Source organism: Streptomyces sp. NPDC048275 (assembly GCF_040652275.1).
Classification (GTDB): Bacteria; Actinomycetota; Actinomycetes; order Streptomycetales; family Streptomycetaceae; genus Streptomyces.
Genome location: NZ_JBEZLR010000019.1, coordinates 1 through 57671, shown reverse-complemented (window position 1 = coordinate 57671; position 57671 = coordinate 1). Strand labels below are relative to the sequence as shown.

Here is a 57671-nt window from a genome sequence, read left to right as displayed (position 1 = left end):
CCATTTATATGGTGAAATCCTGGGCCACTTTGGGGGTGGACCTCCACCTGGAACTCACGGGCACCGGCGTCCGCAAAGGTCTGACGAACGCGCTCCGGGAGGCGGTCCGCAGCGGCCGGCTGGCCCCCGGCATCCGCCTTCCCTCCTCCCGCTCCCTCGCCGCCGACCTGGGCATCGCGCGCAACACGGTCGCGGACGCCTACGCGGACCTGGTGGCGGAGGGCTGGCTCACCGCGCGTCAGGGTTCGGGCACGAGCGTGGCGCAGCGCCCGATGCCGACGCGGTCCGTCACCTCGCCGCCGCATCGCCGCGTCCCGTCCGGACCGGCGTACGACCTGATGCCGGGCTCCCCGGACCTGTCCTTCTTCCCCCGTACGGCCTGGCTGAAGGCGTCCCGCCGGGCGCTGGCGACCGCCCCGCACGACGCCCTCGGCTACGGCGACCCGCGCGGCCGGGTGGAACTGCGCACCGCCCTGGCCGGTTATCTGGCCCGGGCCCGCGGAGTTCGCGCGAACCCGGAAAACATCGTCATCTGCTCCGGCTTCGCGCACGGGCTGATGCTGCTCGGCCAGGTGCTGCGGGGGCGCGGACTGAAGTCGCTGGCCGTGGAGTCGTACGGGCTCGACGTGCACTGGAGGCTCGCGGAACGGGCCGGGCTGCGGACGGTGCCGCTCGGGTTCGACGAACTGGGCACGCGTACGGAGGAGTTGGCGCCGAGTGGAGGTCCGGCCGGCGTAAGTGCGGTGCTGCTGACGCCGGCGCACCAGTTCCCGATGGGCCTACCGCTGCACCCCGACCGGCGGGCCGCGGTGGTGGACTGGGCACGGCGCGGGGACGGTCTGATCCTGGAGGACGACTACGACGGGGAGTTCCGCTACGACCGCAAGCCGGTGGGCGCCCTCCAGGGACTCGACCCCGACCATGTGGTCTACCTGGGCACGGCCAGCAAGTCCCTGGCCCCGGGCCTGCGGTTGGGCTGGCTGGTCCTGCCGCCGTCGATCGCGGCGGAGGTGCTCGCGGCGAAGGGCGGATCGGACTGGTCGTGCGGGGTGCTGGACCAGCTGACGCTGGCCGAGTTCATCGCGTCGGGCGGGTACGACCGCCACGTCCGCGCGGCCCGCCTCCACTACCGGCGCCGCCGGGACGCGCTGGTGGCGCAGCTCGCGGTACAGGCGCCCGCGGTCCGGGCGACCGGCATCGCGGCGGGTCTGCACGTGGTCCTCCGGCTGCCGCCGGGAACCGAGCGGTCGGCGCTACGGGCGGCGGCCTGGCAGAGACTGGCGGTGCACAGCCTCGACCGCTACCGCCATGCGGAGTCGACCGTCGGGCGGACGGACGCGCTGGTGGTGGGGTACGGGACACCGCCCGACCATGCATGGTCGGGGGCGTTGGACGCGTTGTGCGCGGCGTTGTCGCTCGGCGGTGCCGGCGGTGCCGACGGTGCCGGCGGTGTCGAGGACTTCGAGGAATTCGAAGATCTCAAGGATTTCATGGACAGGGGCGTCGGCGGCTCTTTTCCTGGATAGAGTCACACCATGAGCAATAGCGATTCGATATCCCGTGTGGCCCTGAAGAAGATTACCCCCGATGTGTCCGGCGCAATGGGCGCCCTGCACGGCGCCGCCGTTTCCGCGGCGCAGGACGCCAAGCTCGAACCGGAACTGCTGGAACTGATCAGGATCCGCGCCTCGCAGATCAACGGCTGCGCGTTCTGCCTCGACATGCACACGAAGGACGCCCGAGCCCAGGGCGAGGCCGAGCAGCGGCTCTACGCGCTGAACGCCTGGCGGGAGACCCCCTTCTTCACCGAACGGGAGCGCGCCGCACTGGCGTTGACCGAGGCGGTGACGCTGGTGCACGACGGACAGGTGCCGGACGCGGTCTACGCCGAGGCCGCGGAGGTCTTCGACGAGGCCCAGATCGCGGCGCTGATCTGGGTGGCCACCGTCATCAACGCGTACAACCGGACCGCGATCGCGACACGGATGGTTCCGGGCGCTTATCAGCCCGCCCGGAAGGAAAGCTGAATTTAGGCAGCAATGAGCGTGCCGGGGCGAATCGAATTCGATCCGGCACGCTTTCTCATTGGTTTTCCGGCGGTTCAGTCGAGCGGCTCCATGATGCCGTCCAGCCATTGCCGCCATTCCACGGCGCGCACCGCGGGCGCCGCCCTCATCGGCCGTTCGGACGGGCTCATCCAGCCCGTCACCGGCCGGATTCCGTGCAGCGCGTTGACCAGCCACACCTCTCGGCCGTCCAGATCGGCCAAGGTCCGCTCGCGGTGGGCGATGCGGATCCCGGACTGTCGGGCGCGGTCCTGGACGAGCCCGGCCGTCACTCCGGCCAGGACGGGCAGTTGCGGCGAGGGCAGGCACAGGGTGTCGTCCTCCCACCAGAGCAGGCTGGAGGTGGTGCCCTCCAGCACCACACCCGAGGGCGTGATCAACACCGCCTCCTCCGCGCCCTCGCCGGACGCCCGCCTGCGGACCCGGGCCAGAGTGTCCAGATCCGGTCCCTTGCGACGGGGGACCGTCCGCGGATCGAGCTGGCCCTCCGCCCAGACCCGGAGACCGGAGCCGAGCGGCGGTGCGGGCCGCAGCAGCAGTCTCAACTCCGGCTCCTGGGCTCCCGGCGCGAGTTCCACCCGGGGGAACCACTCTCCGGTGCGCGGCAGCGCGGCGGTCATGTCCTGCCAGAAGTCGACGAGCCGGCGCAGCGGGGGCCCGCCGCAGTCGCCGCAGGCCCGCAGGAAGCGTTCCCGGTGCCGTGCGAAGCCGCGCACCCGGCCGTCGCGCAGCAGCCACGAGTCCGCGACGAGCAGCCGCCCGCCCGATAGTGGGGCCGAACTCAGGCCACGGCCGGGCGACCACGCCAACAGCCCCTCCGCAATCGCCGGTTGTGTCACCAAGAGCTCCTTTCGGTACGTGCGGTTCAGTACTTCCGGCCCGCCACGGCCGCGGCCCCGTGCCGGGGCCCGTACGGTGCGTGCTCCAGCCAGGACCCGCACCACGGCAGCACGGGCGCGAGGGCCGCCGCCGCGCGCTGCTTGACGCGGACGATCCGGCGCCGCGGCCGCAGGTGATCCAGAGCGATACCGGCGGCGGCGCTGTTGAACAGGGCCGCCGCGCGCCGGACGTCGGCGAACTCGGCGACCTCCTCCGTCGTCCCCGCGGCGACGGCCCGCGCCGCGGCCGCAGCGTCCGCGATCCCGCTGTTCATGCCGCGGGCGCCGAAGGGCGGGAACAGATGGGCCGCCTCGCCGACGAGCAGCACGCGGCGGTGCGGATCGGTGAACGAGGCCGCGACCTTGCGCAGGAAGCGGTACGTCGACACCCACAGGACCCGCTCGCCGTACCCCTCGCCCACGACCGACGGCAGCCATTCCCGTACGGCCTCCTCGGTCCCGTACGCCTCCTGCGCGTCGTCGTCCCGGCACTGGAGGTCGACCTGGAAGCCCCCGGTGAACGGCACCCGCATCACGCTGCGTCCGTCCGCCCCCGGATGCTCGTAGTGGAAGACCCGCTCCAGTGGCAGCTCGGCGCCCGGGATGTCGGCGACGTCCACGACGACGTGGAACCCCTCCGCGTGCGTGCCCTCCATGGCGATGCCCAGTTCGCGCCGGACGGTCGAGCGGGCGCCGTCAGCGGCGACGGCATGGGTGCCGGTCCAGAAGCGTCCGTCCCCGTCGGTCAAGGTGACCTCCGTCGGCGTGACGATCAACCCCTCCACCCGGACGCCCCAGACGAACTCCACCCCGGCGGCTTCGCAGGCAGTGCGCAGGAAGCGCTCCGTGTCCACCTGACGCAGGCTGGTGAAGGGCGGGGTGCCGGAACCGGACGGTGGAGGGAAGGTGCGGGAGTACACCTCGCGGCCCCGGTACAGGGTCCGTCTGGTGTGCCAGGTGCGTCCGTACGCCGTGATGTCGGCGGCGAGTCCCGGGCGCATCCCGTCGAGCAGCCGGAGGGTCTCGCGGTGCACGAACAGGGCGCGGCTGCCGGGCCGTTCACGCTCCTGCGGGTCCGCTTCCAGGAGGACGACGGGGAGGCCCTGGGCGCGCAGGCCCAGCGCCGCCGACAGGCCGACGGGGCCGGCACCCACGACGAGGACCGGCTGCTCGCGATCGGGCGCCGGTGACTCGTCGCCGTCGGTGGCCGGGTTCACGCGCGGGCGCTCTCGGTGAGCATGCGGGTGATCTCCACCCGCTTCACTTTCCATGTCGCCGTCATCGGCAGCACCTCGAACCGCCACTGGCGAGGCTCGGCCAGCGGAGGCAGGCCGGCGGTGGCCTCCTGCCAGCGCGCGGGGTCCAGGGGCCGTTCGCCCCGCACACACACCACCGGCACCGCTTCGCCGTCCGCGCCGGGCACGATGACGACCTCGCGCAGCTCGTCGAGCCGGGACATGAGCGTGTCCTCGACCTCGAGATTGCTGTGCACCGAGTCGATCTGATCGATCTCGCGGTCGATCAGATACAGGGCGCCCAGGCGGCTCCGGTACCCCATGTCGCCCATTTCCCACCAGCCGTCACCGTCGAGCTGGCGCTGGTACTGCTCCCGGGCGCCCAGGTAGGTGAGGATGCGGCCCCTGGTGCGGGCCTCGATCCGGCCGGGCTCCCCGGGGCGAGCCCGCCTGCCGGAGTCGTCCGTGACCCGGACCCGGGTGAAGCCGGGGATGCCGATGCCGACCCGGCGGCCGTCCGCACGCGCCGCGGTGCGCCGGGTGAACCACTGGAACGCGACCGGGCCCGTCTCGCTCTGCCCGTACAGCTGGATCAGCCAGGGCGCGCGGCGCCGCGACGCGCCGAGCAGTCGCCGTACGGTGCGCGGATGGATCGCGTCGAACGTGGAGCCGTACGAGCGGACCCGGGACAGCGGTGCGCCGGGTGCGTCGGCCAGCTCCTCCCACAGCACGAACGTGTTGGGGTGGGTCTCGACGATGCCGGGGCGGTGCCGGGTCAGCAGCGGTCCCACCGTGGCGGGGTCCGGGTCGGTGATCAGCACGAGCGGGCTGCCGAAGCGCAGCAGGACGCCGAGCAGGTGATAGAAGCGCGAGTGCACGAACGACATGTGCAGCGCGGCGGTCTCGCCGCGGGTGGGCCAGCCCATGGCCTGCTGCGGTACGAGCCGGTTCCACATGGTGTTCGGGCAGTGCACGGCGAGCTTGGGGACGCCGGTGGTGCCCGAGCTGTGGGTGATCAGGGCGGGGTCTCGGGGGTGGAGCCGTACGGGCGAGGGAGGTTCGGCGCCGGCGTACTTCTCCAGGGGGACGGCCCCGGGCGCGTCGTCCACGGAGAGTGTCTGCCGTACGAGCGCGGAGACGTCGACGTCCGTCAGCGGGCCGTCCAGTTTCGCTCTGTCGGTGATCAGCCAGGGCTGGTGCAGCCGTTCGAGGAGCTGCCCGACCACCGGTCCGGCCAGACCGGGCGACAGGAGGACGGGGACGGCGCCGATAAGCGAGACGGCGCAGGTCAGCAGCATGATGTCGACGTTGTCCGTCTTGTGGACGACCACCTGCTCGGAGGGCCGGACCCCGGCCTCCCACAGTCGGCCGGAGAGTTCCTCCACCACGTCGGCCAGTACCGGATAGCTGAGGTCGACCCCGAGATCGGGATCGACGTCCAGCGGCCGGTCCAGGGTGACGAAGACGGCTCCGTGACGGTCCGCCGCCCGGCGGAACATCGGGCCCAGATAGAAACCGCGGTCGGCGAGCAGGGGGTGCGCCGGCTGGTGCTGTCGCATGTGCCCGTTCCTTTCTGAGAGGGGTCCGGCAAGGGGTTCTGCGAGGGGGGTGGTCCTGGTCACCAGGCGCCCTGCCGGACGAGGTGGCGGCGGAGCTTTCCGGTCGGAGTGCGGGGCAGGGACGGGACGAAGCTGACGGATCTGGGGACCTTGAACGAGGCGAGGTGCTCGCGTGCCAGGCGCACGAGGTCGGCCTCCAGACCGGCGGGCAACGGCGTGACGGGGACGACGAAGGCCCGCAGCCGGCTGAAGCCGTGCCCGTCGAGGAAGGCCGCGACCGCGACCTCCCGCACCGCCGGATGCGTCCGCAGTACGGCCTCCACCTCCAGCGGGGAGACGGTGATGCCACCGACCATCTCCATGTCGTCGACGCGGCCCAGGTGCCGGTAGGTGCCGTCCGGTTCGCGGCGGGCGCGGTCGTGGGTGGCGAGCCAGCCGCTGACCAGGGTGCGTTCCGTCTCCTCGGGGCGGTTCAGGTAGCCGGGTGTCACCGTCGGTCCGCGGACCCAGAGTTCGCCCTCCGTGCCGTCCGGCACGGGTCGTCCGGCACGGTCGCGCAGTTCCACCTCGAAGCCGGGTACCGGACGGCCGACGGTGCCCGGGCGGTGGTGCTCGAAGCTGTTGGCGCAGAACGCGTGACCGGCTTCGGTGGAGCCGATCTGCTCCAGCACCGGTGCGCCGAGCAGTTCGGTCACTCGCTGTCCGAGCTCGTCGGGCATGCCCTCACCGGCCGACACCGCGGCGCGTACGGAGGTGAAGCAGGCGGAGTGTCCGTTGCCCCGGTCGGCCACCAGGGCGGCGTACGCGGACGGCACGGAGTACAGCAGGGTCACCCGGTGCCGGGCGACGAGCTCGTCCACGGCGGCCGGGGCCGGACGGCGGTCCACCAGTACGGCGCTCGAGCCGGAGAAGAGCGGGAAGACGAAGGCGTTGCCGAATCCGTAGGCGAAGTACAGCTTCGACACCGACAGGGTGACGTCGTCCGGGGCGACTCGCAGCAGGCGTCGGCCGATGAGGTCGTGGTACGTCTTCGGGTCGGCGTGACAGTGCACGACTCCCTTGGGCCGGCCCGTGGTGCCGGAGGTGTACTGGACGTACAGGGGCGTGTGCGCGTCGACCGGGTGGGCGGTGGCCGGCTCGGCGGCGGGGGTGAGCGCGACCAGCTGATCGGCGCCGAGACGTGCCCGGTCCGCGAACCGGTCCTCCAGGCCCGGTCCGGTCACGCAGAGCACGGCCTCGGCGTCCTCGGCCATGAACGCGTGCTCGGTCGCGGGGAGTTCGGGGTTGACCAGGACCGCGACGGCCCCGAGGCGTGCGGTGGCGAGGAAGGCCGTCACCCAGGCGATGCCGTCGGGCAGCGCGAGCAGTACCCGGTCGCCGGGGCCCACGCCGTACCCGGCGAGCACGGTTGCCGCGCGGGCCGCGAGGTCGTGCACCTCACCGTGGGTCCACACCCGGTGCCCCTGGTGGAAGGCGGTCCGCTCGCTCCAACCGCGCCGCTCGACGAGGGCGGCGAGATGGGCCGAGAGGTTTCCGGGGGCGTCGGCATCGGGCGGGGGTGGTGGCAGCGTGGACCGGGGGGTTGTGGTGGACCGAGAGGTCGTCATCGGGCGGGCTCCTCGGCGGCCGTCGGGACCGGGGACTGGCCCGGGCGGGACAGTGCCGTGGCGCAGTCCTGATGGGCCCGCATCTGCGCCGCCGTCTTCAGCAGCATCTCGTCGTACTCCGCGGCCGGATCGGAGTCGAGGACGATCGCGCCGCCGGCGCCCAGGTGCATCAGGCCGTCGGCGAGTACGGCGGTGCGGATGACGATGTTGAGGTCCGCGCCGCCGCTGCACCCCAGGTAGCCGAGCGCCCCGGAGTACACGCCGCGCGCCTCGGTCTCCAGGGAGTCGATGATCTCCATGGTGCGGAGCTTCGGCGCGCCGGTCATCGAACCGCCGGGGAAGCAGGCACGGACGCAGTCCACCGCGTCCGTGCCCTCGCGCAGCCTGCCCTCGACGGTGGAGACGAGCTGGTGGACGGTGGCGTACGTCTCGGTGGCCATCAGTCGGGAGACACGCACCGTGCCGGTCCGGCAGACCCGGCCGAGGTCGTTGCGGAGCAGGTCGACGATCATCAGGTTCTCGGCGCGCGTCTTGGCGTCCGCCGCCAGCGCGTCCCGCAGCCGGGCGTCCTCCTGGGGACCGTCGCCGCGGGGCGCGGTGCCCTTGATGGGCCTGGCCTCGGCGAGGCCGTCCCGGGTGATCCGCAGAAAACGCTCGGGGGACGCGCCCGCCACCTCGACCTCCCCGAACCTCAGAAACGCCGCGTACGGCGCCGGGTTGACGCGCCGCAGCACCCGGTAGAAGTCGTACGCGTCCGGCGGGGCGGGCAGCCGGGCGGCGTTGGTCAGGCAGATCTCGTAGCTGGTGCCCGCCCTGAGCTCGCGTCCGCAGGCCTCGATGTCCGCGAGGTACGTCGCCCGGTCGCGGACCAGCCACGGCTCGGCGGCGTCGAGGTCCGGCTCGGCCGGTAAGGGCAGCGTCGGCCGGTCCGTGGTGACGAAGGTGAGCTGGGCCAGCGCCGCCTCGAGCCAGTCGGTGGCCTCGCGGGTGGCCGCCGGGGTGTCCTCGGCGAGGCAGACGGCGTAGGTGAAGCCTTCCTGGTGGTCCACCGCGATCAGCCGGTCGGCGAACAGCCAGCACGCGTCGGGGGTTTCGGCCCGGTGGCGGTTCGGTGCGTGCGTGCCGCAGTCGGCCTTCATCTCGTAGCCGAAGTAGCCGACGTATCCGCCGGTGAAGTCGAAGGGCAGCCCGGTGGCGTCCACCTGGCGGTTCGCCAACTGCCGCTTGAGGTAGTCGAAGACGCTCGCCCGGACCTTGCGCGGGGGACGCCCGGCCCGCTCGATCTCGCAGTGGCCGGCCGTGACGTCGTAGCGGACGAACTCGGAGAGCGGGCCACTGCCGTCGCCGAAGAACGAGAAACGGGACCGGCCCTCCTCGACCAGCGAGCTGTCCAGCCAGAACGCCCGCGGCGCGGCGGCGTACATGCGGGTGAAGGCGGCCTCCGCGTCGACCGCGGTGGCGATGCGGCGGGTGTGCAGGCGGTAGGCGGGGCGGGCGACGGTCCGCGGGGAGTGCGCGGAGCGGACGGCTCCCGCGGGGCGGGGGATCGCCGCCGCGGACGGGGTGACCGCGGTGTTCTTCGTACGCGGCTTGCGGGCCCGTTCCGCCGTGAGGTTGCGGAAGTTCATGAGCATCCGGTGGCCGTAGTCGGTGAGGACGGACTCCGGGTGGAACTGCACCCCCCACAGCGGCCGGGTGCGGTGCCGCAGCCCCATCAGAACGCCGTCCTCGGCCCAGGCGGTGGCCTCGAGCGTTTCGGGGAGCGGCTCGGGCACCGACAGCGAGTGGTAGCGGACCGCGGTGAAGTTCTGCGGCAGCCCCTGGAACAGGTCCCGCTCGTCGTGCCGGATCGTGGACAGATGCCCGTGCCGGGGCTCGGGGGCGGGCGTCACCCGGCCCTGCTCCCCGAGGGCGATGCCCTGATGCCCGAGGCAGACGCCGAGTACGGGGATCGCGGACTCGGCGATCACTCTGGCACTGATCCCGAAGTCGCGTGTTGCGGCCGGGTGTCCCGGTCCCGGCGACACGACCACATTGTCGAATTCCCGGAGAGTCGCGAGATCCGGAATTCTGTCGGGCGGGGCATCGTTCAGGATTACCACCGGTTCCTCGCCGTTGACCTCGGCAATCAGCTGGAACAGGTTGTATGTGTACGAGTCGTAATTGTCGATGAGCAGGGTCTTCACCCGCCCACCTCCCTTTGGTCGTTCTCTGGCCTACGCGGTCCGTCTCTTGTGTCGTCCACGGAGTGCCTGGAGCGGTGGGTACAGCCACTTCTTGAAGAAACGCTGGAGGCGCGGCATGAGAATCCAGGTGACGAGAGCCGTCACGCACAGGCACAACAGCAGAGTACGGATGAGCGGATTGAGGCCGCCCAGATAGGGGAGCACGGTCAGATTGAACAGGAGCACCGGCGGGAATACCGCGCTCATATTCACGAACCAGAGCTTCCATTTCGATGGAGGGCGCGGTGCGGCGGATGCGGCCGGCGTGGTGGTCTGGGAATCGAACCACGCCTTCGAACCCTGCACGCTCCTGCGTCCCGTCTCCCGGGCGAACCCCTGCGTCCGGGCCTCCCACTGCGCCCGGGTGATCGAGTTCTCCCAGTTCTGGGCCGAATCCTCGCTGTCGAAGCGGTAGAGCACATGCCACTCCGCCTCTCCGTCGGCAAGTACGCCACCTCCCAGGAAGCCCGGTTGCTGGGAGCCGGCCCGTAGTGCGGCCCACCCCCAGGAGTGGAAGTCGGTCTCGCGGCCCGGGATCACGTGATACGCCACCGTGACGGTAACGGGATTCCTGGTCACCCCACCGAATACGGGAAGAGTGGCTGCCCCGTTCAAATCTTCAACGAAGTTTTTCGACGGCCCTGTTGCCTGCCTGGTCGCCTTGTCCGCTTGCCCTGCCCGACCGTCCGCAACGTGACCTTTTGTTGGCTTTTTGGCTGCCTTGGCACCCTCTGTCGAGCGATACTCCGGGTAACCTTTCTGGAATTCCTGAAAGTGCTTGCCGGGGAAGCGGCTAAAGCTGCACGATCGCCATCCGCCCCGAAAATGTGGCGACGGAAAGAGTTGTGAAGGTTCCGTAAAGGAGATCCATGTCCAGGTACGACTGGAATCTGACCAATGAAGGAATCGAGCGGGCGCGTTCCGTGATCGAACCCGCCCGGAAAGAAGTGACCGCCCATCCGATTTACCAGCGGATAAACAGCCGGGAGCGCATGGCGACATTCATGGCGCACCATGTGTTCGCGGTGTGGGACTTCATGTCCCTGCTCAAGTCCCTGCAACGGGAACTGACCTGCGTCGACGTCCCTTGGGTGCCGCGCGGCTCGCCGGTGGGCCGACGGCTGATCAACGACATCGTGCTGGTCGAGGAGAGCGACGAGCTGAACGGCGGCTTCACCAGCCACTTCGAGCTGTACCGCGCCGGCATGACCGAGGCGGCGGCCGACACGACCCGGATCGACACCTTCCTCGCCCTGATCGCGGAGGGCCATGATGTGCCGTCGGCGCTGCGCGTCGCCCAAGTGCCCGGCCCGGCCGCCGAGTTCGTCGGCACGACCTTCGGGATCATCGCCGACCGGCCACTGCACTGCCGGGCGGCCGCCTTCGCCTTCTCCCGGGAGGATCTCATCCCGGACATGTTCGACCAGGTCATCAAGAAGGAAGGAACCGACCGCTTCCCGCTCTTCTGCGACTACCTCGCCCGTCACATCGAGGTCGACGGCGAGGAGCACACCCCCATGGCCATGCAGATGGTGGCCGACCTCTGCGGCACGGACGACGCCCGCTGGCAGGAGGCCGTCGAAACGGCCACGCTGGCGCTGGAGGCCAGGTCTCGTTTGTGGGACGGCATTGTGGAGGCGATGGTCTGACGTGAGTGCCGAGGGCCGAGTTCGTGACTGCCGAGGCGTGGGTCTCGGGCCCGGGCGGCGTCAATTCAGCCCGTCCGGCGCTTGAGGGCAAGGCCGCTCAGGCCGAACGGGGGGCTGGGGGCGGAGCCTCCGGGAACGGGACAGGAATGGGGCAGGGATGGGATGGGGCGGGTAGGGGCGGCGGGGGTGAAATCACCCGACCGAGCCACGACACCCCCGTCAAGTCACCTCGCCCTCCACCGGCGCCTCACCGAACCGGGCCAAGGCCAAGGCCCCCACCACCGCCACCACAAACCCCAGCACCGCCAGCCACCCCAAACCCTCCCGCGTACGATCCCCCAGCCACAGCACCCCGATCAGTGCCGGCCCGATCGTCTCGCCGATCACCATTCCCGCCGTCGCCACCGTCACATCCCCCCGCTGCAACGCCGACGTCAGCAACAAAAACGCGGCCCCACCCCCGACCAGCACCGCATACGTCGCAGGATTGCGCACCAGCGCCCCCAGTGCGAGCTCGTCGATCAGCCGCACCGACACCTCGACCACCCCGAACCCGATCCCCGCACCCAACCCCAGCGTCAACGCCCGCCCCCGCCCCGGCCAACGCCCGGCCACCGCCCCGAGGACCAGCACAGCCACGGCGGTCCCCAACATCGCGTACTTCAGCGTCGTCGACCCCGCCTGTTCCCCCTCCTCCCCGGACGCCAGCCCGAGCATCCCCAGCCCCGCGCACACCACCCCCACCGCGGCCCACTCCACCCGCTCAACCGCACCCGCAACAGCCACGAGGCCACCACCGCCGTCACCGCGAGGCTCGCCGCCAGCGCCGCTCCCACCGTGTAGAGGGGAATGGACCGCAGCGCCGCGATCTGCAACAGGAAGCCCAGCCCGTCCAGCGCCAGCCCTGCGAGATACCGCCACTCCCGCAGTGCCCGGAGCAGCGGCGCGGCGTCCCCGACCGCGCTCCCGACCGCACCCCCGTCCCCGCCCCCGCCGCCGGTGTCGGCCGCAGCCCGCGCGGCGATGGCCTGCAACACCGTCGCCGTACCGAAACAGACCGCCGCACCAAGTGCGCACATCATCCCAAAGAGCACAAAGTGACTGTAGGGGAGGCAGGATCGCCGGGGGGCCGCTGCGCGTTTGTCGTAGGCGCTCTCTAATCTGATCGCTTGCGACAAGTGATACGAATTACTTGATCGCTTGTGGCGAGCGAGATGAACTAGCGAGATGAACTTCTGATCGCTTCCGACGGGCGAGGCGAACTGAAGCGGGACAACAGGACAACGGGGGAACGAACATGGCAGACGCGCGACGGCAACTGCGCTCGGGCACGGTCGTACTCGGCGGCATGGGACTCCTCGCGGTGACCCTCACCGCCTGCTCCTCGGACCCGGACAAGCGCTGCGTGGACCGCGACAGCTACAACGCCACCAAGGGCTACGAGGTCGTCGCGGACAAGAACTGCAAGTCCACCAAGACCTCCGCCAACGGCTCCTGGTACTACGGCGGCAAGAAGAAGAGCGGCTGGATCGACGGCGGGTCCTTCACCAAGCCGGGCAAGGGGTCCGGCGGCAGCACCAGCGACAGCAGCGTCGATCGCAACGGTTTCGGCAGCGGCAGCGGCAGCTCCGGCGGCTGAGCGACCCGGACCCCGATCGGACACGTACGCCGTGGAACGCCGAACCATCGAGCCCCGTGACGGCTGGCAGCAGACCGTCGAGCAGCAGGGCCTCATCTACCCCCTCACCCGCTACCCGGACGACTCGCTGCGCCCCTACTGGGACGAGAGCGCCTACTACGCCTTCTCGCTTCCCGAGGTGGAGGCTCTGGAGGAGGTCGTCGAGGACCTGCACCGCATGTGCCTGGCGGCAGCCGAGCACATCGTCACCGCGGACCGCTTCGCCGACCTCGGCATCACCGACCTCCGTCTGCGCGAACTCATCGCCGAAGCCTGGCACCGCCGTGCCGAACTCCCCTCCGTCTATGGCCGGTTCGACCTGCGCTACGACGGCACCGGCCCGGCCAAGCTCCTGGAGTACAACGCCGACACCCCGACCTCCCTCGTCGAGGCCGCCGGCCCCCAGTGGTTCTGGATGGAGGACCGCTTCCCGGGCGCCGACCAGTGGAACTCCCTCCATGAACGCCTCGTCGCCGCCTGGAAGAAGCAGGCGTCGCTCCTCCCGCCGGGCAGCCCCCTCTACTTCGCGCACTCCGTCGCCGACGAACTCGGCGAGGACCTGATGACGGTCGCCTATCTGAAGGAGACCGCCGAGCAGGCCGGCCTCGACACGGACTGGATCTCGATGGAGGAGATCGGCTGGGACCCGCTGTCCGGCCGCTTCGTCGACAACCAGCTCCACTTCATCCGCAGCTGCTTCAAGCTCTACCCCTGGGAATGGCTCACCTCCGACCGCTTCGCCGACCACGTCCTGAACACCCTCGACAACGGAGGCGGCACGGGTACGACGATGTGGATCGAGCCCGCCTGGAAGATGCTCCTCTCCAACAAGGCCCTCCTCGCCATCCTCTGGGAGCTGTATCCCGGCCACCCGAACCTCCTCCCCGCCCACCTCGACGGCCCGAGGGAGCTGGCCAGGACGACGGGGTACGTCGCCAAGCCGCTTCTCGGCCGCGAGGGCGCCGGTGTCACCGTCCACGAACCCGGCGCAGCCCCCCTCGTACGTGACGAACCCTGCTGCTACCAGGAGTTGGCCCCCCTGCCTTCCTTCGACGGCAACCGCGTCGTCCTCGGCGCCTGGGTCGTCGAGGGCGAGTCGGCGGGTCTCGGCATCCGCGAGTCGTCCGGCCTGATCACGGACGAGTACGCCCGCTTTCTGCCCCACGTGATCGTCTGACGACTGGTCCGACGGACAGCCCTTAGACCCCGAGCACCCCTCTCAGCTGAGCCAGCCCCCAGTCGAGGTCCTCCTTGCTGATGACCAGGGGCGGGGCGATCCGGATCGTGACGCCGTGGGTGTCCTTGACGAGGACGCCCCGGTCCATCAGCTTCTCGGAGATCTCCCGTCCCGTGCCGTACGCCGGGGCGATGTCGACGCCTGCCCACAGCCCCCGCCCGCGCACCCCGGTGACATGGCCCGAGCCCGTCAACAGGCCCAGCTCATGGTGCAGATGCTCGCCGAGCTCGGCGGCCCGCCGCTGGAACTCGCCCGACCGCAGCATCGCGATCACCTCGAGCGCCACCGCGCATGCCAGCGGATTCCCCCCGAACGTCGAACCGTGCTCCCCCGGCCGGAACACCCCGAGCACCTCCTGGTCGGCCACCACCGCCGACACCGGAACGACCCCGCCTCCCAGCGCCTTGCCCAGCACATACACATCCGGCACGACTCCCTCGTGCTCACACGCGAAGGTCTTCCCTGTCCTGCCGAGACCCGACTGGATCTCGTCCGCGATGAACAGCACATTCCGCTCCCGCGTCACCTCCCGTACACCCTGGAGATAACCGTGCGGCGGCACCAGCACCCCCGCCTCGCCCTGAATCGGCTCAAGCAGCACGGCGACCGTGTTCTCGCTGAGCGCCGCCCGCATCGCGGTCAGGTCCCCATACGGCACGATCTCGAACCCCGGCGTGTACGGCCCGAAGTCCGCCCGCGCCTCCGGGTCCGTGGAGAAACTGATGATCGTGGTCGTACGGCCGTGGAAGTTGTTGCCCGCGACCACGATCTTCGCCATTTCCGCGGGCACGCCCTTGACCCGGTACCCCCACTTCCGGGCCGTCTTGACCGCGCTCTCCACCGCCTCCGCGCCCGTGTTCATCGGCAGCACCATCTCCTTGCCGCACAACGCCGCCAGCTCTCGGCAGAAGTCCGCGAACCGGTCGTGATGGAAGGCACGCGACGTCAGCGTCACCCGCTCCAGCTGCGCTTTCGCCGCCTCGATCAGCCGCCGGTTGCCATGGCCGAAATTCAGCGCCGAGTATCCGGCCAGCATGTCGAGGAAGCGGCGCCCCTCGACATCCGTCATCCAGGCGCCGTCCGCCGTCGCCACGACGACCGGCAGCGGGTGGTAGTTGTGCGCGCTGTGCGCATCAGCCGACGTGATGAACGCCTGTGTCGTCTCCGTAGCGGTCACGGGATCTCCGTTTCTTGGGGACCAGCACGGGGGCGTCTTCCCGAGCTCGGGGGAGCACCCCGCCGGTGGGTGGTGCTTGTGGCCTCTTTCCTATCGTCGCTCGCATGGCGGACTGGGGAACCCGGCGATCCGGCGTGCCCGGTAGGCTGAGCGGCGGGGCCGTGACTGGCGCGCTGGGATGGGACCGACCATCGGGGAGCGGCCTCTGAACTGTGTGCCGTGCGCCTGGGCCGAACCGTGAATCGTGATCGCTGAACGCCACGCCGTCCGGAGGCCGACATGCCCGAGCAGCCCCTCTCCACCGAATCCACCGCCTTCCGCAGCGCCCTCGACGTGATCCGGGCCGTGGAGCCCCGCGTCGCCGACGCCATCGGCCAGGAAGTCGCCGACCAGCGCGCCATGCTCAAACTCATCGCGTCCGAGAACTACGCCTCCCCGGCCACCCTCCTGGCCATGGGCAACTGGTTCAGCGACAAGTACGCCGAGGGCACCGTCGGCCGCCGCTTCTACGCCGGCTGTCGCAACGTCGACACCGTCGAGGCCCTGGCCGCCGAGCACGCCCGCGAACTCTTCGGTGCCGAGCACGCCTACGCCCAGCCGCATTCCGGTATCGACGCCAACCTCGTCGCCTTCTGGGCCGTCCTTGCCGCCCGCGTCGAGGCCCCTGCCCTGGAGCGGGCCGGCGTCCGCAACGTCAACGACCTCTCCGAGGCCGACTGGGCCGAGCTGCGTCAGGCCTTCGGCAACCAGCGCATGCTCGGCATGTCCCTGGACGCCGGCGGCCACCTCACCCACGGCTTCCGCCCGAACATCTCCGGCAAGATGTTCAACCAGCGCTCCTACGGCACCGACCCCGCCACCGGCCTCATCGACTACGAGGCCCTGCGCACCTCCGCCCGTGAGTTCAAGCCCCTGATCCTCGTCGCCGGCTACTCCGCCTACCCCCGCCTGGTGAACTTCCGCATCATGCGGGAGATCGCCGACGAGGTCGGCGCCACCCTCATGGTCGACATGGCCCACTTCGCCGGTCTCGTCGCCGGCAAGGTCCTCACCGGCGACTTCGACCCGATCCCGCACGCCCAGATCGTCACCACCACCACGCACAAGTCGCTGCGCGGCCCGCGCGGCGGCATGGTGCTGTGCGACGAGACCCTCGCCGAGCAGGTCGACCGCGGCTGCCCGATGGTCCTCGGTGGCCCCCTTCCTCATGTCATGGCCGCCAAGGCCGTCGCGCTCGCCGAGGCCCGCCGCCCCGAGTTCCGCGACTACGCCCAGGCCGTCGTCGACAACTCGCGCGCCCTCGCCGAGGGCCTGATGCGCCGCGGCGCCACGCTGGTCACCGGCGGCACCGACAACCACCTCAACCTGATCGACGTCGCCTCCTCCTACGGCCTCACCGGCCGCCAGGCCGAGTCCGCACTGCTCGACTCGGGCATCGTCACCAACCGCAACGCCATCCCCGCCGACCCCAACGGCGCCTGGTACACCTCCGGCATCCGCATCGGCACGCCCGCGCTGACCACCCGTGGTCTGGGCACGGCCGAGATGGACGAGATCGCCGCTCTGATCGACCGCGTCCTCACCGCCGCCGAGCCCGGCACCACCGCCAAGGGCGCCCCGTCCAAGGCCCAGCACGTCCTGGACCCGAAGATCTCCGATGAGATCTCCCACCGCGCGACCGACCTGCTCACCGGCTTCCCGCTCTACCCGGAGATCGACCTCGGCTGACCCCCCCCGACGGGGCTACAAGTCGATCAGCTCCTGTCGTGGTTCCCGCGGCGGTCCGGCAGCTTCACGCCGGGGCCGCCGCGCGGCGTATCACAAGGGTGTCGCCGACGCCGAGGGCCAGACCTGCCGCCAGTCCGGGTATCGCCCACCGTGCACGCTCCTCCGCATCCGGTTTCGAGGCGGCCACCGAGTCGCTCCCGGAGCCGAACAGGTCCCTGCGCCCCGCCAGCTCGTTGAACACCGAGCGCGGCGCGCGATGCCAGCGGATGTCGTCGTCCTCCACGTCGGGTGAAGGATCCGACCGCACCCAGGGCATGCCGTCCGCCGCGAGGAACACCTGGTCCTGACGCTCGATGGCGACATCGCCACCCGGCGCCCTGCTGGTCACCGGCCAGCCCCCGACCCCGGTCAGCCCCCAGATCACGGTGGCCAGCACCTTTGGGTGGCGGCCCTCCACCCAGGCCTCGGGCACCCTCTCCGTCCCGGTGTATCTGGGCGACAGCAACCGCCAGAACCGTACGAAGTCCTCCTCCCCGGTGTGCAGGGTGGTCGTTCGCCCCGTGTCACCGGCGTCGACCAGGGCCAGATTCGGGGTGTCGGCCTTCGCGTAGGCCATGGTGTGCGCCCAGGCGTGGGCCGCTGGTGTGCCGAGTGCGGTCAGGGCGGCCGCGGAAACCACACATACAAGCAATATCACCCCTCAACTTCATCCTTCTGACCTGAAAACTCACCCATCCCCCTCGTCCGTCCAGCACCTCATACGTCCCGCAACTCCTGCCGAGGCTCCCCCTTGTGCGGCAGCCGTACCCGAGCCAGCAGAGCCCCGGCCGCCGCCCCCGGTAGCGCCCACCACCAGTCGGTGCCGTCGTCGGCCGCGGCGGCGGTCGCCGCACGGGGTTGCTCGCTGCGCGCGGGCGCGCTGGGCGTATCCTCCGTGGTCTCCCAAGGCGCCGGATAAATGGCCCCGGCACCCCCAGCCGATGACGAGCCCATCACCCCGAGCTTCTTCAACAGCGCGCGCACCTGGGCCGGATGCTCCGCCTTGTGCCAGTAGCCGTTCATCGACTGCATATTGGTCGCCGTATGTATCCACACCTCCTTGCTCCTCGGTGTGTCCGGGTATACGCGGTCGACGCGCCAAGGTGACACGTCGTGGAGCATCCACGTGACGTTGATCTGACGGCCGCCGTTGCCGCCGTCGAGCCCCGGGGGCTCCTCGCTTGTGCCCGAGCCAGGCTCGCCCAGCAGTCGCATCAGCTCCCCGTACTCCTTGTCCGAGTGGTACAGCGCCGTGGTCTCCGCGCTCTCCGGCGAGACCACCAGCACGCTCGTCGGGCCGCCGGCCATCGCGGGCGATGCCCCCAGCAGCACCGCCGAGAGGACCACCGCCAACACCCCTGTTCCCGCGAGCAGTTCACGAACCCTGCGCATCCGAGCCCCCAACCAGCCGGTCGATCTACGTGCGGCCCGCCCGCACGCCGTGTGTCACTTCTGGTACACCGCTCGACCCGCCGGGGTTCCCACTCGGCGCCGACCAAAAGTCGCGCTACCTCAGCGACTTCGCTTTCCCATTACCGCAGCGGCCACCTACCGCAGCGGCCACCTACTTCAGCGGCCACCTACTTCAACGACTTCGCGATCTCCACCGCCCGCGCCTTCGACGCCACCCCCTCGATGCGGAGGGTCACCTCATCCCCCTGCATCCACAGCAGCGTGGGCCCCGCGGTCCGCTCCGAGCGGGTGAAGCGGTCCCCGTCCGCGTCGATGAGCCAGAAGCTCAGCAGGTGCGGCTTCGCAAACCACAGCGCCGGATTGCCGTAGTCCCCGTTCCCGCCCAGCTGCACCCACTCCGGCTGCTCCCGCACCGTCTTGGAGAAACCGATGTCCAGGTGCGCCGGATACTCGTCCAGCCGGACCGTGTGCCCGTGCTCGCGCCAGCACAGGCTCACCAGGAGCCGTCCCTTCGGCTCGGGCGTCACCGTCACCGCGTCCGGCGTCCCGAGGGCGTCGGGCACGAGAGGCGCGAACCCGGCCCGCCGTTCTGCCTGCGCCGGTGTCAGCGAAGGGCCGCACCCCGGTACCCGGGCGCCTGGCGAGGGCAGCGCCGACGGGTCGTACCGCACCTCGACCCCGCCGAAGCCGAACCAGTCCACGACCGCGGCGCGCACCGGAGGCGTGAGCACGAGGACCGTCAGCACGCCGCACAGGCCCGCGGTCAGCGCGCGCCAGCGCACTCGCGCCCAGCGGCGCACCGCCCGGAGCCGCTCGCCGGGTCCCTGCGGCTCGGCCACCGGGACCGGGATCCTCTCGGCGAGTATCTGCTCCAGCACCCGCTCGACCATCGACTCGCTCCCGGCCGCCCCGGGCCGGTCCAGCGACCGCCCGAGCGCCCGCAACTCCTCCGGCAGCCGCGAGCCGCCCTCACGGGCAGGCCTGATCCGGTCACCAGACGGCTCCGTGCCCCCCGTGTCCTTCTCCTCGTACGGCTCACTCATGCTCATCACCCCCTTCCCGAGGCTCGAAGTCCGGCAGCAGGCGGCCCAGCTTGCGCAGGGCGCGGTTGAGCCGGGATTTCACCGTGCCGCGCGGCCAGCCCAGGGCCTGGGCCGTCTCTGGTTCGTCCATCTCCAGGAGATAGCGGTACGTGACGACGAGGCGGTGCTCCTCGCTCAGCTGCTCCAAGGCGGCCAGCAGTGCCGTACGGCGCTCGATCTCCAGCGCCGCGACCGCCGGATCCGCTGATTCCGGTATCAGGGGCTCCGCCTCCGCGAACGCGGCCTCCCGGCCCGCCAGCGTCCGCTGCCGCACCGCCGTCCGCACTGTGTTCCTCGTCTCATTGGCGACGATCGAGAGCAGCCACGGCTTGAATGCCGAGCCGTCCCGAAAGCGCCCCAGCGAGCAGTACGCCTTGATGAACGCCTGCTGCACCACGTCCTCCGCGTCCGCACCCGCCCCCAGTGCCCTGGCCGCTCTGATCGCGATGCCCGTATGGGCACAGCTCCGCGTACGCCTCCGGCTCACCGGCGCGTACGCGTGCGATCACCACGGCCTCGTCGACGACGATGCGGCCCCCCTCCCGCGTCCTCACACTCTTGCTACACCGCCGAAGGCCAATCGGTTCCCACCCGCGCCGCACCTGTTTCCGGACCGGCATCCGGACCGGCATCGGGACCGGCATCCGGACCTGTTTTCGGGCCGGCATCCGGACCTGTTTCCGGGCGGGCTTCCGGATCTGTTTCCGGTCAGTTCCGGACCCGGCCCCCACACCTGAGAGAATGGTGAACATGGCCTCTGATCGTCCCCGCGTGCTCTCCGGAATCCAGCCCACCGCAGGCTCGTTCCACCTCGGCAACTACCTCGGCGCCGTCCGCCAGTGGGTGGCCCTGCAGGAGTCCCACGACGCGTTCTACATGGTCGTCGACCTGCACGCGATCACCGTTCCGCAGGACCCCGCGGACCTGCGCGCCAACACCCGGCTCGCCGCCGCCCAGCTGCTCGCTGCGGGCCTCGACCCGGATCGCTGCACGCTCTTCGTCCAGAGCCACGTCCCCGAGCACGCCCAGCTCGCCTGGATCATGAACTGCCTGACCGGCTTCGGCGAGGCCTCCCGCATGACCCAGTTCAAGGACAAGTCCGCCAAGCAGGGTGCCGACCGCGCCTCCGTCGGCCTCTTCACGTACCCGATCCTGCAGGTCGCGGACATCCTGCTCTACCAGGCCAACGAGGTCCCGGTCGGCGAGGACCAGCGCCAGCACATCGAGCTCACGCGCGACCTCGCCGAGCGCTTCAACGGCCGCTTCGGTCAGACGTTCACCGTCCCGAAGCCGTACATCCTCAAGGAGACGGCGAAGATCTTCGATCTCCAGGATCCGTCGATCAAGATGAGCAAGTCGGCGTCGACCCCGAAGGGCCTCATCAATCTCCTCGACGAGCCGAAGACCACCGCCAAGAAGGTCAAGAGCGCGGTCACCGACACGGACACCGTCATCCGCTTCGACCCGGAGACCAAGCCCGGCGTCAGCAACCTGCTCTCGATCTATTCGACCCTCACCGGAGCGGGTATCACCGAACTGGAAGAGAAGTACGAGGGCAAGGGCTACGGCGCGCTGAAGACGGACCTCGCCGAGGTCATGGTCGACTTCGTGACCCCGTTCCGGGAGCGCACCCAGCAGTATCTGGACGACCCGGAGACGCTCGACTCGATCCTGGCCAAGGGAGCCGAGAAGGCACGTGCCGTCGCCGCGGAGACGCTCTCCCAGACCTACGAGAGGGTGGGCTTCCTGCCCGCCAAGCACTGACCGCCCGTAAGGCAGCCGACGACACCGTCAGTACCCCAGTCGGCACCCCAGCCAGTACCACAGTCCCTTCGTCTTCCAGTACGAGACGAGCACAACACCCGTACGACAGCCGGTACTGGGCCGCGCGGCCGTACAGTCGATAGCCGAACCAACCGAGCAGTCACCCCTGCCCGCGAAGCAACACCGACACGACGACAGGAGACGACGTGGGGACCGTAACGATCGGCGTGTCGATCGCGGTCCCGGAGCCTCACGGCAGCCTGCTCCAGGAGCGGCGCGCGGGCTTCGGCGACCCCGCGGCTTGCGGTATCCCCACCCACGTCACGCTGTTGCCGCCGACGGAGGTCGACGAGTCGGCGCTGCCCGCGGTCGAGGAGCATCTCGTCGAGGTCGCGGCCGTCGGGCGCCCCTTCCCGATGCGGCTGTCCGGGACGGGCACTTTCCGTCCGCTGTCGCCCGTCGTCTACGTGCAGGTCGTCGACGGCGCCGAGTCCTGCACCTGGCTGCAGCAGCAGGTCCGGGACGTGTCCGGACCGATGGCCCGCGAACTGAACTTCCCGTACCACCCGCACGTCACGGTGGCGCACGGCATCGACGACGCGGCGATGGACCGGGCCTACGAGGAGCTCGCCGACTACCGGGCCGAGTGGCCGTGCACCGGGTTCGCGCTCTACGAACAGGGCGCCGACGGCGTGTGGCGCAAGCTGCGCGAGTTCGTCTTCGGCGGCGCGGCCGTACCCCCACAGGCATGCGCGCCCACGGAGCACGACACCACACTGCCGACCCCCCACTAGGATCTGTCCGATCGTCAGATCGGCAGGCGCCGGAACACCGCCCGCGGTACATGCCGCAGTGCCGCCATCACCAGCCTCAGCGCCCCCGGCACCCACACCGTCTCCGAGCGTCGCCGCAGCCCCACCTCGATGGCGGTCGCGACCGCCTCCGGAGTAGTGGCCATCGGTGCCTGAGTCCGGCCTGCCGTCATCCGCGTACGGACGAAGCCGGGGCGTACGACCATCACGTGCACGCCGGTGCCGTACAGGGCATCGCCCAGGCCCTGCGCGAAGGCGTCCAGGCCCGCCTTGCTGGAGCCGTAGATGAAGTTGGAGCGGCGGGCGCGCTCACCCGCGACCGACGAGAGCACCACCAGGGAGCCGTGTCCCTGCGTCTGGAGGGCCCGCGCGCACACCAGTCCCGCGGACACCGCGCCCGTGTAGTTGGTCTGCGCGATCCGCGCCGCGGACACCGGTTCGTTCTCGTCCCGCGCCTGGTCGCCGAGTACCCCGAAGGCGAGCAACACCATGTCGAGGTCGCCCTCGGCGAAGACCTTGTCGAGCACCGTCTCGTGGGACTCGGAGTCGAGAGCGTCGAAGGCGACGGTACGGACGTCCGCGCCCAGCCTGCGCAACTGCGCGGCGTCCCTCTCCAGGGTCGGCGAGGGCCGTCCCGCGAGCCATACCGTGCGGGTGCGCCGCGCGATCAGTCGGCGTGCCGTGGCCAGCGCGATCTCGGACGTGCCGCCGAGGATCAGCAGGGACTGGGGGGCACCGAAGTCCTTCATGAGAACCACACTCCTAGGGGGCGGTGTCGGCAGGCATGACCGTGACCGTAGTGCCGACCATCGCGGCCAAGGGTGCATAACACCCCAATCTCCAAGGCCCTCGCGGCTCCTCACCGAAATGGGTGATTAATTGGAATGTCGTGATTGATCGCCGTAATTCTGTGGCCACTCCCTAGAAGGGTGGGACAGCAGGGGCAACCTTGACGGCATGCACCGTCGACTGCCGGCGGTCGGGCTCATCGGAGCGACGGTCGACGGTGAGCGGGGGGCGCATACGCCGTAGGAACGGGCGCGCCGACACCGTCCCGGGCGCCCGAATCGGCATGGCGCTCGCCACTGCCTGCGATTTTGGGGTACCCGGACCTTGGCCTTTGGAGCGCCTTCCAAGGCGTCGGCTTTTCTAGGTAAGGGCAGAGTCGGATCATGGATTGGCTGAAAAAGCTCCCCGGCGTGGGTCCCTGGGTCACCCGTCTGATGGCCACGCACGCGTGGCGGTCGTACGAGCGTCTGGACGGGGTGAAGTGGACGCGGCTCGCCGCCGCGATGACCTTCATCAGCTTCGTGGCGCTGTTCCCGCTGCTGACCGTGGCCGCCGCGATCGCCGCCGCCACTCTCTCGAGTCACCAGCAGAAAGAGCTCCAGGACAAGCTCGCGGAGCAGGTGCCGGGCATCTCCGATCAGCTGGACATCAACGCGCTGGTCCAGAACGCCGGCACCATCGGCCTCATTGCGGGCGCCGTCCTGTTGTTCACCGGCATCGGCTGGGTCGGCTCGATGCGGGACTGTCTGCGCGCGGTCTGGGAGCTGCCCGACAGCGAGGAGAACCCCGTCCTGCGCAAGCTCAAGGACGGCGGCGTCCTCGTCGGGCTCGGCGGCGCGGTGCTCGTCACCATCGCCGCCTCCACCATCGCCTCCACGACGGTGGGCTGGACGGCCCGGCAGCTCGGCATCGAAGAGCACGGCTGGGGCGGCGACCTGCTGCAGTCCGCCGCGTTCACCGTCGCCGTACTCGCCGACTTCCTGCTGCTCCTGTACATCCTGACGCTGCTGCCGGGTGTCCAGCCGCCGCACGGCCGGCTCGTCGTCGCCGCGCTGATCGGCGCCGCCGGCTTCGAGCTGCTCAAGCTGCTGCTCAGCAGCTATATGCGGGACGTCGCGTCGAAGAGCATGTACGGCGCCTTCGGTGTGCCCGTCGCGCTGCTGCTGTGGATCAACTTCACCGCGAAACTACTGCTGTTCTGCGCCGCCTGGACGGCCACGGGGTCCGACGACTCGGAGTCCCCCGAGGTCAGCGACGCCGACGCATCAGATCAGGCAGGGGCCACCGGCGGTTGACCAGGAAGACACCGGCCGCGAGCAGTACGAGCAGGCCGCCCGTGACGGCCAGGGCGATCGCGACGCCGCCCGAACCGCCCGCCGCACCGGAAGCGGCGGCGACCGGCTTCTCGGACGCCTTGCCGCCGTTGTCGTTGCCCGTGGCGTCGGCACCGGGAGTGGACGCGTTCGCGCCGGGCTGCGCGCTCGTGTCGACGCCCTTCGGTGCCACCAGCTCGCCCACCGGCTCGACCTTGTCCGCGGCCTTGAAGCCCCAGTCGAGCAGCCGCGCGGCCTCCTTGTAGACCTCGTTGTGGTCGTCCTTCTCCGGGTTCATGACCGTGACGAGCAGCACCTTGCCGTCCCGCTCGGCGACACCGGTGAAGGTGGCGCCCGCGTTGGTGGTGTTGCCGTTCTTCACGCCCGCGATGCCCTGGTACGTGGAGATGTCGGTGTCACCGGTCAGCAGCCGGTTGGTGTTCTGGATCTCGAAGGACTCGCGGGTCTTTTTGCCGCTCTTGCCCTTCTTTGTCTCGCCCGGGAAGTCTGCCCGCACGGTCGAGCAGTACTCCCGGAAGTCCTTCTTCTGCAATCCGGAGCGGGCGAACAGCGTCAGGTCGTACGCGGACGACACCTGGCCCTTCGCGTCGTAGCCGTCCGGGCTGACCACGTGCGTGTCCAGGGCCTGGAGATCCTCGGCGTGCGCCTGCATCTCCTTGACCGTCTGGTCGACGCCGCCGTTCATCGCGGACAGGACGCGCACGGCGTCGTTGCCCGAGCGCAGGAAGACGCCGAGCCACAGGTCGTGAACGGTGTACGTCTCGTCTTCCTTTATCCCCACCATGCTGGAGCCCGAGCCGATGTTCGCCAGGTCGGAGACGGCGACCTTGTGCTTGTCGGTCTTCGGGAACTTCGGCAGCACGGTGTCGGCGAAGAGCATCTTCAGGGTGCTCGCCGGGGGCAGCCGCCAGTGCGCGTTGTGGGCGGCCAGGACGTCGCCGGACTCGGCGTCGGAGACGATCCAGGACCGCGCGGTCAGGTCCTTCGGCAGTACCGGGGCGCCGGAGCCGAGGTCGACCTGGGTTCCGGCCTGGCCGAGCCGTACACCGCCCACGGTCGACATGTTCGCCGGGGGAGTGGCGCTCGGGGTCGGCGACGGCTTGTCGGCGGCGAGGACCGGCGCGGCCGTCAGCGAAACGGACAACAGGGTGGCGGATGTGACCAACAAGGAGCGCTTGACGGTCTTTTTGGAGGCGGGCACGGTCGAGAAAGTACAGGGCGCCGGTCGGGAAGTCCCATCGCCCTCGCCACCCCGGAGGCGGGGGCCGGCCGACGGCGGCGATACTGAACCCATGAAGCTCAGCCGCCCCGTCTCCTGGTTCCTGCTCGCCTTCGGGGTGTGGAGCTGGATCATCTGGATCACTTTCGTCAAAAACCTTGTCAAGGACAGCAGTGGACTCGCGTTCAATGACGCGGGTGACCCGACCGCGTACTTCTGGGTGCACCTGACACTCGCCGTCGTCTCCTTTGTCCTGGGGACGGTCGTCGGCGGCATCGGGTTCCGCGGTCTGCGCGCGTTGCGCCGGAAGCCGTAACGGGAAGCCGTAGCCGGTAGCCGGAAGCCGGAAGCCGTAACAGGAAAACTGGCAGAGGGAAGAGTGGGGGGTACGGGCATCATGGTCATCGTCTTCGTGCTGGTGGGCCTGACGGTCCTGGCCGCGTTCGCGGGACTGCACTGGTACGTGTGGCGACGCCTGGTGCGTGACACCACGTCCGGTCCCGGGTTCGCCCGGCGTGCGGGCACGGTCGTCTTCGTCGCCGGTCCGGTGCTGATGTTCGCCGGCATAGCGGCGGAGCAGGCGGGCGCGCCGTTCTGGCTCCAGCGCACGCTGGCCTGGCCCGGCTTCCTGTGGATGGCGCTGTCGATCTACCTGGTCCTCGCCGTGGTGGCGGGTGAGGCCGTACGGCCGCTGCTGCGGCGGTTCGTGGAACGACGGGCGGATGCCGGGGCAACGGCTCCCTCGGATCTCGTGGAATCGGCGATCGGTTCTCGGCCGGTCGCGGAATCGGTCGCTCATGAACATGCTGGTGCCGGATCCGGCACCAGCACCAGCACCAGCACCAGCACCGGAGCCGGTGCTGACGCGCCGTCCGCCGCGACCGGCCACCCCGACACGTCCCCTTCCGGTATTGCCGCCGCCGCGGCCGCCGCGGCGCCCTCGGGGGTCTCTCGTCGCCTCTTCGTCTCCCGCGCGGTGGGTGGGACCGCCGCTGCCGCCGCGCTGGCGACCGTGGGGTACGGCACGTACGGCGTTCTGCGCGGGCCGAAGGTGAAGCGGGTGACCGTGCCGCTGGCCAAGCTGCCGCGCTCGGCGCACGGGTTCAGGATCGCCGTCGTCAGCGACATCCACCTCGGGCCCATCCTGGGCCGGGACTTCTGCCAGCGGGTCGTCGACACGATCAACTCGACGCAGCCCGACCTGATCGCGGTCGTCGGTGACCTGGTGGACGGCAGCGTGAAGGACCTCGGGCCCGCCGCCGCACCGCTCGCGCGGCTGAAGGCGCGGCACGGAAGCTACTTCGTCACCGGCAACCACGAGTACTTCTCCGGCGCCGAACAGTGGGTCCGGGAAGTACGGGAACTCGGTCTGCGCCCGCTCGAGAACGCGCGGACGGAACTGGCCGGATTCGACCTTGCGGGCGTCAATGACGTTGCGGGCGAGAGTGAGGGCCAAGGGCCCGACTTCGGCCAGGCGCTCGGCGACCGGGACACGGCACGGGCCGCCGTGCTCCTCGCCCACCAGCCGGTCCAGATCCACGACGCCGTCAAGCACGGAGTCGACCTCCAGCTCTCCGGCCACACCCACGGCGGCCAGTTCTGGCCCGGCAATTACCTCGCCGAGCTCGCCAACCCCACGGTCGCGGGCCTGGAGCGGTACGGCGACACGCAGTTGTACGTCTCCCGAGGCGCCGGCGCCTGGGGACCGCCGACCCGTGTGGGCGCCCCGTCCGACATCACCGTCGTGGAGCTGGCCTCGACACAGGCGTGACCGGCGTACCGGCGCCACGCCGGCCCGCACCAGCCACCCCCCGGCCACACCCCCGCCTCGCTCCCGTATACATGAGAAACCTATGTGACACCGGCCGGTAACTCCCGTCCCCACAAGACGAGTTGAACCCTCAGATGCCTCTTTGCTCAGTTGAAACTCCTGTGGTTAGGTGATCCCTGTCACTGGGGAGTGACACGGGGGTGGGGCCTGGGGAGGGCAACCGATGCGATCGGTTCGCATGCGGATTCTCGCGACGCTGCTGGTGCTGGCGGCCGCGGGAGTCGGCGGCTGGAAGCTGCTGCCGGCGCAGGGGGGCAAGAGCAAGACCATCAGGGTCGGGACGACGGACGCCGTCACCTCACTCGACCCGGCCGGCGCGTACGACGCCGGTTCCTGGGCGCTGTTCAGCAATGTGTTCCAGTCACTGCTGACGTTCGAGCCGGACGGTGCCGCCCCCGTGCCCGACGCCGCGGAGAGTTGCCGCTTCGAGGGCATCGGGCTAGATACGTACACCTGTACCTTGCGCGACGACCTGACCTTCCCGAGCGGTCGCGAGATGACCGCCGAGGACGTGAAGTACTCCTTCGACCGGGTCAAGGCCATCAACTCGGACGTGGGCCCGGCCTCCCTCTTCGACACCCTCGCCTCGGTGGACGCGAAGGGTCTCACGGTCACCTTCCACCTGTCCTCGCCGGACGCCACCTTCCCGTTCAAGGTGGCCACCGGCGCCGGTTCGATCGTCGACCACACCCGCTACCCGAAGGGCGCCCTGCGCACCGACCGCGGCGCCGACGGCACCGGCATGTACGTACTGGAGACGTATACGCAGGGCAAACAAGCCGTCCTCGCCCCCAACGAGCGCTACCGGGGCGCCGTCGAAGAGCCCGGCAGTCCCACCGTGCTGCGCTACTACACCGACCCCAAAGCGCTGGAGAGTGCCTGGAAGGCGAAGGCGATCGACGTCGCCACCCGCCAGCTGCCCCCCGCGGTGCTCGCCGGCCTCTCGCCGAGCGACCCGGACCAGCGCGTCACCGAGGCCGACAGCGCCGAGACCCGCAACCTCGTCCTCAACGTCCGCGGGGGCTCGGCGCTGCACGACCGCCTCGTACGCCAGGCCCTCGCCGCGCTGATCGACCGCGAGCAACTGGTCAGCGAGACGTACAAGGGGACCACCGAAGCGCTGTACGGGCTGATCCCCACGGGCATCACGGGCCACTCGACCTCGTTCTTCGACGCCTATCCCAAGCCCAGCGAGAAGAAGGCGCGGGCGCTGCTCGCGGAGGCCGGGGTGCAGCTCCCGGTCCGCTTCACCTACGGGTACGCCGAGGGCCGGGGTGCCGCCGGCGAGGAGGCCGCCGAGCTCAAGAAGCAGCTGGAGGCGGGCGGCCTGTTCCAGGTGGAGACCGAGGGTTACGAGTGGACCGACTTCCAGAAGCGGTACACGCAGGGCCAGTTGGACGCGTGGGCGGTCGGCTGGGTCGCCGACTTCCCCGACCCGGACACCTTCAGCACCCCGCTCGTCGGCACCGGCAACACCATGAAGAACGGCTACAGCAGCAAGGAGGTCGACCGGCTGATTCAGGCCAGTCAGCAGTACGAGGACCGCAGCCGTACGCCGGACGACTTCGAGGAACTGCAGGAAATCGTGGCCCAGGATGTTCCCCTGATTCCCCTGTGGCAGCGCAAGGAGTATGTCGTCAGTAGTGAGGACGTCGGGGGCGGCCAGTACCTGTCGGACGGGACCGGGGTCTTCCGCCTCTGGCGGCTGAACTGGATATGACAGCTGACGTGATCTCGCGGGGTGGACCCGCAGCCCAGTGACATCGTGCTCTCGCCCAACGCAGCACCATGTGTCGGAGGTGTGTGCGGGGTGAGGAGTTGACGTGGTGAGGCGCAACTCGTTCCGGCTGCCCCGGCATCCGGCGTCCGTCGGCCTCGCCAGGCGCCGGGTGCGCGACCATCTGTCGGACTGGGGCCACCGTCCGGACGACACCGCCGTGGCCGACGTCGTTCTGCTCGTCTCCGAGCTGGCGACCAACGCGGTGCGCCACGGCATGGTCCTGGACCGGGAGTTCGAGGTCGCGGTGACCGCCCTCGCCGATGGTTCCTGCTTCATCGAGGTCTCCGACGAGGACTTCGCCGAACCCCGGCTGCGGCCGGTCACCGAGGGGGAGGAGACCGGCCGCGGGCTCCTTCTCGTGGAGAACATCGCCGTGGCGTGGGGGGTGTGGAGCCGGGGGCGCTACGGGAAGACGGTGTGGGCGCTGGTGTCCGCGGTCCCTCGACCGCCGGGTTGATGACTCACGGGTTCGGCGTGGAGCCGTATGCCGTCAGGAAGCGGTCGCGGAAGTCGCTCATCTTCCAGACCGGGGCGTTGTGCTCGGGCTGCAGGCCGTCCGTCCAGCCCCAGTCGGCGATCTTGTCGAGGACCTTCGGGTCCTTGGCGACGATCGAGACCGGCACGTCACGGCTGGCGTTGTTGCCGCTGACCCGGGAGATGGGCTGGTGGTCGCCGAGGAAGACGAGCACGGTGTCGTCGTTGCCGTACTTCACCAGGTAGTCGATGAGGCTGGTCACCGAGTACTGGATGGACTTGCCGTACTCCTCCTTCGACTTGGTGGCGTCGGTGAGGATGTCGGCGGGGTCCTTGCCGGCCTTCTGGATGGCGTTGTAGATCGAGCCGTCGCCGACCTGGTCCTGGGGGACCGTCTCGGGAATCGGCGCCCAGGGCTGGTGGCTGGAGGTCAGGATGATCGTCGACATGAGCGGCTTGTCGTGCTTCTTGCCGTGCACCAGTCGCTCGAACGCGGTCAGGGCGTACTGGTCGGGCATGGTCGACCAGCTGAACTTCGGCCCCTTGTAGCCGAGTTCGCTGGAGTCGTACACCTTGTCGATGTCGTAGAACTTCGACTCCGGCCAGGCCATCTGGACGCCCGGCATGACGCCGACGGTGTCCCAGGCGCCGGTCTTCTTGAAGGCGCCGGACAGGGTCAGATGCTCGCCGGAGGTGACCGTGCGGTAGCGCCCCTGGCTGTTGATCCACAGGCCGGACATGAAGGTGGAGTGGCCCAGCCAGCTGCTTCCGCCGTACGTCGCCGAAGTGAGCCAGCCGCTCTCGGCCGCGAACCCGGCCTTGCGCAGCTTCTCGTTCGACTCCGTCAGCGTCGCGTCGACCCCCGGCGCCATGATCGGGTCCTCGATCGCGCTGCGGCCGTAGCTCTCGATGAAGGTGATCATCATGTCCTTGCCGCGCAGGTCGGTGAGCAACTGGTCCGGCGGGGTCTTGGCGAACGCGTCCTTCTTGGCCACCTTGGCGAACTCGGCCTCGTCATGCAGGGTCTTGCGCACCCGCTCCACCCGCTGCTGGACCAGCGCGGCCGTGCGGTCGGAGGCGATCGGCACCCCGGCGACCTGCACACTGAGCGCCGTACAGGTGATCCAGACGGTCCCGAGGACCAGGGTCGAGCGCGTCGCCCTGACGCTGTGCCGGGCCAGCAGGTTGCTGAGCCGGACCACGGACAGCGCCATGAGCACGAGCAGGGCGACGACGAGGGCAAGGACCGCCACGGTGGCGCCGATCGCGCCCTTCTCGCCCAGGGTGTCCTTGAGGTACGCCTGCGTGTCGGCGAACAGGCTCCAGTCGAGGATCACGTCGAAGCCCCGGCCGAGGTACTGCTGGAAGCCGATGTCGAGGAGGCTCAGGATGGCCATGACACCGAGGCTCAGCCCGGCGAGCACCGCCACCACGAGCCGTGGCCTGCGCGGCAGCACGATCATCACGGCGGTACCGAAGATCGCCTCCACCGGGATGCGGGTGAACTGACTGAGCCTGAGGGCGCCGGGCACATTCGGCAGGTTGAGGGCGGCGATCACGAGCGCGGCGGCCAGCAGATTGATGGTCCACGTCAGGTTTCGCGCCGCGCCGGGGTGCCTGTCCCGCCAGCCATGCCAAGGCCAACGCCGCCGTGGGCCGGATGTCGCGGGTGGTACGTCGTCAGCGGTCGCCCGGTCCTCGTCCGGCAGCTGCCGAGAGCTCGTGTTGATCGACAACCCGAAGGTCCTTCCGTGCGATGCCGGTGCTGGTACGGCGGACCAGGCTCAGTGTGTCGGGGCCGCCTCCTTCTGTGTACGACGCAACGACGGCCCACGTTCAAGCGTCCAGGTCCGCTTATGTTCAAGCGAACCCCCGCACTTGTTCAAGCAGCGCACCCCGCGGACAGCACACCCGTCTCACCGCACCGGCAGCGTCACCGTCACCGCGAGCCCCTCACCCGGCGCCGTCCGCACCACCACTTCACCCCCGTGCGCCGTCACCACCCCCTGCACGATCGCCAGTCCGAGCCCGCTCCCGGCCCCGCCGCCCGCCCGGAAGAACCGGTCGAAGATGCGCGCCGCGTCGTCCTCCGCGAGCCCCGGCCCCTTGTCCGCGACACACAGTCGTACGACCCCGTCCGCGCGCTCCAGACCGAGCCGCACCGGCACCTCGGCGGGCGTGTGCGTGCGCACGTTGGCCACCAGGTTGCCCAGAACCTGCCGCATCCCCGACTCGTCGGCCTGGACCAGAAGGGTGCCGTCGGCGCCCACGGTCACCGGGCGCCCCGGCTGCTGGGCCCGCAGATCCTCGGCCGCGTCCCGCACCAGACGGCTCAGGTCGACGTTCTTGAAGCGCAGTTCGGGACGCTGGTCGAGACGGGCCAGAGTGAGCAGCTCGTCCACGAGCCGGCCCATACGGTCGGCCTCCGCGTTCATCCGGTCCCAGGCCCGCTTCCGCTCCTCCGGTTCGCGCAGCATCCCCTTCTCGTACAGCTGGAGATAGCCCCGTATCGCCGACAGCGGGGTACGCAGCTCGTGCGAGGCGTCCGCGACGAAACGGCGCAGCTGGGCCGCGCTGCGCTCGCGCGTCCGGTACGCCGATTCCACCTGGTGGAGCATGGAGTTGAGGGCGAGCCGCAACTGCTCGACCTCCTGGGTCGGATGGTGGCTGGAGGGCACACGCCGGGTCAGATCCCCCTCCGCGATCGCCGTCGAGGTCTCCACCATGTCCTCCAACGGCCGCATCCGGCGGCGCACGCTGAACATCGTCAGGCACGCGAGCAGCGACAACAGCATCGTCCCGAAGGCCAGATCGAGCTTGAGGGCCATGCCGATGCCCTTGTCCAGGGCCTCGGTCGAGGTGGCGAGCAGTATGTACGTGCCGTCGGCGAGCCGTGCCCCCGTCGCCCGGTAGGCGGCGTCGCGCACGGTGATGTCGCGCGGATCGTCGGCGGCGACGAGTACGCCGGGGTCGCCCACGGCGGCGGCCAGCGCGCGCTGGCTCTCGGTCGGCTTGCCTCCGGCGATGTCGACGGCCTTCCCGCTGCCGTCCACCGCCGCGAAGATCGAGTCGGGCTGCGGTGAGTCGTCCGTGAGGGGTCCGAGCCGGTCACGGATGAACGCCAGCGTGTTCAGCGAGTCGATCTGACGCATCGTGAGCCGCGAACTCGTCAGCGAATCCCGGGTCTTGGCCAGCTCGGCATCGACCTGGACGACCAGATAGTGCCGCATGCCCATCAGGCTGATGGCGGTCGCCATGATGATGCCCAGGGCCAGCAGTGCCACGTTCGCCAGGGTCAGCTTGCCGCGCAGCGAGTGGATCCCGTGGTGGCGGCGATGGCGGAGGGTCATGCGAGTCCGTATCCGACGCCCCGCCGGGTCTGGATCACCGGCGGCCCCAGGGGTTCCAGCTTGCGCCGCAGATAGCTGATGTACGTCTCCACGACGGTCGACTCGGCCGAGTGCTCGTACTGCCAGACATGGCGCAGGAGCTGCTCCTTGGGCACGATCCGCCCGCCGTTGCGGACGAGGAAGCGCAGCAGGGCGTACTCGGTGGGGGTGAGCTCGACCGTACGGTCACCGCGGTGGACGCGGTACGTCGTCTCGTCCAGCTCCAGTTCGCCGTACCGCAGGGGCGGGCGCTGCGGCAGCACATCGGCGGGGCGGGTGCGGCGCAGGACGGCCGTGATACGGGCGATGACCTCGTCGATGTTGAACGGCTTGGTGATGTAGTCGTCGCCGAAGCCGAGCGCGCCCACGATCTCGGCGGGCGCGTCCCGAGCGGTGAGAAAGACGACCGCCAGGTCGGGTTGCCGTACGCGCAGTTCACGGCCCAGGGCGCGGCCGTCGCCGTCCGGCAGCATCACGTCGAGCAGCGCCGCGTCGGGGCGGGTGCGCTCGGCGAGCGTGAGCGCCTGGCGGACGGTGCCCGCGATCATGACCTCGAAGCGGTGGTAGCGCAGGGCGATGGCAAGGACGTCCGCGATGCTCGGCTCGTCCTCGACAACGAGGACGGTGGCCCCCTCATGAGCGCTCATGTCCCCAGTATCCGCGCGTCGTTCGGGCCGTGGGGCGGCTCTCGCTTTGGAGTTCCTTGTGAGTCATGGGCCGGCCGTGTTCCCGCGCCCGCGTCGCCGTCGAAGGTGGATCCCAGGACCTGGGGGACCAACCAACCGATCGACTATCGATCGACTGTCGAATAAGGAGCGTTGAGCGTGGCGACATTGGCACGGTGGTGCTATCGGCACCGGCTGGTGGTCCTGTTGCTGTGGGTGGGGGCGCTGTTCGGACTGGGGTTCACGGCTTCGACCGCGGGCACGGACTACGCGAACGTCTTCTCTCTGCCGAACACGGACTCCAAGCGCGCGTACGACCTGATGGAGAAGGCGTTCCCGGAGAGCGCGGGTGACACCGACACGGTGGTGTGGAAGGTCGACGAGGGCACGGTCAAGGACCAGTCCGTACGGTCCCGGATCGAGCCCGCGCTCGAGAAGATCGGCGCGATGAAGGGGGTCGGCGACGTCACCAGCCCGTACGCGGGTGACCAGGGCGCGGCGCAGATCAGCGAGAACGGGCGGATCGCGTACGCCCAGGTCACCTTCGGCGAGCAGGCGAACGCCGTACCCAAGGAGCTGGTCCAGGACGTCGTCGACACCGCGCAGGCCGCCGAACGCGACGGTCTGCAGGTCGACCTGGGCGGTCAGGCGATCACGCGGGTCCAGGAACCGCCCGCCGGACTCGCCGAGATGGTCGGCATCCTGGCCGCCGCCGTCGTCCTGTTCCTCGCCTTCGGCTCGCTCTTCGCGATGCTGCTCCCGATCGGCATCGCCGTCTTCGGCGTGGGCACCGGCCTGTTCTCCACGCAGCTGATCAGCCATGTCACCGATGTGCCGGATCTGGCCCCGCTGCTCGCCACGCTGATCGGACTCGGCGTCGGCATCGACTACGCGCTGTTCATCGTCACCCGGCACCGGCGCGGCATCCAGCGCGGCATGGCCCCGGAGGAGTCGGCGGTCACCGCCCTCAACACCTCCGGCCGGGCGGTGCTGTTCGCGGGCGGCACGGTGTGCATCGCGCTGGCCGGAATGCTGGTGACGAACCTGCGCTTCCTGGACGGCGTGGTCATCGGCACCTCGCTGACCGTCGTCTTCAGCGTGCTCGCGGCCGTCACGCTGCTGCCCGCGCTGCTCGGTTTCCTCGGCCCCCGGGTGCTCAGCCGCCGCCAGCGACGGGCCCTGGCCGCCAAGGGTCCCGAGCCGGAGGGAGCGAGCGGCCTGGCGGAGCGCTGGTCGGCGGGCGTCCAGAAGCGCCCGCGCTCGGTCGCCGTGATGGCCCTGATCGTGATGGCGGTGCTCGCGCTGCCTGTGCTGTCGCTGCGGCTCGGCGCCACCGACCAGGGCAACGACGACGCGTCGACGACGACCAGGAAGGCGTACGACCATCTCGCCGAGGGCTTCGGGCCCGGTTTCAACGGCCCGCTCCAGGTGGTCTCGTCCGGCGGGGACACCGACGCGCTGGTGCGGGGCATCCGCGCCGCCGACGGAGTCGCCCAGGCCACCGCGCTGCCGCCCGCGCAGGGCGTCACAGTGATCCAGGTGGTGCCGACCACCTCACCGCAGTCCGAGGAGACGGACCGGCTCATCGACACGCTGCGAGATCAGGTGATCCCGGACGCGGGGGCCGAGGCCCATGTCGGTGGAGTGACCGCGGTCTCCAAGGACTTCTCGACCATCACCGGCGACCGTCTGCCGTACTTCGTCGCCACGATCATCGGCCTCGGCTTCCTGCTCCTGATGGTCGCCTTCCGCTCCCTCGTGGTGCCGCTCACGGCCGCCTTGATGAACCTGATCGCGGCCGCCGCGTCCTTCGGCGTCCTGGTCGCGATCTTCCAGTGGGGCTGGGGCCTGGAGCTGCTCGGCCTCGGCAAGGAGGGTCCGATCAACGCCTTCCTGCCGGTCATCATGCTCTCGCTGCTCTTCGGCCTGTCGATGGACTACCAGGTGTTCCTGGTGAGCCGGATGCACGAGGAGTGGGTCCACACCAAGGACAACGCCCGCGCGGTGCGGGTGGGCCTGGCGGAGACCAGCCGCGTCATCAACTCCGCCGCTCTGATCATGGTGTGCGTCTTCATGGCCTTCGTGCTCAGCGGCGACGCGGGAGCGGCGATGGCGGGCGTGGGCCTGGCCGCGGCGGTCGCACTCGACGCGTTCATTCTCCGTACGGCGCTGGTGCCTGCGGCGATGCATCTGCTGGGCAAGTCCAACTGGTGGCTGCCGGCCGGGCTGGAGAAGCGGCTGCCGCATCTGGCGGTGGAACCGGCGGAGGACGCGGAGTCCGTGGAACAGATTTCGGCGGGGGGAGCGTCGGTCGTCCACGGCTTCGTCCGCGACGCGGAGGGTGCGCCGGTCGACGGGGCGGTCCTCACCCTGCTCACCAAGGGCGGGCGTCAACTGGACCGGGTGACCTCACTGGCGGACGGCTCGTACATCGTCTCGGTACCGGCTCCGGGCACGTATCTGCTGGCGGCGGCCGCTCCGTCGTACGCGGCGCGGGCCCGGCATGTGGTGGTCACGGATGAACCGCTGGTGCATGACGTGGAGCTACGGGAGGGCGAGGTGGACGCCGTCAACTAGCCTTCGGCTGCCCGGCTTTGAGGATCTCGTCGACGTCCAGGGAGACCTTGGCGCCGATGGAGTCGGGGAGGGTGACGATGTCGCCGGGGGTGTGGACGCGGTGGAGCGCGTACTCGCCTCCGGCGGGGTCGGTCAGGACGTGGAGGCGCTGGTGCTTGCGGTCGACGATGACGTAGACCGGGACCTTTGCCTGGGCATACGCGGTGACCTTGGTGCGGAGGTCGTTCTGGAAATTGCTGGAGGTGACTTCCAGGACGAGACGGAATGCGACCGGGTCGTAGCAGTTGTTCTCGACGAGGTGCTCCTCGAAGTCGGCGTCGAGGACTGCGAGGTCGGGGACCGCGAAGTCCTCGGTACCGGTGGGGAGCCAGAGTCCCACTCCCTCGAGTACTTCGGTTTCGCCGCCGTCCAGACCGGCGGCGACGAAGGGGCGCTTCAACCTGGACAGAGCGCGGGCGTGAGCACCGTTGGGGGGTGGGGTCACGATGATCGAGCCTCCGATGATCTCGACGCGGTACCCCGGATTGCGGTCCATGAGCCGGTTCGCCTCGGCGATCAGCGGTCGGTCGCCGTGCGGCTGCTCGACGGATGCTGCGGACATCACGTGCCTCCTGTGGGCTGGTGTCGAGGGAATCATCGTAGGCCGGACCTCACCCCCGTGTCCCGTACCAGCGGCTTCACTCGAACGGGGCGCCCCGCCCCGGATCCGGCAGCAACTTCGTCATCCCCGGCAGGAAGTCCGCGAACAGCTCGTGCACCTCGTGGACGAGCGGCCGCAGCACCCGGAAGCGAGCCAGCGACACACCCCGCGTCGTGATCCGGGCGCCGCGCTCGGCGAGCCGGTAACTGCGCTCGCGCCCGGCCGTCCGGTCGAAGACCCAATACAGCACGAGCCCCATCTGGGACAGCCACATCAACTCGGGCAGCACGTCCCGCAGCTCCTCCGGAACCTTCGCCTTCGACCCGGCCAGCACCTGCCGGTGCAGTGCGATGGCCTCCTCGCGCGGCCCCGCCGACTCGGGCGAGAAGGGGCTGAGCGGGCTCTCCGGATCGGCGGCGTTCTTGAAGAACTGCGCCGCGAACTCGTGGTACGGCTCCGCCACGTCCAGCCACGCCTTGAGCACGCCCGCGATCCGCGCCTCCAGATCCTTCTCGCGCTCCAGGACCGACCGGACCGCCGCCTGGTGCTCGGCGCCGATCCGGTCGTAGAAGCCCTGGATCAGGTGCTCCTTGCCGGCGAAGTAGTAGTACGCGTTGCCGACGGAGACCCCGGCCTCCTTGGCGATGGCCCGCATGGTCGTCTTGTCGTAGCCCCGCTCCTGGAACAGCCTGAGCGCCGTCTCCAGAATCAGGGCGCGGGTCTGCTCGCTCTTGGCGACGCTCTTCTTCGCGTCACCTTCGTCGGGGCCTGGGCCGGGGTTGTCTGTCGCTGCTGGCACGGGAACAGAGCCTAACGAGTGAAGCAGGAGCCGCCGTCACAGCCGGGAGGCTCGTACGTCCACCCGAGGCTCGGCTCGTACACCCACCCGTCTCCCCGCCGGTACGCGCCCCCACCCCACCCCTCGGCGGCGCGCGCCTCCCGCCACTTGGCGGCGGCGAGCATGGCGCCCTTGGCGAGCCGGGCCCCGGCCGGGGTGCTGAGCCGATGCGCGAGCGGCCGATGTTCGCGCAGCGCCCACAGGCATACGACCCAGGCGGCGGCCCCCCTGTAGACCTGCCCGCCGTCCCCCACGACGGTGATCTCGTCGAGGGTGGCCCCGTGATCGAGGGCGGGGAAGAGCCCCCGGGCCTCGTCGGACCCGGCCGGAACCATCCGGAGCGGCACCAGCTGGGCCTGCTTGGCGAGCCAGTCCCGCAGGAAGGTGCACATCGAGCACTGGGCGTCGTAGAGAACGGTGAGCCCGAGGACCGGGACGCGTGCGGCGTCCCGGTCCTGGGCGGCCGAGGGAGCAGCCATCGGGGTCACGCTCCGGCCGACGGGGCGACCCAGTCCTGCGGCGCGATGGGCGGCAGCTGCTCCCGCTCCATGACGCCCCGCCGCCGGATCTTGTTGAGTACGTACACGTTGCCGAGGTGCATGACCCCGAGGACGAGCAGGACGACGCCGAGCTTGGTCGACAGGGCCTCGAAGATGCCGCGGGCGTCGGCGATCTCGTCGTCCTGGTTCAGATAGAGCGCGACGAAGCCCAGGTTGACGAGGTAGAAGCCCACCACCAGCAGGTGATTGACGGCGTCGGCGAGCTTCTCGTTCCCGTGCAGTACGTCGGAGAGAAAGATCCGCCCGTTGTGGCTCAGCGTGCGCGCCACCCAGACGGTCAGCGCGATGCTGACCAGCAGATAGATGACGTACGCGACGACTGTGAGGTCCATGTCCCCACCCCTTCTTGAACCTTCTCGAACTTTCTTGAACGCGTTCAAAACGCTGTCGAGGAAGACTGTAGACCTGATTTTGAACATGTTCAAGTCAGGGTGGGGGGATGCCTACGCCCGTGCGGGGCGGGCCAGTTCGGGCCGCTTGCCGTAGTCCGTGAAGCCGATGACGTTGCCCCAGGGGTCGGCGACCTCGACGGTCCACCCGGTGGCGACCGGGAAGGGAGCGTCGAGGGGCTGGATCCCCGCTGCGGCCAGTGCGTCGGCGGTGGCCCGCGCGTCCCGGACCTCCAGCCACACCCGCGCCGAGGCCCATGTCGGCGGCCGATGGCTCAGCTCCTCGTCCAGGCGCAGCAGCACACCCGGCGTCTCGTTCCCGACCTTCAGCAGCGCGATCCCGGCCTCGTCCAGCCGGAACGCCACCGGAAACCCGGCCCGCCCGTAGAAGCCCACGGCTTCCTCCAGGTCGCCCACGGGCAGCAGCACGTTGTCGAAGCCGAGCAGCTCGTACGACTCTTCATCTGACATGCCATCACATTAGGGACGGCCCCTTCGGGGAGCCCGGGGGCTGACCGTGGGGGTCACTCGATGGGGGGAGGAGGGGTGGCATTGACCCCTGGGTACGCCGAATCGACAGGCGAGACTCCGCCGCATGGGAGCAACCATGGACGACGCATCCGGAAACGACCGCGACGACCTCGACGACGAGCCGTCGTACCGCTGGCCGATCCCGCCCCCCCCGAGGGGTGGACCGCGGACGACCTCGACCGGCTTCCGGGCCTCCCGCCGCACACGGAGTTGATCGACGGGATTCTTGTCTTCAGGGGGGCCGCAGACCGCTTTCCACGCACGCTGCACGCGTCAGCTGGAGAACAGCCTTCTGGATCAGGCCCCGGGGCATCTCGATGTCATGCGGGAGATGACCATCAAGCTGGACACCAAGAATCGGCCGGAGCCTGATCTCTTGGTCTTCCCGGTGGAAGCAAACACCGGCCCCCGCCAGACCTGGTACCAGCCCGAGGACATCGTCCTTGCCGTCGAAGTCGTCTCCACCGAGTCCTGCGTACGCGACCGCGAGGTCAAGCCCCGCAAGTACGCCGCAGCCGGATTCCCGCACTTCTGGCGGGTCGAGGAGGACGAGGACAAGGGCCTCCCTGTCGTCTACGTCTACGAACTCGACCCGGCCACCAAGTCCTACGCCCTCACCGGCATCTTCCACGACCGCCTCAAGGTCGCCCTCCCCTTCGACATCGAGATCGACCTGACGGCGATCGACCAGCGGCGGGGCAGTTCGGAGCCGGCCCGGGACTGACTGCACAACGGCGGGCGGGAGCCGAACCGTGATTGTCAGTGGCGCCTCGTACTGTCGTCGGCATGGGAATGGTGACGTTCGTCGACGAGACCACCAGTGGGGACCGGGGCGAGGGCTGGGCGCTCGAGATCGCCGAAGAGCGGCTCGACGCACGTGAGTTGATCCGGCGGCGGGTCTTTCAGGAGGTCGCCGAGTACAACGCGCGGATGCCCCGAGTGTTCCAGGGACTCGTGCAGCCCGAGGACACCGAGCGGGTGCGGGGCGGGTACGCGTTGCGGACACCGCGCCCTTCAAGCAGGCCCACCGCGAGGTCTACCTGCTCACGGACGCGGAACGCACCACGGACACCTACTCGAACCGTTTCGCGGCCCATATGACGAAAGGAACATCACGGATCCGACGATCCTGAGCCAACTCTGAGGTCGGGAACCGGACATGAGGAGAAGGGGACCGACCAGGCACGCCGACTTCTCTGTTGACCCTTTATTCCTGCAATATGACCGGCAGTCGAGTTCGGCCACTATGGCCGGCATCGCGTTCAGCGATCGTCCCCACGACCTCAGGAGCAAACACCTTGACCGAGCAGCCCAACCAGCCGCCGAATCAGCCGCCCGGCTACGGATACCCGCAGGACGCTCCGAACCCGAACCCGAACCCGAACCCGAACCCGTACGCGGGCGGCCAGCCGGGCCCGGGTCCGTACCAGCAGCCGGGTCAGTACGGCTATCCGCAGCCCGGTCCCGGTTACCAGCAGCCCGGTTACGCCATGCCGCCCGGCACGTTCACCGGCGACCCCAACGCCCCGTACGGCTACGACCCCTACGGGCGCCCGTACTCCGACAAGTCGAAGATCGTCGCCGGTGTCCTCCAACTCACCCTGGGCACGCTCGGTATCGGGCGCTTCTACATGGGCAGTGTCGGCATAGGCATCGCTCAGCTCTTCACCTGCGGTGGTCTGGGCATATGGGCCCTGATCGACGGAATCCTCCTGCTGACGGGCAACAACAACACGGATTCCCAGGGGCGGATCCTGCGTGGCTGAGTCCGGACTCCGACAGGGGTCCGTCCTGCGGCACCCGGCGGCGGCACCCCTCGTGGTGCTCGCCGCCGGGGCGGCGGGCGCCGGCTACCTCTACGTCACCGATCCGCACGAGCCGGGGCATCTGCTGCCCCGCTGCCCGTTCCGCCTCGTCACCGGGCTGCTCTGCCCGGCGTGCGGCGGTACCCGCATGGTGTACGACCTGATGCACGGTCACTTCTCCGCGGCCTGGCTGGACAACAGAGTGCTGCTGCTCGCCTCGCCGTTCGCACTGGCACTGTTGGGGCGCTGGTCCCTGGAGGGACTGCGCGGTCGCCGCTGGCGGCCCTCGCTGAGCCGGTGGGCGCAGGGCCTGGTGCTCCTGGTGGCCATGGCATGGACCGTCGTCCGCAATCTGCCCGGCGGGTTGCTGCCGTAGTACCGGCGTGGCTGTCGGACGCTGCTGAAGCCTGCGCCACGCCATCGGCGGGCGACGTTCGGGCGCTCGAATCAGGCCTCGCCCGGAAGCTTGGCCAAAATTTGATCACGGGATGGGAACAATCGACGGATCTGTCTCCCGCCCGCCCCATCAGCCTCCGTATTCTCCCACGTCACAGGGGGATGACGATGGGTGCGATTTCTGTCGCGCGCGGCCTCCTGGACCTCTGCCGGAGCCGTCCGCTCCGGTTTCTCCGGTACTCGCAGGAGCATCCTTCATGTCTGTCCCCACCCCTGAAGCCCCGTACGGCGTCGACCCCAAGGGCCGCGTCTACTCCGACAAGTCGAAGATCATCGCGGGCGTCCTCCAGCTCTTCCTGGGCTGCTTCGGCGCCGGACGGTTCTACGTCGGCTCCACGGGCGTGGCCCTCGGCCAGCTCTTCACCTGCGGTGGTCTGGGCATATGGGCCCTGATCGACGCGATCCTGTTCTTCACGAGCAACGACCGCACCGACAAGCAGGGCCGCGTCCTCCGCGGCTGACACCGCCTCACGACGAGGGCCCCGCACCCGCGCCACGGGAAGCGGGGCCCTCGTCGGCCTCTCCTGCGATCTCACCCGATGGCGATCCGGGTCTGCCAGTAGCTCGCTGGACCGATGATCTCCGTCCCTCCTCCCGGGAGGACGGTCTTGCCGCCCGCGTAGAACCGCACGGATCCATCGGACCGCACGGTCCACACGTCGGGGACGAAGTCGCCGTTGGCGTCGGGTGTGCCGATCAACAGCGGGATGCTGGTGCTGGACCAGCCGGAGGAGCCGTACACGGTGTCGAGTCCGCCGGAGGAGTTCGCGGCGGAGGCGAGGGAGTTCAGGTCGGTTCCGCCGCCACTGCTTGCGGCGATGCCTGTCCGCAGGAGCAGCCGGGAGGAGACGTCGGTGCGGTAGACGAGGTCGGTGATGCCGTCGCCGCTGATGTCCTGGACCGTGACGAGGTCGCGGCTCGCCCAGGCGGAGGCGGACAGCTGGATCGCCTGGTCGACGGTCGCGCCGTGGTAGCCCGTGAAGGCCCACAGTTCGTCGTCGCTCTCCTTGCCCACCGTGACGAAGAAGTCCGGCCGCCCGTCCCCGGTGGCGTCCCCCGCACTGACGATCTGCGTGATCTCCGCGGGACTGGGCGCTCCGTCGGGCAGCAGGATCTCGCGGCGCTTGTCGATATTGACGGCACCGTAGCCGTCGCCGGGATAGACCCAGAGCTTGCCGTCGAGGCGGACAACGAGATCCTGGAGGCCATCACCGCCGTAGATGTCGCCGTTGTGGGTGATCAGACCACCCTTGAAGTGTCCCGTAGGCGCCGCGGCGTACGGCGGCAGCTCATCCCCGTTCGGGTCTTTGTCCGGGTTGGCCCGGTAGGCGCCGGGCATCGAGTAGTCCAGGTCGCCGGTGCCCTTGGTCAGATCGGTCTTGTCGGCCTGGGACGGGTAGAGAACGAGGTTGCCGTACTCGGTGACGACCATGAGGTCGGCCAGCTTGTCGCCGGTGAAGTCGCCCTGGACGTCGGCCTGATCGCGTGGTGTGACGTAGAAGAAGTACTTCGTCGGTTCAGAGACGTTGCCCGCGCTGTCGACGGTCCGGACGTAGAGCACATTAGGTCCGGCGGACGGAGGCTTGGCGTCGGCGAGCGTGGCGCTGACCGTGGTGGCGGTGCCGAGCTTCCGGTCGAGGTGGAAGGCGTAGTCCGGAGAGTTGAACCCGTACTCGTACCGCACGACGTCAGTGTTGACGGCGCGAACAGTGAACGATCCGGGTGTCCCGAACTTCTTGACGCTCCACGTGGCGTCCTCGGCGCCGCTGCCGAAGCCGTTCTCGCCGGCGTCGGCGTTCGGGAAGTCGCTGGAGCTGACCCTGGGCGGCCGGGGTGCCGTGGTGTCCAGGACGAACCGGCATGGCGTTTTGGCGGGGTAGTAGCTCGACGAACTCCCGGCGTCATCGAACGCCCGGACTCTCCAGGAGTAGGGGGTACCGCTCGTGAGCCCACTGGTGGAGAAAGCGTTCGTCGTCCTCAGAGCCGTGTCGGTGTCCCCGCCCGCCGATACCTTGCCGGTCGTACGGAGCAGGTCGCCCGTTGACTCCCACTTGCCGGTGGGCCAGAGGTCGAAGTCGAAGTAGTCGAGGTCCTTGTCCTTGTCCGTGGCCTTGGCGGTGAAGGTCAGGCCGCTGGAGCCCATGCGGACGTACGGCTTCGTCGTGGTGCATTTGCCGTCCGGGCCCAGGTCCAGCGAGCCGGAGACGATCGTGGGCCGTCGATTGTAGATCAGCTCCAGGACGGGCGGGAAGTCGCCGTTCGCCTGGAACTTCTTCCACGCGTACTGGGCGTGCTCGTCGCGGGCACGCAGCCCGAAGGTGATGCTGTCCTCGCCCTGGTCGGCGATCTTTTGGGCGCCCTTCTTCACGTCGAAGGTCTCGTAGGCGTCGCGGCAGCCGGACTTGTAGCCGTGCGCGAAGCTCTTGGTCGTCAGCTTGTTGCCGTCGTGGAGCTTGGGCGCGTTCTTCCAGTTGGTGTGGGAGTTGATCGGTCCGGTGAGGTGCACGCTCAGCGAGCGGGCGCTGCATGACCAGGAGTAGGTCTCCAGCATGCGCAGCTTGGCGGACTCGATCTTCGTGCCCTTCAGGTCCTTGTCGAAGTCGATGTTGAAGAACGACCGGGAAGTGCCCCAGGTATCGGACTCGAAGCCGACCCGGGCCTCGTGGGTGCCGCCCTTGTTGAACCCCTTGCCGTTGTAGAAGGTGGCGTTGGGGTGGCGGTCGTAGGCGGTGGTCCAGTTCTGGACGTGCTTCTTGACCGAGGGGTCGATGAACACGGGGTACGTGGTGGCCGGGTCCGCCAGAAACTCCTGGTCCGGGGTGAGTGTCCACCGCTCAGGGGACAGGTCCGCCTCGACGAGCTCTCCGTGCGAGTCGGGCGAAGGACCGTCGAGCAACGGCAGGCTGAGCGTCGCCGCCGAGCCGCTCTGCGAGGGGGCCGGAGTGGGCTCGGGCGGGGCGGACGGCAGCGGAGATTCCGATGGCGTCGGCGCGGGGTTGTCACTCGCCGATGGCAGGATCTCGACGTCGGTGTCGGTCTGTTCGTCCGATTCGACAGGGTCTTCTTCGGCGGGAGTGGGGCTGTCGTCGGGAGTCGGGACGGCGGAGTCCGACGGGTCGGGGGACTCGGGTGCCGTCGGCTGGGCGCTCGCGCCCACGGTGCCGTCGGTGACGGCCGGAGTGCCGCCGCTGTCCCACATCAGCGGGGTGGGCGACATGGCGACCTCTTGGTCGTCGGCGTCCTCGGCGCTGACGATCCCGGAGACCGGGTCCAGGCGGAAGGTGAGGCTGGAGGAGTGCAGACCGTACGTCAGCTGCTGCACATGCGGATCGGAAGCCGCCTGCCGGTTCTTCAGGACGACCAGTTGCCCGAAACCGTCGTCCTCGGCGGTGAGCACGAGGTCGCCGCCGGGGAAGATCTCCGGGTACAGCGCACGGTTGCCGTCGATGATCGGGGTGGGGATGGGGCCGGGCCAGGTGAGCTGTATCGCGTGGTCGCCGCCTTCGACGTACAGCGTGACCAGGGGTGTCCCGGTGTCGTCCGCAGCGGCGGCCTTCAGCAGCGATACGCGCCGCATGGCCGAACGGGAGGCGCGCGGCTCGGCGTGCCCGTCAGAGCCGACCGAGAACACCATGCGGGTGTTGGTGGCTTTCGGCTCCCACCCGCCTTTCGTGCGGCGCAGGCTCGGGTCGATCCTTTTCCACTCGCCGCCCACTTTGGCGCGAATGGGCGACGAATAGAGGCGCTTCACCATACGGCCGTCGGGGCGGGCCCATGTGGTGGATTGGGCGGTGCGCGCGGCGGTCACCTCGACTGCTTTGCCGGTCTTGGCCGCCTGGCCGATGGCCGCGGCTTCGGTGACGGTCTTCGTGGGTTGGTCGCTGCCACCTTCGTTGCTCTCGGCGTCGCCGCCGAGCTGAAGTCCGGCGTAGACGATGCCGGTCGTGGCGACCGCGGTGGCGAGCAGTGCCGCACCGGCCCGACGGCCGGGCGTGCGGCCCCAGTTGCGCGTCATCGGGCTGGTTCCCCTTCCCCCTCGTTCCCCTGGAACCGGCGCGGGACAAGGCGCGGCCGGGCCAGCCGATGATGACCTATGGGGGAGCTGTCGTCACTCTGTGATGAAGCGGTGTGAGAGGTGTGAGGGGCGGCGTCCGGTTGCTCGGGGATACGGGGCGCGTGGTCCACGCGGAATGGCGAGCAGGTGAATCACCGAGTAATGAAAGGGAGAAAGTGAACCATCCTCGGGTGAATTGCCAATTGTTTTGCTATGTGAAATGTGCGTATGTGTTAAATCTGTTGAGAAGGTTTCCTGGTTCCCCGTCGGGTAGTACGTGGGGATTCATCGCATTCATTGCGTGACGATGCGCTACTTACCGTGGTGATGATCACATTGTCCGGTCACTCCTGGCGTTTCCTCACAGAGTGATCACAGAATCTCCATCGTCTGATACGTCATCAGGCGTGGTCCGGTTCACTGGCCCCGCCTCGAGCGGTCCGGGGGACCTCGCCGTGTTCGGTGGACTTTCGCACGCCCGCAAGCGCCGCCTCGCGCGCACAGCCGTGCCGGTCACGGCAGCCGCGTTGCTGGTCGGGCTGCTGCCCGTGCAGTCGCTCGCACTGCCGCCCGATCCGGCGACGGCGGAGAAAGGGCGCGAAACGCTGACCCTTGAGGGCGTCGACCGTGAACTGCCGATACCCGGCAAGGTGTTCAGCCGGAGTCTGGATACGCTGAAGGCCGACGTCCCCAAGGACCTGTTCGCGGCGCCGGCGGGCACGACGACCCCGCCCTCCAACCTGACGGGCTCGGTCACCTTCGGCTCGACCACGACGACGGCATCGGCGCGGACAGCTGTTGCCACGGTCCAGCAGGCAGCCCTGACGCCCGTGCCGAACCTGCCCGTGAGCCTTGGGCAGGCTCCCGACCAGCCAGTACCGACGGGGAGTTGGCAGGTCACCATCCCCGATCGCGCCTCCGCGGTCAGCCAGGGTGTCGATGGTGCCGTACTTGTGGTGCAGGCCCCGGACACCGGCTCGGTCCCGGTCTCCGTCAAGCTGGACTACTCGAAATTCAAGAGCCTCTACGGCGCGGACTGGGCCTCCCGTCTGCGCTTCGTCCAGTTCCCGGACTGCTACCTGACGACGCCGGACGACGAGGCTTGTCAGACGTACGAGGAACTGGAGACGTCGAACGACCCGGTGTCGAAGTCCCTCACCGCCACCGTCGACCCGGCGGCCGACGACACGGTGACACCGGCCTCGACGACGCCCACCTCCGTCAAGAGCTCCGGCGTCGTACAGGCGGCCTACCGGAAGTCCGCCTCGGCGATCCCCACGGCAACGGGCAACACGGCAGTCCTCGGCGCGGTCGACTCGGGCGGCGCCGAGGCCGGCAGCTTCAAGGCGACACCGCTCGCCTCCGACGGCAAGTGGGAGGCCGGCGGATCGTCCGGCGCGTTCACCTGGTCCTACCCGCTGACCGTGCCCAGCCCGCCCGCGGGCCCGGCCCCCAAGATCTCCTTCGACTACAACTCGCAGACCGTGGACGGCCGTACGGCGGTTTCCTCACCGCAGGCCTCCTGGATCGGCGAAGGCTGGTCCTACGACCCCGGTCACATCGAGCGCCGCTACCGAACCTGCAAGGACGACCGCAAGAAGCTGGCCTCCGGCACCCCCAACAACACGGCCAAGAAGGACAAGACGTCCGACCTGTGCTGGGTGTCGTACAACGCGGTGATGTCGCTGAACGGCAAGACCACCGAACTGGTCCGTGACGCCGCCTCCGGCAGCAACCCCGAGCAGGACACCGAGATCTACCGACCTCAGCAGGACGACGGCACCCGGGTCCAGCACAAGGTCGGCGGCAGTAACGGCGACAACAACGGTGAGTACTGGGTCGTCACGGCCCCGGACGGAACCCAGTACTTCTACGGGCTCAACGGCGTGGGCGGCGGCCACGCGACCACCAACTCCGTGTCGACCGCCCCCGTCTTCGGAAACCACCCCGGCGAGCCCTGCCACGCCGACGCATTCGCCGACTCGCGCTGCGGCTCCGGCAAGCAGCAGGCATGGCGCTGGGGTCTGGACAAGATCGTCGACGTCCACGGCAACACGATGGTCGTCAACTGGAACCAGGAGACCAACTACTACGCGGTCCGGAAGAGGTTCAAGCAGCCTGAGCAGTACGACCGTTACGCGTACCCGACCGCCATCGAGTACGGCATGCGGTCCGACCTGACCAAGCCGTCGGCGACCGTCGACTTCGGCCGCAAACAGCGTTGCCTGGAGTCAGAAGCGGCCTGCGACGCCACGAACTTCGCCAAGACCGCCGACCCGGGCGCCTACCGCAGGTGGTGGGACACCCCCGGCAACCTCAACTGCAAGTCCACCTCGAAGCTGTGCCCGGCCTTCCCGTCCTTCTGGACGCAGCTGCGCCTGGAGACGGTGACGACGAAGGCAGCCCGCTCCGGACAGGCCGGCCTCGGCAAGGTCGACACGTACACGCTCCACCAGTCCTTCCCCGCGGACTGGTACGACACGGCCCCCGGCCTCTGGCTGAACTCGATCACGCGGACCGGATACGGGCCCGGCGATTCTACCGGCACCCTCCAGTCCAAGGACGGCCTCAGCTTCGCGCCCTACACGGTCGGTTCCAGCTCACCCCTGCGCGGCCGCCTGAAGGACCGACAGCTTCCCAACCTCGTCCGCAACGGCAAGGCCGATCAGCGCCCCGGCTTCACCCGCCCCCGCATCGGCGTCGTCTCCACCGAGTACGGCGGTGACATCGAGGTCGAGTACACCGGCGGCTGCGCGTCCGAACCCGCGGAGGACAAGGGCAAGCGCAACGGCACCTGCTATCCGGTCCGTTGGTCGCCGGACGGCGACGAGAAGACTCCCGCCAAGGCCTGGTTCAACAAATACGTCGTTGATTCCGTGACCGAGATCGACAAGGTCACTTCACGAGGCAAGCCGGTCGTCACGAAGTACACGTACGAGGACGCGGCCTGGGCCAAGAGCGACGACGAGTTCACCCGCCCCGCGCTGCGGACGTACAGCGACTGGCGGGGCTACCGGCAGGTCGCGGTCACCAAGGGCAGCGACATCACCGCCAAGCCCGATGTTCCCCAGTCACAGTCGTACTCCGTGACGCGCTACTTCCAGGGCACCGGCGGTGAGCTGAAGGACTCCACGGGTGCGTACACGCTGGCGCCGGACGACGCACCGCAGTACGCCGGCACACCCGCGGAGGTCATCACCTACGCCGACTCGGACGGAAAGATCCTCAAGCGGGCCTTGACCTACCCATGGTCCAAGCAGACCGCGTCCCGTTCCCGCGAGTACGAGGACGGGACTGCCGCGGACCCTCTCCTCGCCCACCGCACGGGCGTCAAGCGCACGGACGAGATCCAGACCATCGACGACAACAGTTGGCGGGCCGTCCGCACGCTCACGACGGTCGACGACACCTACGGTCTGCCGATCGAGGTGGAGACGGCGGTCGTCAAGTCCAGCGGCTCCGGTGAGACGCTGTCCGACCGGACCTGCGTCGTGACGTCGTACGTGCACAACACGTCGGCGTGGCTGATCGGTCTGCCGAAGGAGCAGCGCACCACGGGCACGTCCTGCGCCGCCTCCGCCACCGCGGACCCGGCCACCGAACTCAAGTCGGCGGTGCAGAACAGCTACGACAACCTGGCCTACAAGGCGACCCCGGTCAAGGGCCTGGTCACCTCCGCGGCCGAGATCGACGGAACGGGAACGTACTCCGTTGTCACCGCCACGACGTACGACCCGTTGGGCCGGGTCCGGACGGTCACCGCTCCGGGCACCGGCATCACGGAGACGCAGTACACGCCCGGCGACGACGGCGGCCCGGTCACCCAGGTCAAGTCGATCAATGCCAAGGGCCACGCCACCACCACGGCCTACGACCCGGGCCGCGGCCTGGCCCTGTCGGTCACCGACCCCAACGGTCGGGTGACCCGCAACGAGTACGACTCGCTGGGCCGCCTGGTGAAGGGCTGGTCACCGTCCCGCTCTTCGGGCGGCAAGTCACCGAATGTCGAGATCGCCTATCAGTCGGCGATCGCGACGCCCGCCAAGAACGCTCCGGCCGCCGTGACCGTCAAGACGCTCAAGGACGACGGTTCCTACGCCGTTGAGGTGACCGTTTACGACGGTCTGACGCGCGAGGTCCAGAAGCAGAGCGAGGCCCACGGCCCCGGCCGCGTCATCGTGGACACCGAGTACAACGACCACGGACTGGTCGCCAAGAAGAGCGGCGCCTACCTGGCCAAGGGTGAGCCCGCCACGGAACTCTTCGCCCCCAGGTCGACGTCGCTCATCCCCAGCTCGGCCCAGTACCGCTACGACGGTCTGGAACGACAGGTCCGCGCGGCGGTCTATCACGCGGGCACCTACAAGTACGCGACGTCCACCTCGTACGACGCGGTCAGCACGACGGTGGACCCGCCGGGTTCGACAACCCCGAGGACGCGGACGCACGTCGACACCCTCGGCCGCGTCACGTCCGTCGCGCACTTCACCCAGAACGCCGCCGGCTCGGCCGCCGGGCGTACGACGACGTACGGGTATGACGCCAGGGGCAACCGCACCTCGGTCACCGACCCGGCGGGCAATGTGTGGTCGTACAAGTATGACGCCCGCGGCCGGGTGACGTCCTCCACCGACCCCGACACCGGAACGACGTCGACCTGGTACGACACCGCCGACCGCCCGAACCGGGTGAAGGACGCGCTTCAGCGGGAGACGTTCACCGAGTACGACGTGCTCGGGCGGGTCCTGAAGGTGAGACGGGGCTCGACGACCGCGAACCCCGCCAAGGAGTACACCTACGACGAGCTCCTCGGCGGGCTCGGCAAGCCGGTCGCTTCCATCCGGCACACGGACAACGGCGACTTCATCGATCGCGTCACCGGCTACGACACCGAGTACCACGTCACCGGCAGCGAGACGGTCATCCCGGCGAGCTCGACGACCACCGGCCTGGCCGGCACCTACGCATACGCGTACACCTACACGCCCACCGGACAACCGCAGTCGGTCACACTGCCCGCGGTGGGCGGCCTGGCTCGCGAGAAGGTCGTCACGCGCTACAACGGAGACGGCCTGGCGGAGTCGACCTCGGGTCTGACCTGGTACACGTCCGACGCCACCTACTCGCCCTACGGCGAGGTACTCCGTACGGTCTCCGGCTCCCAGCCCTACCGCGTCTGGACGACGAACTTCGTCGACCCGCACACGGGCAGCCTCCAGCGCACGGTGACGGACCGCGAGACATCCGGCCCGTACCGCATCACGGACAGTTACTACTCCTACGACGCCTCCGGCACGATCACCTCCAACGCCCGCCAACTCGGTGAGGTGTCGGGCAGTCCCTGGGACACCCAGTGCTTCACCTACGACGTGATGGGCGAACTGGCGCACGCCTGGACGTCGAACATCGCGCCGAACGGCAAGAACACCGGCTGCAAGTCCTCGAACGGCACGACCTGGGGCCCCCGAACCGACTACGCCGTCGCTTCAGGCCCGGCCGCCGATGCCCCCGACGCCGCGACGGACGCGGCGAGCCCGGACACGTCCCTCGCCTCGACGCTCGGGGCGGCCGCTCCGGACGCGGCGACGGTGTCGACCGGCGCCACCGCCTACCGTCAGTCGTTCACGTTCGACTGGCTCGGCAACCGAGCGACGATGACCGAGCACGACCCGGCGGACGCGACGAAGAACGTCACCTTCATGTACGGGTACGGCAAGACCCCCACGGCCAACGGTCCGGCCCAGCCGCACACGGCCACGTCGATCACCTCCACCCCGGCCGGAAAGGCCAGCGCCTACACCTTCGACGACACGGGCAACACCACGGTCCGAGCCCTGCCCACCACCACGCAGAACCTGGCCTGGTCCTCCGAGAACAAGCTGGACTCGATAACCGCTGACGGCAAGAAGACGACGTACATCTACGACGCCGACGGCAACCGCGTCCTGGAGAACTCGCCGTCCGGCTCGACCCTGTACCTGGGCGAGACCGAAGTCACCACGGACGCGACTGGAAAGATCACCCGGGCATCCCGCTCATACGTCCAGGCCGGCGCCCCGACCGTCGTCCGCACCACCACCAACGCAGCGTCGACAGGCCACAAACTCGCCGTCCTCATCGCCGACCACCTCGGCACGGCGAACACCTCGGTGGAACTGTCCACCGGTCAGCCGGTAACCCGCCGCACCTTCAAGCCGTACGGCGAAGCCCGCGGCACCAAGCCGACCAACTGGCCCAACAAGCGTGCGTACTTGGGCGTAGGCATCGACGACGCAGCCACGGGCCTGACCCACATCGGGGCTCGCGAGTACGACCAGAACTCGGGCCGCTTCCTCTCCGCGGACCCGATCATCGACATCGCCGATCCGCTTCAGATGAACGGGTACACCTACTCCCGGAACAGCCCCGTCTCCACATCGGATCCGACCGGCCTGAGGCCCATCGGGCTCTGCGAGTACACAGGGGGCTGCGCGCCCGGCACCAAGGAGTCGTTCACCCACAATACGAACGGCACCTGGACCCAGCACACGCTGCAGCAGCAGATGACGTCCCGTTCCGACGGATCCACCCTCTTCACCTACACCCACACCGCAGGCCGGAAGAAGTACAAGTCGTACACGACCGTGGGCAAGTACGGCACATACAACGGCATCGCCCCGCTGGGCGGAGACCTCAGGAAGAAGCAGGCGACCGACCTATTCAACTTCTTTGTCTTCGACACCGAGCAGGCGGGCGCGTGCCAGGACGATGTCTCGGCCGGTAACTGCCTGCCGCTCCTCGCGGACATTCCGTTCCTCAAGGTCTTCAAGCTGGCGAAGCTGAAGAGGTTCGATGACCTGGGTGAAGGGGCGTCGGACGCCACCAAGCAGCTCCCCGGTTGCAAGTGCTTCCTGGCCGGCACAGACGTCCTCATGGCCGACGGGTCGACCAAGGACATCGAAGACGTCAATCTCGGAGACAAGGTCCTTGCGACCGACCCGGAGACCGGCGAGACCGGCCTCCGGAAGGTAACTCGCCTCATCCGAACCGAGGGCGACAAGTACTTCAACGAGCTGTCCATCGCGACCGAGGACGGCATCGAGAAGCTCACGGCGACGCACGAGCATCCGTTCTGGTCTCCCTCCGAGCGGGACTGGGTCGCGGCGGGTGAGCTCAAGCCGGACATGACGTTGCGCACGGACGAGGGCGACACGGTCATCGTCACGGACAATCGCCCGTTCACCGAGCGGGCGCGGACGTACAACCTCACCGTCGATGACCTGCATACGTACTATGTGCTGGCGGGAGCTACGCCGGTCCTCGTCCACAATTCTGGGGGATGCCCAACTGGGGCCCCGCGCTCGGCGGACGGCAAGTTCTCGAAGCGTAACGGCGAGCCTGGGCGTGATGGTGCTGCGGATGAAGCAAACGCCTGGGATCAGCTGGAAATGGACGGCGCATTGGTCATGCGCAACGAAACTGCAGTTTCCGCGCCAGGAATGCGAGTCCGCAAGTATGACGGCACGGTTGAGATCAACGGTCAGTGGTATGGAATAGAGGTTAAGGGCGGAACTGCCAAGAAGAATCCTCAACAACGGCAATTCGATGATTGGCTCAATACGCCTGGAAATACGGTCACTACTAGCGATGGCCGAACGCTTGTCGGAGTCCATGATGTGTGGATAGATCGGTAGTGCCTGAGGGGTCGACCCGGACGATCAGGTCGACCCCACAGGCGATCTGGCCGGACTGCGGTACCGTATCCGCAGCTCAGTGCTGCGAGTCGGCCCCGGCTCGCGACTTCGGGAGAGATGGTGAGGATGAGTTTCGATCTGATTTTTTGGTATCAAAAAGTGGCCCCGACGTCAGGGGAGGCCGCTCAGATCTACGATCAGTTGACGGATGGAATTACCGGTATCGTCGAAGAGAGTTCGGCTGTCGAGGACTTCTACCGAGCCGTGATCTCCGAATTTCCAGATCTAAGCGAAGAAAATATGGAGGAGTCCCCGTGGGCCTCTCCTCTCTATGTCACCGGAGAGTGCGTAATTGCCGCTATCTCTTGGTCGCGTTCCAGTGAAGTTTCTTCGGTGCTGCTCGACTTGGCGTCGACGCACGAGCTGACTGTGTACGACCCCCAGGATCAAGTGGTCTACGGAAATTCCGGAGACAGCTCAAACCGCTGATGAATTGAGGGAGGAGGTATACCGCGGAGAGCGCGTCAGCTGCCGCTGCACAGGTACTTGACGCAACGGTGACGGCAACGTCAGCGGACGACGGCTGTGGCAGGTGGGTGGTCGGGGTTGTTGCTGGTAGGGCTGAGGGCGTTGCCGAGGGTATCGATGGCCTGGCGCTGGAGGCGGAGTCGGACGTGGGCGTAGACGCCGGCGGTGACGCCGATGTGGGCGTGGCCCAACAACTCCTTGATCACGACGAGGTCGACGCCCTGTTCCGGAAGCAGGGTGGCAGTCGAGTGCCGGAGGTCGTGGAAGCGGATCACGCGGAGTCCAGCGCGGTGAAGGAGGTGGCGGAAGCGGCGTGTGAGGTTGGTGGGATCAAGTGGTCTGCCAGTGGCGGTGGTGAAGATGAGGCCGTTGTCGGCCCAGCCCGTCCCGGCCGCCTGACGTTCCTCCTGCTGTCGTTCCTGGTGGGTCTTGAGAGAGTTGATGCATTCGGCGGGCAGGGCGATGCGGCGTTCGGAGGCGCGAGTCTTGGTGTGCAAGATGGTCAGGCCGCCGGTGCGGGTGCGCTGGAGGGAGCGGTGGATGCTGGCGGTCACTCGGGGTGAGCTGTTCAGAGTTTCTTTACTTGATCAAGGCGGCCCGCTGGCGCGGCCCGCGCGCGCCCGGCCCTGCGGGGCCGCCGCCCGCTCCTGTCTCCGACCCGCTCGCCGACGACCCCGCAGGACCGGGCGCGCAACAGTCAGCACAACGAACCTTCCCGGGGCTCCGCCCCAGACCCCGGCCCTCCCTCCGAGGGGCAGGGGGCCGTGTGTCGGTGCGGCTTCGTAGTGGTGTGGGGTTCGAGGTCGCGGGAGGGGTCCCTCGCCGCCCGGTCACCGAAGGCGTACCAGGAACCCCCGGGGGCCGCCAAGGCCGAGCGCACGCGTCACGATGTGAGCCTTGGCGGCCCCCGGAGAACCCTGGCACGGCGAAGCTGCCCGACCGACGAGGGACCCCTCCCGCTCAGGCCAGCTTCTTGCCGGATGCCTCGGCGCTGGCCAGGTGTGGTTTCCTCCGTGCTGTGGTGCATCAAGGGTGGTCAGGACACCAGCAGTTCGGCGACTTCGGGCACGTCTCGAAAGGCCCGCAGGCGGTCCAGCACGATCCGCGTGCGCTCTGCCGTGCGTTCGCTGCCGCTCTGCGCAAGAGCGAGCATCCGGCTCGTTGTCGCGGCGGCGGCCTCGGGCTCGTTGGCGTCGGCGTAGGCCACGGCGAGCCATGAGAGGTACAGCGCCAACTCTCGGGAGTGGCTGGCGTCGTAGCGTCCGAGCACGTCCGTCAGCAGCGGCACGGCGCGCAGGGGGCGCCTCAGCTCGGTGTAGACGCGGGCTTCCATGACCTGCAATTCCCCGGCGTCCATCCAGTACAGGTACGACGGCGATTGGGTGCTGGCGGAGTCCTCGGCCAGGGCCTCGGCTGCTTCTCCGAGGGCGGCCATCGCCGGGCGGTCCTGCCCGGCCCGGGTATGCGCCCAGGCCACTCGATCCAGATACAGCGCGCGCGCCTTCGGCGGGGCGTCCGGACCGGCGTCCTCCAGTGCGGCGCGGGCCAGCCCGACCGCGTCGCCAGCGTGCCCGGTGTTGCTCCACTGGTAGGCCAGCGAGCCCGCAACGTTCCCGGACAGCACGCCGTCCCCCGCGGCCCGTGCGGCGCTCATGCCGAGCCGGTAGATACGCTCTGCCTCGGCATGCTCCCCGGCGTCGGACGCCACCCACCCAGCGATTTGCGCCAACTCGCCGATAGCCCGAAGCAGTTCACGGCCGACCTCTTCGGTATGCACTCCCTCGCGGTAGAGCTTCACCGCCGCCCGCAGCTCGCGCAGAGCGGGACCGATCAGATCCTTGCCGTACACCACGTCGTCGGCCAGCCGCAGCCCGTGGACCCGCTGGGCCAGGTCGACCACCTGCCCGGCCCCGATCCGGCGGCCCGAGCGGGCGCTTAGTGGGGATAGCGGGTCGCCCTCGGGCAGGAAGTCGGCCACGGACCGTACGTGCGCAGCGAACTCGACAGACGCAACAACCTTCGCCGCCTCCAGCATCTCGCGCGGAACCTGAAGCACCCGCGCGAGGAACGGCAGCCACTCGCGCGGTGACCGCTTCCCAATCTCCCAGCGGGACACGTCATTTCGTGTCGGAGGAACACGCCCAGGCGCAGCCTCAGCCAGTGCCTCGGCGAGCCGCCCCTGACTCCACCCACGCGCCAGACGCAGCCGCCTGACCAGTTCCCCGATCGTCTCCCGCACCCAACCAGCTTGGCAGACAGAAAGGCAGACACGCTGGCTGCTCCCAAAGGCCCACGCCAGCGAGACCGTGATCAGTAGCCCCGAGTCGAGCCGAGGAGAGGGAATCAGGATGGCGGAGCGAGCGACACAAAAGCCCGGAGGACTCACGGCGCAGGGGCCGCGACTGCTGCCGTGGAGCACCGTGGGCGGAAACCCCTGTTACCTGAGCACCGACGGCCAGGGCTACCTCGCCAACCTCGCCGACAACATCGAAGCCGTACAGCTGGGCATGGGCGAGGACCTGCTGGGATACGCCCGAGACGCCATGGCCCCTGACGCGAAGACCTTGTCGGCGACCGAATACCGCTGGCTGGCCCGTCGGCTGAGCGAAGCCCTCTCCGACGCGCTCAGGGTCGCCGACTCACGCGGTCAGCGCCTCCCCGACCCGGAAGAGGTGACCGAGGATGCCTGACTCTGTGAACACCGACGCACAGTCCCGTGGTGCGCGAGGACGCTACCGATTCCGCGACTACCACGTGACAACCGTCCCCGACCCCCTGGCTCTGCCGGCCTTCACGGCGGTCTGCGTCACCCGCGAGGAACGCAACTGCGGTGCCACATCCGGCACCCTGCACACCCCGGACGAGCTGACCCGCTGGATCGCCGAACACTGCGCCCAGACCGGCCACCAGGACTACGAGCAGACCGTCCGTGCCATGCTCCGTGCCGAGCCCGGAGCATGGCAGTAAAGCCCCCTCCCCCAGCGGCAGCGGCACCGTGCGCCCCGCACACCTGACGGCAGTAGCGACGGCAACACGCACGGATCTCCCCGCACAGCCACGGACACCAGCGGAACCCGAAACCACCGCTGATCTGCGAATACGCAGATAGAGAGGGGTCGCGTAGCACACGTATTATGTGCTGGCGGGAGCTACGCCGGTCCTCGTTCACAACAGCAACAGCAACTGCGGCATTCGCAAGCACGACAAAGCCCGTGGCGCTGCCGGTGTCGATGAAACGACGGAGACGTTTGAGAAGTTCTACGACAAGTCCGATATCTACAGTGAGAGCTACGGGAATGGACTTGATTTGTGGACCCCTTATGGCAGGCGTCAAGTGGATATCGCGGTCCGGAACCCAGACGGAAACCTTCACCTTTATGAGGTGAAGGTGAATAAATCGAATTACACGAGGGGTCAGCGAAGGAAGGATGGCTAGCGAAGACGTACGGGTTTGAAACCTCGGTCGTCCGGCGCGGTACAGAGTGTCCAATCTGCAACCCCTAACCTGAGAGGACGGCCTGTGAGTAGCGACTTCGGCTTCTGGAAGCGCTCTGCCGGGAACGCTGAGGAAGTTTTCGACAACCTCGCTGAGGGCGACACCAGCGACCTTGTCGTGAGCCCTGACGTGTTGCGGTTCCGGGAGGAGTTGCTGACTAGGTGGCCAGATGTGGAAGACGTTCTGGAGCCGTCTCGATTCGACCTGGAAGAGGATCCGGATGACGCGGGAAAGTACGTCCTCCTGACCCTCTCGGTTCGCCAACTGGATTATCTCCCTGAGATTCTTGACATGGCGAAGAGGGACGGCCTCGTCGGATTCAGCGGAGTGGCGGGCGAGCCGATTTAAGGCTTCCGATTCGCTGCGCATCCAAGCGCAAAGATACGGCCCCTGTAGGTGTCGGCGAATTCAAGGGGTCGTTGCAACACGTGGTCGGTTGATCAGGCCGCGAGCAGTTTAGACAGGCGCTCGGCTGGGGTTTCCCAGCCGAGCGT

The 57671-nt window shown here is 69.0% G+C and carries 45 protein-coding genes, 4 pseudogenes and 1 riboswitch; of the genes and pseudogenes, 24 read left to right on the top strand and 25 right to left on the bottom strand.

Features of this window, described 5'->3' with window-relative positions; all coding sequences use genetic code 11:
* The first annotated feature begins 8 nt into the window (after positions 1-8).
* Together AB0D57_RS14430 and AB0D57_RS14425 are read left to right on the top strand one after the other, a co-directional pair.
* Positions 9-1526 (top strand): PLP-dependent aminotransferase family protein, encoded by a 1518-nt coding sequence (locus AB0D57_RS14430; RefSeq protein ID WP_362071517.1) that lies wholly within the window; start codon positions 9-11, stop codon positions 1524-1526.
* Positions 1527-1535: 9 nt separating this feature from the next.
* Positions 1536-2027: a carboxymuconolactone decarboxylase family protein gene (locus AB0D57_RS14425; protein WP_362071515.1), complete on the top strand. Its 492-nt coding sequence runs from the start codon at positions 1536-1538 to the stop codon at positions 2025-2027.
* Positions 2028-2101: 74 nt separating this feature from the next.
* On the opposite strand, the gene AB0D57_RS14420 is transcribed toward AB0D57_RS14425, so the two are convergent.
* The 6 genes from AB0D57_RS14420 to AB0D57_RS14395 are packed head-to-tail and all read right to left on the bottom strand — an operon-like array spanning position 2102 to position 10149.
* Complete coding sequence (locus AB0D57_RS14420; RefSeq protein ID WP_362071513.1) at positions 2102-2905, bottom strand: aminotransferase class IV; 804 nt, start codon at positions 2903-2905, stop codon at positions 2102-2104.
* Positions 2906-2931: 26 nt separating this feature from the next.
* The gene (locus tag AB0D57_RS14415) at positions 2932-4161 is read right to left on the bottom strand and encodes an FAD-dependent monooxygenase (RefSeq protein ID WP_362071511.1); all 1230 of its coding nucleotides are present in this window, start codon (positions 4159-4161) and stop codon (positions 2932-2934) included.
* A complete protein-coding gene (locus AB0D57_RS14410) occupies positions 4158-5738 on the bottom strand; it encodes a class I adenylate-forming enzyme family protein (protein ID WP_362071509.1) in 1581 nt (526 codons plus the stop codon). Before AB0D57_RS14410 ends, AB0D57_RS14415 begins: the two co-directional genes overlap by 4 nt.
* Before the next feature lie 59 nt (positions 5739-5797).
* Positions 5798-7345: an AMP-binding protein gene (locus AB0D57_RS14405; protein ID WP_362071507.1), complete on the bottom strand. Its 1548-nt coding sequence runs from the start codon at positions 7343-7345 to the stop codon at positions 5798-5800.
* Entirely contained in the window at positions 7342-9531 is a 2190-nt protein-coding gene (gene pabB, locus AB0D57_RS14400; protein WP_362071505.1) for an aminodeoxychorismate synthase component I, read from the bottom strand. The genes AB0D57_RS14405 and pabB overlap by 4 nt, the downstream gene beginning before the upstream one ends.
* A 30-nt stretch (positions 9532-9561) precedes the next feature.
* Positions 9562-10149: an antibiotic biosynthesis monooxygenase gene (locus tag AB0D57_RS14395; RefSeq protein WP_362071503.1), complete on the bottom strand. Its 588-nt coding sequence runs from the start codon at positions 10147-10149 to the stop codon at positions 9562-9564.
* Positions 10150-10439: 290 nt separating this feature from the next.
* Between AB0D57_RS14395 and AB0D57_RS14390 the strand changes: the two genes are divergently transcribed.
* Positions 10440-11219 (top strand): DUF3050 domain-containing protein, encoded by a 780-nt coding sequence (locus AB0D57_RS14390; RefSeq protein ID WP_362071501.1) that lies wholly within the window; start codon positions 10440-10442, stop codon positions 11217-11219.
* Between the two features lie 219 nt (positions 11220-11438).
* On the opposite strand, the pseudogene AB0D57_RS14385 reads toward AB0D57_RS14390, so the two are convergent.
* A pseudogene (locus AB0D57_RS14385) lies at positions 11439-12301 on the bottom strand (hypothetical protein).
* A gap of 215 nt (positions 12302-12516) precedes the next feature.
* On the opposite strand from AB0D57_RS14385, the gene AB0D57_RS14380 reads away from it, so the two are divergent.
* Together AB0D57_RS14380 and AB0D57_RS14375 are read left to right on the top strand one after the other, a co-directional pair.
* Complete coding sequence (locus AB0D57_RS14380; protein WP_362071499.1) at positions 12517-12858, top strand: hypothetical protein; 342 nt, start codon at positions 12517-12519, stop codon at positions 12856-12858.
* Between the two features lie 31 nt (positions 12859-12889).
* Positions 12890-14074: a glutathionylspermidine synthase family protein gene (locus tag AB0D57_RS14375; protein ID WP_362071497.1), complete on the top strand. Its 1185-nt coding sequence runs from the start codon at positions 12890-12892 to the stop codon at positions 14072-14074.
* Between the two features lie 22 nt (positions 14075-14096).
* Here the strand turns inward: AB0D57_RS14375 and rocD are convergent, their stop codons facing one another.
* The gene (gene rocD, locus AB0D57_RS14370) at positions 14097-15311 is read right to left on the bottom strand and encodes an ornithine--oxo-acid transaminase (RefSeq protein WP_362071495.1); all 1215 of its coding nucleotides are present in this window, start codon (positions 15309-15311) and stop codon (positions 14097-14099) included.
* Positions 15312-15462: 151 nt separating this feature from the next.
* A riboswitch (ZMP/ZTP riboswitch) is annotated at positions 15463-15549 on the top strand.
* A gap of 41 nt (positions 15550-15590) precedes the next feature.
* Between rocD and AB0D57_RS14365 the strand changes: the two genes are divergently transcribed.
* Positions 15591-17039 (top strand): glycine hydroxymethyltransferase, encoded by a 1449-nt coding sequence (locus AB0D57_RS14365; protein ID WP_362071493.1) that lies wholly within the window; start codon positions 15591-15593, stop codon positions 17037-17039.
* A gap of 64 nt (positions 17040-17103) precedes the next feature.
* Here the strand turns inward: AB0D57_RS14365 and AB0D57_RS14360 are convergent, their stop codons facing one another.
* The 4 genes and pseudogenes from AB0D57_RS14360 to AB0D57_RS14345 form a co-directional block, all read right to left on the bottom strand.
* Positions 17104-17736, bottom strand: coding sequence for a hypothetical protein (locus AB0D57_RS14360; RefSeq protein ID WP_362071491.1), 633 nt, complete (start codon positions 17734-17736; stop codon positions 17104-17106).
* Positions 17737-17795: 59 nt separating this feature from the next.
* Entirely contained in the window at positions 17796-18470 is a 675-nt protein-coding gene (locus tag AB0D57_RS14355; protein WP_362071489.1) for a hypothetical protein, read from the bottom strand.
* 188 nt (positions 18471-18658) lie between these two features.
* Complete coding sequence (locus tag AB0D57_RS14350) at positions 18659-19534, bottom strand: hypothetical protein (protein ID WP_362071487.1); 876 nt, start codon at positions 19532-19534, stop codon at positions 18659-18661.
* Positions 19527-20082: pseudogene (locus tag AB0D57_RS14345) on the bottom strand (RNA polymerase sigma factor). The gene AB0D57_RS14350 and the pseudogene AB0D57_RS14345 overlap by 8 nt, the downstream one beginning before the upstream one ends.
* A 241-nt stretch (positions 20083-20323) precedes the next feature.
* Here AB0D57_RS14345 and trpS point away from each other — a divergent pair.
* Together trpS and AB0D57_RS14335 are read left to right on the top strand one after the other, a co-directional pair.
* Entirely contained in the window at positions 20324-21337 is a 1014-nt protein-coding gene (trpS, locus tag AB0D57_RS14340) for a tryptophan--tRNA ligase (protein WP_362071485.1), read from the top strand.
* Positions 21338-21543: 206 nt separating this feature from the next.
* Positions 21544-22131 carry a 2'-5' RNA ligase family protein gene (locus tag AB0D57_RS14335; RefSeq protein WP_362071483.1) on the top strand — a complete coding sequence of 196 codons (588 nt, stop codon included), beginning with the start codon at positions 21544-21546 and terminating at the stop codon, positions 22129-22131.
* Positions 22132-22145: 14 nt separating this feature from the next.
* Here AB0D57_RS14335 and AB0D57_RS14330 read toward each other — a convergent pair whose 3' ends face one another.
* On the bottom strand, positions 22146-22898 hold the full coding sequence (locus AB0D57_RS14330; RefSeq protein WP_362071481.1) for a decaprenylphospho-beta-D-erythro-pentofuranosid-2-ulose 2-reductase: 753 nt from the start codon (positions 22896-22898) through the stop codon (positions 22146-22148).
* Positions 22899-23321: 423 nt separating this feature from the next.
* On the opposite strand from AB0D57_RS14330, the gene AB0D57_RS14325 reads away from it, so the two are divergent.
* Positions 23322-24233: a YihY/virulence factor BrkB family protein gene (locus AB0D57_RS14325; protein WP_362071479.1), complete on the top strand. Its 912-nt coding sequence runs from the start codon at positions 23322-23324 to the stop codon at positions 24231-24233.
* Here the strand turns inward: AB0D57_RS14325 and AB0D57_RS14320 are convergent.
* A complete protein-coding gene (locus AB0D57_RS14320; RefSeq protein WP_362071477.1) occupies positions 24187-25473 on the bottom strand; it encodes a D-alanyl-D-alanine carboxypeptidase in 1287 nt (428 codons plus the stop codon). The genes AB0D57_RS14325 and AB0D57_RS14320 overlap by 47 nt on opposite strands.
* 91 nt (positions 25474-25564) lie before the next feature.
* Between AB0D57_RS14320 and AB0D57_RS14315 the strand changes: the two genes are divergently transcribed.
* From AB0D57_RS14315 to AB0D57_RS14300, 4 genes are all read left to right on the top strand, one after another.
* Entirely contained in the window at positions 25565-25807 is a 243-nt protein-coding gene (locus tag AB0D57_RS14315) for a hypothetical protein (RefSeq protein WP_362071475.1), read from the top strand.
* Positions 25808-25888: 81 nt separating this feature from the next.
* Positions 25889-27262: a metallophosphoesterase gene (locus AB0D57_RS14310; protein WP_362071473.1), complete on the top strand. Its 1374-nt coding sequence runs from the start codon at positions 25889-25891 to the stop codon at positions 27260-27262.
* 223 nt (positions 27263-27485) lie between these two features.
* Positions 27486-29042: an ABC transporter substrate-binding protein gene (locus AB0D57_RS14305; protein WP_362071471.1), complete on the top strand. Its 1557-nt coding sequence runs from the start codon at positions 27486-27488 to the stop codon at positions 29040-29042.
* Between the two features lie 103 nt (positions 29043-29145).
* Entirely contained in the window at positions 29146-29559 is a 414-nt protein-coding gene (locus tag AB0D57_RS14300; protein ID WP_362071469.1) for an ATP-binding protein, read from the top strand.
* Between the two features lie 4 nt (positions 29560-29563).
* On the opposite strand, the gene AB0D57_RS14295 is transcribed toward AB0D57_RS14300, so the two are convergent.
* From AB0D57_RS14295 to AB0D57_RS14285, 3 genes are all read right to left on the bottom strand, one after another.
* Positions 29564-31312, bottom strand: coding sequence for a sulfatase-like hydrolase/transferase (locus tag AB0D57_RS14295; protein ID WP_362071466.1), 1749 nt, complete (start codon positions 31310-31312; stop codon positions 29564-29566).
* A gap of 180 nt (positions 31313-31492) precedes the next feature.
* On the bottom strand, positions 31493-32926 hold the full coding sequence (locus AB0D57_RS14290; protein ID WP_362071464.1) for a HAMP domain-containing sensor histidine kinase: 1434 nt from the start codon (positions 32924-32926) through the stop codon (positions 31493-31495).
* The gene (locus tag AB0D57_RS14285; RefSeq protein ID WP_362071462.1) at positions 32923-33612 is read right to left on the bottom strand and encodes a response regulator transcription factor; all 690 of its coding nucleotides are present in this window, start codon (positions 33610-33612) and stop codon (positions 32923-32925) included. The genes AB0D57_RS14290 and AB0D57_RS14285 overlap by 4 nt, the downstream gene beginning before the upstream one ends.
* A 186-nt stretch (positions 33613-33798) precedes the next feature.
* Here AB0D57_RS14285 and AB0D57_RS14280 point away from each other — a divergent pair, with 186 nt between their 5' ends.
* Positions 33799-36207 (top strand): MMPL family transporter, encoded by a 2409-nt coding sequence (locus AB0D57_RS14280; RefSeq protein ID WP_362071609.1) that lies wholly within the window; start codon positions 33799-33801, stop codon positions 36205-36207.
* On the opposite strand, the gene AB0D57_RS14275 is transcribed toward AB0D57_RS14280, so the two are convergent.
* The 5 genes from AB0D57_RS14275 to AB0D57_RS14255 form a co-directional block, all read right to left on the bottom strand.
* Positions 36200-36808: a Uma2 family endonuclease gene (locus AB0D57_RS14275; protein WP_362071460.1), complete on the bottom strand. Its 609-nt coding sequence runs from the start codon at positions 36806-36808 to the stop codon at positions 36200-36202. The genes AB0D57_RS14280 and AB0D57_RS14275 overlap by 8 nt on opposite strands.
* A gap of 76 nt (positions 36809-36884) precedes the next feature.
* Positions 36885-37646, bottom strand: coding sequence for a TetR family transcriptional regulator (locus AB0D57_RS14270; RefSeq protein ID WP_362071458.1), 762 nt, complete (start codon positions 37644-37646; stop codon positions 36885-36887).
* 11 nt (positions 37647-37657) lie between these two features.
* Complete coding sequence (locus tag AB0D57_RS14265) at positions 37658-38164, bottom strand: DCC1-like thiol-disulfide oxidoreductase family protein (RefSeq protein ID WP_362071456.1); 507 nt, start codon at positions 38162-38164, stop codon at positions 37658-37660.
* Between the two features lie 5 nt (positions 38165-38169).
* A complete protein-coding gene (locus AB0D57_RS14260) occupies positions 38170-38577 on the bottom strand; it encodes a hypothetical protein (RefSeq protein WP_362071454.1) in 408 nt (135 codons plus the stop codon).
* A 111-nt stretch (positions 38578-38688) separates the two neighbouring features.
* Entirely contained in the window at positions 38689-39105 is a 417-nt protein-coding gene (locus tag AB0D57_RS14255) for a VOC family protein (protein WP_362071452.1), read from the bottom strand.
* 124 nt (positions 39106-39229) lie between these two features.
* On the opposite strand from AB0D57_RS14255, the pseudogene AB0D57_RS14250 reads away from it, so the two are divergent.
* From AB0D57_RS14250 to AB0D57_RS14230, 5 genes and pseudogenes are all read left to right on the top strand, one after another.
* A pseudogene (locus AB0D57_RS14250) lies at positions 39230-39889 on the top strand (Uma2 family endonuclease).
* Positions 39890-40205: 316 nt separating this feature from the next.
* Complete coding sequence (locus AB0D57_RS14245; protein WP_362071607.1) at positions 40206-40298, top strand: hypothetical protein; 93 nt, start codon at positions 40206-40208, stop codon at positions 40296-40298.
* Positions 40299-40463: 165 nt separating this feature from the next.
* Positions 40464-40931, top strand: a complete 468-nt coding sequence (locus AB0D57_RS14240) for an NINE protein (protein WP_362071450.1) — start codon at positions 40464-40466, stop codon at positions 40929-40931.
* Positions 40924-41346, top strand: coding sequence for a DUF2752 domain-containing protein (locus AB0D57_RS14235; RefSeq protein ID WP_362071448.1), 423 nt, complete (start codon positions 40924-40926; stop codon positions 41344-41346). The genes AB0D57_RS14240 and AB0D57_RS14235 overlap by 8 nt, the downstream gene beginning before the upstream one ends.
* Before the next feature lie 277 nt (positions 41347-41623).
* Entirely contained in the window at positions 41624-41887 is a 264-nt protein-coding gene (locus AB0D57_RS14230) for a TM2 domain-containing protein (RefSeq protein WP_362071446.1), read from the top strand.
* Between the two features lie 71 nt (positions 41888-41958).
* On the opposite strand, the gene AB0D57_RS14225 is transcribed toward AB0D57_RS14230, so the two are convergent.
* Positions 41959-45441, bottom strand: coding sequence for a DNRLRE domain-containing protein (locus tag AB0D57_RS14225; protein ID WP_362071444.1), 3483 nt, complete (start codon positions 45439-45441; stop codon positions 41959-41961).
* 545 nt (positions 45442-45986) lie between these two features.
* Here AB0D57_RS14225 and AB0D57_RS14220 point away from each other — a divergent pair.
* Entirely contained in the window at positions 45987-53153 is a 7167-nt protein-coding gene (locus AB0D57_RS14220) for a polymorphic toxin-type HINT domain-containing protein (RefSeq protein WP_362071605.1), read from the top strand.
* Positions 53154-53279: 126 nt separating this feature from the next.
* Entirely contained in the window at positions 53280-53642 is a 363-nt protein-coding gene (locus tag AB0D57_RS14215; protein ID WP_362071442.1) for a hypothetical protein, read from the top strand.
* 80 nt (positions 53643-53722) lie between these two features.
* Here the strand turns inward: AB0D57_RS14215 and AB0D57_RS14210 are convergent.
* Positions 53723-54232: pseudogene (locus AB0D57_RS14210) on the bottom strand (site-specific integrase); the annotation flags it as partial.
* A gap of 485 nt (positions 54233-54717) precedes the next feature.
* On the bottom strand, positions 54718-55920 hold the full coding sequence (locus AB0D57_RS14205) for a helix-turn-helix domain-containing protein (protein ID WP_362071440.1): 1203 nt from the start codon (positions 55918-55920) through the stop codon (positions 54718-54720).
* A 109-nt stretch (positions 55921-56029) separates the two neighbouring features.
* On the opposite strand from AB0D57_RS14205, the gene AB0D57_RS14200 reads away from it, so the two are divergent.
* From AB0D57_RS14200 to AB0D57_RS14190, 3 genes are all read left to right on the top strand, one after another.
* Positions 56030-56371, top strand: a complete 342-nt coding sequence (locus AB0D57_RS14200; protein WP_362071438.1) for a hypothetical protein — start codon at positions 56030-56032, stop codon at positions 56369-56371.
* Positions 56364-56648 carry a hypothetical protein gene (locus tag AB0D57_RS14195; protein WP_362071436.1) on the top strand — a complete coding sequence of 95 codons (285 nt, stop codon included), beginning with the start codon at positions 56364-56366 and terminating at the stop codon, positions 56646-56648. Before AB0D57_RS14200 ends, AB0D57_RS14195 begins: the two co-directional genes overlap by 8 nt.
* 553 nt (positions 56649-57201) lie before the next feature.
* Positions 57202-57525, top strand: a complete 324-nt coding sequence (locus AB0D57_RS14190; protein ID WP_362071434.1) for a hypothetical protein — start codon at positions 57202-57204, stop codon at positions 57523-57525.
* Positions 57526-57671 lie beyond the last annotated feature (146 nt).

What these genes read in the sequence shown, in the direction of transcription:
- AB0D57_RS14275 (WP_362071460.1), bottom strand. Translation starts at nt 36,808, where the DNA reads ATGTCCGCAGCATCCGTCGAGCAGCCGCACGGCGACCGACCGCTGATC.
- AB0D57_RS14215 (WP_362071442.1), top strand. Translation starts at nt 53,280, where the DNA reads ATGAGTTTCGATCTGATTTTTTGGTATCAAAAAGTGGCCCCGACGTCA.
- AB0D57_RS14380 (WP_362071499.1), top strand. Translation starts at nt 12,517, where the DNA reads ATGGCAGACGCGCGACGGCAACTGCGCTCGGGCACGGTCGTACTCGGC.
- AB0D57_RS14290 (WP_362071464.1), bottom strand. Translation starts at nt 32,926, where the DNA reads ATGACCCTCCGCCATCGCCGCCACCACGGGATCCACTCGCTGCGCGGC.
- AB0D57_RS14285 (WP_362071462.1), bottom strand. Translation starts at nt 33,612, where the DNA reads ATGAGCGCTCATGAGGGGGCCACCGTCCTCGTTGTCGAGGACGAGCCG.
- AB0D57_RS14350 (WP_362071487.1), bottom strand. Translation starts at nt 19,534, where the DNA reads ATGAGTGAGCCGTACGAGGAGAAGGACACGGGGGGCACGGAGCCGTCT.
- AB0D57_RS14330 (WP_362071481.1), bottom strand. Translation starts at nt 22,898, where the DNA reads ATGAAGGACTTCGGTGCCCCCCAGTCCCTGCTGATCCTCGGCGGCACG.
- AB0D57_RS14425 (WP_362071515.1), top strand. Translation starts at nt 1,536, where the DNA reads ATGAGCAATAGCGATTCGATATCCCGTGTGGCCCTGAAGAAGATTACC.
- AB0D57_RS14225 (WP_362071444.1), bottom strand. Translation starts at nt 45,441, where the DNA reads ATGACGCGCAACTGGGGCCGCACGCCCGGCCGTCGGGCCGGTGCGGCA.
- AB0D57_RS14200 (WP_362071438.1), top strand. Translation starts at nt 56,030, where the DNA reads ATGGCGGAGCGAGCGACACAAAAGCCCGGAGGACTCACGGCGCAGGGG.
- AB0D57_RS14405 (WP_362071507.1), bottom strand. Translation starts at nt 7,345, where the DNA reads ATGACGACCTCTCGGTCCACCACAACCCCCCGGTCCACGCTGCCACCA.
- AB0D57_RS14365 (WP_362071493.1), top strand. Translation starts at nt 15,591, where the DNA reads ATGCCCGAGCAGCCCCTCTCCACCGAATCCACCGCCTTCCGCAGCGCC.
- AB0D57_RS14195 (WP_362071436.1), top strand. Translation starts at nt 56,364, where the DNA reads ATGCCTGACTCTGTGAACACCGACGCACAGTCCCGTGGTGCGCGAGGA.
- AB0D57_RS14265 (WP_362071456.1), bottom strand. Translation starts at nt 38,164, where the DNA reads ATGGCTGCTCCCTCGGCCGCCCAGGACCGGGACGCCGCACGCGTCCCG.
- AB0D57_RS14355 (WP_362071489.1), bottom strand. Translation starts at nt 18,470, where the DNA reads ATGCGCAGGGTTCGTGAACTGCTCGCGGGAACAGGGGTGTTGGCGGTG.
- AB0D57_RS14260 (WP_362071454.1), bottom strand. Translation starts at nt 38,577, where the DNA reads ATGGACCTCACAGTCGTCGCGTACGTCATCTATCTGCTGGTCAGCATC.
- AB0D57_RS14390 (WP_362071501.1), top strand. Translation starts at nt 10,440, where the DNA reads ATGTCCAGGTACGACTGGAATCTGACCAATGAAGGAATCGAGCGGGCG.
- AB0D57_RS14230 (WP_362071446.1), top strand. Translation starts at nt 41,624, where the DNA reads ATGTCTGTCCCCACCCCTGAAGCCCCGTACGGCGTCGACCCCAAGGGC.
- trpS (WP_362071485.1), top strand. Translation starts at nt 20,324, where the DNA reads ATGGCCTCTGATCGTCCCCGCGTGCTCTCCGGAATCCAGCCCACCGCA.
- AB0D57_RS14310 (WP_362071473.1), top strand. Translation starts at nt 25,889, where the DNA reads ATGGTCATCGTCTTCGTGCTGGTGGGCCTGACGGTCCTGGCCGCGTTC.
- AB0D57_RS14255 (WP_362071452.1), bottom strand. Translation starts at nt 39,105, where the DNA reads ATGTCAGATGAAGAGTCGTACGAGCTGCTCGGCTTCGACAACGTGCTG.
- AB0D57_RS14305 (WP_362071471.1), top strand. Translation starts at nt 27,486, where the DNA reads ATGCGATCGGTTCGCATGCGGATTCTCGCGACGCTGCTGGTGCTGGCG.
- AB0D57_RS14410 (WP_362071509.1), bottom strand. Translation starts at nt 5,738, where the DNA reads ATGCGACAGCACCAGCCGGCGCACCCCCTGCTCGCCGACCGCGGTTTC.
- AB0D57_RS14325 (WP_362071479.1), top strand. Translation starts at nt 23,322, where the DNA reads ATGGATTGGCTGAAAAAGCTCCCCGGCGTGGGTCCCTGGGTCACCCGT.
- AB0D57_RS14430 (WP_362071517.1), top strand. Translation starts at nt 9, where the DNA reads ATGGTGAAATCCTGGGCCACTTTGGGGGTGGACCTCCACCTGGAACTC.
- AB0D57_RS14315 (WP_362071475.1), top strand. Translation starts at nt 25,565, where the DNA reads ATGAAGCTCAGCCGCCCCGTCTCCTGGTTCCTGCTCGCCTTCGGGGTG.